Origin of the sequence: Kitasatospora sp. NPDC087861 (assembly GCF_044742585.1) — a bacterium.
Lineage (GTDB): Bacteria > Actinomycetota > Actinomycetes > Streptomycetales > Streptomycetaceae > Kitasatospora.
On the sequence record NZ_JBIUUS010000013.1, the window covers coordinates 173,280 to 228,129 of the forward strand.

51 protein-coding genes and 1 pseudogene (1 of these 52 running past the window's edge) are annotated in these 54,850 nt (G+C 73.4%); 28 read left to right on the forward strand and 24 right to left on the reverse strand.

Annotation, left to right across the window (positions count from 1 at the left end):
* Positions 1-251, forward strand: partial view of a TetR/AcrR family transcriptional regulator gene (locus ACIOJE_RS20140; RefSeq protein WP_280674269.1) — the end only. It extends 349 nt beyond the left edge of the window; 251 of the gene's 600 nt are visible here — the last part of the coding sequence; its start codon lies beyond the left edge, outside the window; it ends in the stop codon at positions 249-251.
* Positions 252-545: 294 nt separating this feature from the next.
* Here ACIOJE_RS20140 and ACIOJE_RS20145 read toward each other — a convergent pair whose 3' ends face one another.
* Together ACIOJE_RS20145 and ACIOJE_RS20150 are read right to left on the reverse strand one after the other, a co-directional pair.
* Complete coding sequence (locus ACIOJE_RS20145) at positions 546-1,193, reverse strand: response regulator (protein WP_400777658.1); 648 nt, start codon at positions 1,191-1,193, stop codon at positions 546-548.
* Positions 1,178-2,460, reverse strand: a pseudogene (locus tag ACIOJE_RS20150) (sensor histidine kinase). The gene ACIOJE_RS20145 and the pseudogene ACIOJE_RS20150 overlap by 16 nt, the downstream one beginning before the upstream one ends.
* A 146-nt stretch (positions 2,461-2,606) precedes the next feature.
* Between ACIOJE_RS20150 and ACIOJE_RS20155 the strand changes: the two are divergent.
* Positions 2,607-3,047, forward strand: a complete 441-nt coding sequence (locus ACIOJE_RS20155; RefSeq protein ID WP_400777660.1) for a hypothetical protein — start codon at positions 2,607-2,609, stop codon at positions 3,045-3,047.
* Between the two features lie 6 nt (positions 3,048-3,053).
* On the opposite strand, the gene ACIOJE_RS20160 is transcribed toward ACIOJE_RS20155, so the two are convergent.
* Positions 3,054-4,646, reverse strand: coding sequence for a hypothetical protein (locus ACIOJE_RS20160; protein ID WP_400777662.1), 1,593 nt, complete (start codon positions 4,644-4,646; stop codon positions 3,054-3,056).
* Positions 4,647-4,998: 352 nt separating this feature from the next.
* On the opposite strand from ACIOJE_RS20160, the gene ACIOJE_RS20165 reads away from it, so the two are divergent.
* The 4 genes from ACIOJE_RS20165 (at position 4,999) to pth (ending at position 7,748) form a co-directional block, all read left to right on the forward strand.
* Positions 4,999-5,499: a hypothetical protein gene (locus tag ACIOJE_RS20165; RefSeq protein ID WP_400777664.1), complete on the forward strand. Its 501-nt coding sequence runs from the start codon at positions 4,999-5,001 to the stop codon at positions 5,497-5,499.
* 103 nt (positions 5,500-5,602) lie between these two features.
* Positions 5,603-6,268, forward strand: a complete 666-nt coding sequence (locus ACIOJE_RS20170; RefSeq protein ID WP_280674275.1) for a DUF3105 domain-containing protein — start codon at positions 5,603-5,605, stop codon at positions 6,266-6,268.
* A 146-nt stretch (positions 6,269-6,414) separates the two neighbouring features.
* Positions 6,415-7,047, forward strand: coding sequence for a DUF305 domain-containing protein (locus tag ACIOJE_RS20175; protein WP_400777720.1), 633 nt, complete (start codon positions 6,415-6,417; stop codon positions 7,045-7,047).
* A gap of 113 nt (positions 7,048-7,160) precedes the next feature.
* Positions 7,161-7,748 (forward strand): aminoacyl-tRNA hydrolase, encoded by a 588-nt coding sequence (pth, locus tag ACIOJE_RS20180; protein WP_400777667.1) that lies wholly within the window; start codon positions 7,161-7,163, stop codon positions 7,746-7,748.
* 73 nt (positions 7,749-7,821) lie between these two features.
* Here pth and ACIOJE_RS20185 read toward each other — a convergent pair whose 3' ends face one another.
* On the reverse strand, positions 7,822-9,336 hold the full coding sequence (locus tag ACIOJE_RS20185) for an MFS transporter (protein WP_400777669.1): 1,515 nt from the start codon (positions 9,334-9,336) through the stop codon (positions 7,822-7,824).
* Between the two features lie 133 nt (positions 9,337-9,469).
* On the opposite strand from ACIOJE_RS20185, the gene ACIOJE_RS20190 reads away from it, so the two are divergent.
* Complete coding sequence (locus tag ACIOJE_RS20190) at positions 9,470-9,976, forward strand: MarR family winged helix-turn-helix transcriptional regulator (RefSeq protein ID WP_280674278.1); 507 nt, start codon at positions 9,470-9,472, stop codon at positions 9,974-9,976.
* Positions 9,977-10,113: 137 nt separating this feature from the next.
* The gene (locus ACIOJE_RS20195; RefSeq protein ID WP_280674279.1) at positions 10,114-10,638 is read left to right on the forward strand and encodes a GNAT family N-acetyltransferase; all 525 of its coding nucleotides are present in this window, start codon (positions 10,114-10,116) and stop codon (positions 10,636-10,638) included.
* A gap of 13 nt (positions 10,639-10,651) precedes the next feature.
* On the opposite strand, the gene ACIOJE_RS20200 is transcribed toward ACIOJE_RS20195, so the two are convergent.
* The 4 genes from ACIOJE_RS20200 to ACIOJE_RS20215 all read right to left on the reverse strand — a co-directional run bounded on the left by ACIOJE_RS20200 (position 10,652) and on the right by ACIOJE_RS20215 (position 15,436).
* Positions 10,652-11,161: a methylated-DNA--[protein]-cysteine S-methyltransferase gene (locus ACIOJE_RS20200; RefSeq protein ID WP_280674280.1), complete on the reverse strand. Its 510-nt coding sequence runs from the start codon at positions 11,159-11,161 to the stop codon at positions 10,652-10,654.
* Positions 11,158-12,726: a DNA-3-methyladenine glycosylase 2 family protein gene (locus tag ACIOJE_RS20205; RefSeq protein WP_400777672.1), complete on the reverse strand. Its 1,569-nt coding sequence runs from the start codon at positions 12,724-12,726 to the stop codon at positions 11,158-11,160. The genes ACIOJE_RS20200 and ACIOJE_RS20205 overlap by 4 nt, the downstream gene beginning before the upstream one ends.
* A gap of 261 nt (positions 12,727-12,987) precedes the next feature.
* Complete coding sequence (gene rsgA, locus ACIOJE_RS20210; protein ID WP_400777674.1) at positions 12,988-14,133, reverse strand: ribosome small subunit-dependent GTPase A; 1,146 nt, start codon at positions 14,131-14,133, stop codon at positions 12,988-12,990.
* A 307-nt stretch (positions 14,134-14,440) separates the two neighbouring features.
* Positions 14,441-15,436, reverse strand: a complete 996-nt coding sequence (locus ACIOJE_RS20215; RefSeq protein WP_400777676.1) for a cytochrome c oxidase assembly protein — start codon at positions 15,434-15,436, stop codon at positions 14,441-14,443.
* A 302-nt stretch (positions 15,437-15,738) separates the two neighbouring features.
* Here ACIOJE_RS20215 and ACIOJE_RS20220 point away from each other — a divergent pair, with 302 nt between their 5' ends.
* Complete coding sequence (locus ACIOJE_RS20220) at positions 15,739-17,385, forward strand: FtsW/RodA/SpoVE family cell cycle protein (protein WP_400777678.1); 1,647 nt, start codon at positions 15,739-15,741, stop codon at positions 17,383-17,385.
* Between the two features lie 206 nt (positions 17,386-17,591).
* Here the strand turns inward: ACIOJE_RS20220 and ACIOJE_RS20225 are convergent, their stop codons facing one another.
* Positions 17,592-18,887 carry a YihY/virulence factor BrkB family protein gene (locus tag ACIOJE_RS20225; RefSeq protein ID WP_280674285.1) on the reverse strand — a complete coding sequence of 432 codons (1,296 nt, stop codon included), beginning with the start codon at positions 18,885-18,887 and terminating at the stop codon, positions 17,592-17,594.
* Between the two features lie 178 nt (positions 18,888-19,065).
* Here ACIOJE_RS20225 and ACIOJE_RS20230 point away from each other — a divergent pair, with 178 nt between their 5' ends.
* From ACIOJE_RS20230 to ACIOJE_RS20280, 11 genes are all read left to right on the forward strand, one after another.
* A complete protein-coding gene (locus ACIOJE_RS20230) occupies positions 19,066-19,149 on the forward strand; it encodes a putative leader peptide (protein ID WP_329492070.1) in 84 nt (27 codons plus the stop codon).
* 197 nt (positions 19,150-19,346) lie between these two features.
* Positions 19,347-21,071 carry a nitrite/sulfite reductase gene (locus ACIOJE_RS20235; protein WP_400777680.1) on the forward strand — a complete coding sequence of 575 codons (1,725 nt, stop codon included), beginning with the start codon at positions 19,347-19,349 and terminating at the stop codon, positions 21,069-21,071.
* Entirely contained in the window at positions 21,068-21,247 is a 180-nt protein-coding gene (locus ACIOJE_RS20240) for a hypothetical protein (RefSeq protein ID WP_280674287.1), read from the forward strand. Before ACIOJE_RS20235 ends, ACIOJE_RS20240 begins: the two co-directional genes overlap by 4 nt.
* Positions 21,231-21,929 (forward strand): phosphoadenylyl-sulfate reductase, encoded by a 699-nt coding sequence (locus tag ACIOJE_RS20245; RefSeq protein WP_400777681.1) that lies wholly within the window; start codon positions 21,231-21,233, stop codon positions 21,927-21,929. The genes ACIOJE_RS20240 and ACIOJE_RS20245 overlap by 17 nt, the downstream gene beginning before the upstream one ends.
* A gap of 34 nt (positions 21,930-21,963) precedes the next feature.
* Entirely contained in the window at positions 21,964-22,566 is a 603-nt protein-coding gene (gene cysC, locus ACIOJE_RS20250) for an adenylyl-sulfate kinase (protein ID WP_400777683.1), read from the forward strand.
* On the forward strand, positions 22,563-23,501 hold the full coding sequence (cysD, locus tag ACIOJE_RS20255; RefSeq protein ID WP_280674289.1) for a sulfate adenylyltransferase subunit CysD: 939 nt from the start codon (positions 22,563-22,565) through the stop codon (positions 23,499-23,501). Before cysC ends, cysD begins: the two co-directional genes overlap by 4 nt.
* Positions 23,502-24,818 carry a sulfate adenylyltransferase subunit 1 gene (locus tag ACIOJE_RS20260; RefSeq protein ID WP_400777685.1) on the forward strand — a complete coding sequence of 439 codons (1,317 nt, stop codon included), beginning with the start codon at positions 23,502-23,504 and terminating at the stop codon, positions 24,816-24,818.
* A gap of 313 nt (positions 24,819-25,131) precedes the next feature.
* Positions 25,132-26,241, forward strand: coding sequence for an aliphatic sulfonate ABC transporter substrate-binding protein (locus ACIOJE_RS20265; RefSeq protein WP_400777722.1), 1,110 nt, complete (start codon positions 25,132-25,134; stop codon positions 26,239-26,241).
* A 152-nt stretch (positions 26,242-26,393) separates the two neighbouring features.
* A complete protein-coding gene (locus ACIOJE_RS20270; RefSeq protein ID WP_400777687.1) occupies positions 26,394-27,197 on the forward strand; it encodes an ABC transporter ATP-binding protein in 804 nt (267 codons plus the stop codon).
* Positions 27,184-28,089: an ABC transporter permease gene (locus ACIOJE_RS20275; RefSeq protein ID WP_280674292.1), complete on the forward strand. Its 906-nt coding sequence runs from the start codon at positions 27,184-27,186 to the stop codon at positions 28,087-28,089. Before ACIOJE_RS20270 ends, ACIOJE_RS20275 begins: the two co-directional genes overlap by 14 nt.
* Positions 28,090-28,110: 21 nt before the next feature.
* Positions 28,111-28,857: a sirohydrochlorin chelatase gene (locus ACIOJE_RS20280; RefSeq protein ID WP_400777690.1), complete on the forward strand. Its 747-nt coding sequence runs from the start codon at positions 28,111-28,113 to the stop codon at positions 28,855-28,857.
* A 13-nt stretch (positions 28,858-28,870) separates the two neighbouring features.
* Here ACIOJE_RS20280 and ACIOJE_RS20285 read toward each other — a convergent pair whose 3' ends face one another.
* The 6 genes from ACIOJE_RS20285 to ACIOJE_RS20310 all read right to left on the reverse strand — a co-directional run bounded on the left by ACIOJE_RS20285 (position 28,871) and on the right by ACIOJE_RS20310 (position 35,433).
* Entirely contained in the window at positions 28,871-29,281 is a 411-nt protein-coding gene (locus tag ACIOJE_RS20285) for a PIN domain-containing protein (RefSeq protein ID WP_280674294.1), read from the reverse strand.
* Positions 29,278-29,499: a type II toxin-antitoxin system VapB family antitoxin gene (locus tag ACIOJE_RS20290; protein WP_280674295.1), complete on the reverse strand. Its 222-nt coding sequence runs from the start codon at positions 29,497-29,499 to the stop codon at positions 29,278-29,280. The genes ACIOJE_RS20285 and ACIOJE_RS20290 overlap by 4 nt, the downstream gene beginning before the upstream one ends.
* A gap of 261 nt (positions 29,500-29,760) precedes the next feature.
* Positions 29,761-30,474, reverse strand: coding sequence for a ricin-type beta-trefoil lectin domain protein (locus tag ACIOJE_RS20295; RefSeq protein WP_280674296.1), 714 nt, complete (start codon positions 30,472-30,474; stop codon positions 29,761-29,763).
* A gap of 306 nt (positions 30,475-30,780) precedes the next feature.
* Positions 30,781-32,508: a DEAD/DEAH box helicase gene (locus ACIOJE_RS20300; RefSeq protein WP_400777693.1), complete on the reverse strand. Its 1,728-nt coding sequence runs from the start codon at positions 32,506-32,508 to the stop codon at positions 30,781-30,783.
* 157 nt (positions 32,509-32,665) lie between these two features.
* Complete coding sequence (locus tag ACIOJE_RS20305) at positions 32,666-32,872, reverse strand: cold-shock protein (protein WP_280674297.1); 207 nt, start codon at positions 32,870-32,872, stop codon at positions 32,666-32,668.
* Between the two features lie 347 nt (positions 32,873-33,219).
* Positions 33,220-35,433: an MMPL family transporter gene (locus ACIOJE_RS20310; RefSeq protein ID WP_400777695.1), complete on the reverse strand. Its 2,214-nt coding sequence runs from the start codon at positions 35,431-35,433 to the stop codon at positions 33,220-33,222.
* A 411-nt stretch (positions 35,434-35,844) separates the two neighbouring features.
* On the opposite strand from ACIOJE_RS20310, the gene ACIOJE_RS20315 reads away from it, so the two are divergent.
* Together ACIOJE_RS20315 and ACIOJE_RS20320 are read left to right on the forward strand one after the other, a co-directional pair.
* Entirely contained in the window at positions 35,845-36,738 is an 894-nt protein-coding gene (locus ACIOJE_RS20315) for a phosphotransferase enzyme family protein (protein ID WP_400777697.1), read from the forward strand.
* A gap of 257 nt (positions 36,739-36,995) precedes the next feature.
* Positions 36,996-38,039, forward strand: coding sequence for a polysaccharide deacetylase family protein (locus ACIOJE_RS20320; RefSeq protein ID WP_400777699.1), 1,044 nt, complete (start codon positions 36,996-36,998; stop codon positions 38,037-38,039).
* Positions 38,040-38,302: 263 nt separating this feature from the next.
* Here the strand turns inward: ACIOJE_RS20320 and ACIOJE_RS20325 are convergent, their stop codons facing one another.
* The 5 genes from ACIOJE_RS20325 to ACIOJE_RS20345 form a co-directional block, all read right to left on the reverse strand.
* Positions 38,303-38,476 (reverse strand): hypothetical protein, encoded by a 174-nt coding sequence (locus tag ACIOJE_RS20325; RefSeq protein ID WP_400777701.1) that lies wholly within the window; start codon positions 38,474-38,476, stop codon positions 38,303-38,305.
* Positions 38,477-38,497: 21 nt separating this feature from the next.
* The gene (locus tag ACIOJE_RS20330; protein WP_280674301.1) at positions 38,498-39,199 is read right to left on the reverse strand and encodes an exonuclease domain-containing protein; all 702 of its coding nucleotides are present in this window, start codon (positions 39,197-39,199) and stop codon (positions 38,498-38,500) included.
* 248 nt (positions 39,200-39,447) lie between these two features.
* Entirely contained in the window at positions 39,448-40,701 is a 1,254-nt protein-coding gene (locus ACIOJE_RS20335) for a Dyp-type peroxidase (protein ID WP_400777704.1), read from the reverse strand.
* 118 nt (positions 40,702-40,819) lie between these two features.
* Positions 40,820-41,275, reverse strand: a complete 456-nt coding sequence (locus tag ACIOJE_RS20340) for a GNAT family N-acetyltransferase (protein WP_400777706.1) — start codon at positions 41,273-41,275, stop codon at positions 40,820-40,822.
* A 174-nt stretch (positions 41,276-41,449) separates the two neighbouring features.
* A complete protein-coding gene (locus ACIOJE_RS20345; protein ID WP_400662863.1) occupies positions 41,450-42,724 on the reverse strand; it encodes an SAV2148 family HEPN domain-containing protein in 1,275 nt (424 codons plus the stop codon).
* Between the two features lie 436 nt (positions 42,725-43,160).
* Here ACIOJE_RS20345 and glgX point away from each other — a divergent pair, with 436 nt between their 5' ends.
* The 3 genes from glgX (at position 43,161) to treZ (ending at position 49,570) form a co-directional block, all read left to right on the forward strand.
* A complete protein-coding gene (gene glgX, locus ACIOJE_RS20350) occupies positions 43,161-45,308 on the forward strand; it encodes a glycogen debranching protein GlgX (RefSeq protein WP_280674304.1) in 2,148 nt (715 codons plus the stop codon).
* A gap of 72 nt (positions 45,309-45,380) precedes the next feature.
* Positions 45,381-47,846 (forward strand): malto-oligosyltrehalose synthase, encoded by a 2,466-nt coding sequence (gene treY / locus ACIOJE_RS20355; protein ID WP_400777708.1) that lies wholly within the window; start codon positions 45,381-45,383, stop codon positions 47,844-47,846.
* Positions 47,843-49,570, forward strand: coding sequence for a malto-oligosyltrehalose trehalohydrolase (treZ, locus tag ACIOJE_RS20360; RefSeq protein WP_400777710.1), 1,728 nt, complete (start codon positions 47,843-47,845; stop codon positions 49,568-49,570). The genes treY and treZ overlap by 4 nt, the downstream gene beginning before the upstream one ends.
* A 13-nt stretch (positions 49,571-49,583) precedes the next feature.
* Here treZ and ACIOJE_RS20365 read toward each other — a convergent pair whose 3' ends face one another.
* Both ACIOJE_RS20365 and ACIOJE_RS20370 read right to left on the reverse strand, forming a co-directional pair.
* Positions 49,584-50,477 carry a transketolase family protein gene (locus ACIOJE_RS20365; protein WP_400663439.1) on the reverse strand — a complete coding sequence of 298 codons (894 nt, stop codon included), beginning with the start codon at positions 50,475-50,477 and terminating at the stop codon, positions 49,584-49,586.
* Between the two features lie 65 nt (positions 50,478-50,542).
* Positions 50,543-51,247 (reverse strand): transketolase, encoded by a 705-nt coding sequence (locus ACIOJE_RS20370; protein ID WP_280674308.1) that lies wholly within the window; start codon positions 51,245-51,247, stop codon positions 50,543-50,545.
* Between the two features lie 56 nt (positions 51,248-51,303).
* Between ACIOJE_RS20370 and soxR the strand changes: the two genes are divergently transcribed.
* The 3 genes from soxR to ACIOJE_RS20385 all read left to right on the forward strand — a co-directional run bounded on the left by soxR (position 51,304) and on the right by ACIOJE_RS20385 (position 53,232).
* Positions 51,304-51,840 (forward strand): redox-sensitive transcriptional activator SoxR, encoded by a 537-nt coding sequence (gene soxR, locus ACIOJE_RS20375; protein WP_400777711.1) that lies wholly within the window; start codon positions 51,304-51,306, stop codon positions 51,838-51,840.
* Between the two features lie 56 nt (positions 51,841-51,896).
* Positions 51,897-52,820: a phosphotransferase family protein gene (locus tag ACIOJE_RS20380; RefSeq protein WP_400777713.1), complete on the forward strand. Its 924-nt coding sequence runs from the start codon at positions 51,897-51,899 to the stop codon at positions 52,818-52,820.
* Between the two features lie 109 nt (positions 52,821-52,929).
* Positions 52,930-53,232 (forward strand): hypothetical protein, encoded by a 303-nt coding sequence (locus ACIOJE_RS20385; protein ID WP_400777714.1) that lies wholly within the window; start codon positions 52,930-52,932, stop codon positions 53,230-53,232.
* A gap of 15 nt (positions 53,233-53,247) precedes the next feature.
* On the opposite strand, the gene ACIOJE_RS20390 is transcribed toward ACIOJE_RS20385, so the two are convergent.
* Both ACIOJE_RS20390 and ACIOJE_RS20395 read right to left on the reverse strand, forming a co-directional pair.
* Positions 53,248-54,179, reverse strand: a protein-coding gene (locus ACIOJE_RS20390; protein WP_400777724.1) for an IS5 family transposase whose coding sequence is annotated in 2 segments (ribosomal slippage) — positions 53,248-53,828 and positions 53,828-54,179 — 933 coding nt in all. Because the reading frame shifts where the segments join, the coding sequence is not laid out codon by codon here.
* Between the two features lie 53 nt (positions 54,180-54,232).
* A complete protein-coding gene (locus ACIOJE_RS20395) occupies positions 54,233-54,619 on the reverse strand; it encodes a hypothetical protein (protein ID WP_400777716.1) in 387 nt (128 codons plus the stop codon).
* Positions 54,620-54,850 lie beyond the last annotated feature (231 nt).

Genomic DNA, 54,850 nt, shown 5'->3' on the forward strand with positions numbered 1-54,850 from the left:
CCACCAGCGCCGAGATCCGCCGGGGACAGCAGGAGATCGAGGCACCCTGGCAGGCCGACCTGGTCACCCTCATCGAGGAGGGCACCGCCACCGGCCACTTCACCCCCGGGCCCGCCGCCGACCGCGCCGCCCAGATCCGCGCCCTCCTCGACGGCCTGGCCGTCCCCATCGCCATCGGCCTCCCGGAGTCCCACCGCCCCGCCGCCCTCACCCAGGCCACCGCCGTCACCACCATCCTCCTCCGCGCCTGACCCCGACCCGCCGGGGCGCGAATATACCGACCGGTCTACAGATTTCTCCTGGCGTTGCGCAGGCCGTCACCGCGCCCACTCCTGCGGCCATTCCTGCTGCCCCGGCCCCGGCCCCAGCCGGGAAAGATATGTCGGTCGGTCTACATAGTCGACACCCGCAGGGAGGACCCGCGCGCGAGAAGTCGGACCCGCCGACTTCTCGCGCAGCCGGCCGCGCGGCCCTGCGGCCACCTGCTGGGAAATATGTCGGTCGGTCTACATATTTTGCCCGCACCGGGAGGCGCCCGGATCGGGCTAAGTCTTGTTCAGGTAGGTGAGGACGGCGCGGACGCGGCGGTTGGTGTCGTCGTCGTCGGTGATGCCGAGCTTGCCGAACATGGAGGTGGTGTACTTGCCGATGGCACTGTCGCTGAGGAAGAGGCGGCGGCCGATGGCCTGGTTGGACAGCCCTTCGGCCATCAGGCCCAGCACGGTGTACTCGCGCTCGGTGAGCCGTTCGAGCCCCCGGTTCGGGGCGCTGTTGGACAGCAGTCTCGCGATGACGGCCGGGTCCATGGCGGTCCCGCCGTCCGCGACGCGCTCCAGGGCGCCGATGAACTGGTCGGCGTCGAACACGCTCTCCTTGAGGAGGTAGCCGACGCCGCCGGAGCCGTCGGCCAGGAGCTCCCGGGCGTACAGCTGCTCTACGTGCTGGGAGAGGATGAGGACCGGCAGTCCGGGCATCTCGCTGCGGGCAGCGAGGGCCACCCGCAGTCCCTCGTCCGGCTGGGTCGGCGGCATGCGGACGTCGATGACGGACACGTCCGGGCGCCACCTCCGCAGCGCGCCGAGCGTCTCGGGCCCGGTGGCGGCCGTCGCCACCACTTGGTGCCCGCACGCCTCGATCAGGCGGACCATCCCGTCACGCAGGAGGTACAGGTCTTCGGCTACAACGATTCGCATGGCACCGTCATCCTGACACGGGTCGGACCACCCGGCGGACTGGTGATCTCCAGGGTGCCGTCGAAGACCGCGAGGCGGCGGCGCAGGCCCGCGAGCCCGCCGCCGGCCCGGGCGTCGGCCCCGCCCCGCCCGTCGTCCTCGACCTCGACGACCACCGCGGCGGCGCCCGCGGCGACGAGGCCGGTGTCGTCCCGCGTGAGAGAGATGCGCGCCCGGGAGGCCCGGGCGTGCCTGACCGCGTTGGTCAGCAGTTCGGCGACGCCGAAGTAGACGGCGGATTCGATCGGCGGGTCCAGCCACAGCGGGGCCGCCGCGCTGACGGCCACGTTGAGGGGGACGTCCAGGGCGAGGGCACGGACGGCCTCGACGAGCCCCCGTTCGTTCAGCACCGGCGGGCTGATCCCCCGGATCAGGTCGCGGAGTTCGGCCAGTGAGGCGGTGGCTCCGGCCTGCGCGTCCCGCATCAGGGCCCTGGCCTGGTCGGGGTCGGTCTCCATCAACTTCCCGGCGGTCGCCAGGGAGAGCCCGAGCGCGACCAGGCGGGCCTGCGCCCCGTCGTGCAGGTCCCGCTCGATCCGGCGGATCTCGGCGGCCTGCGCGATCGTCGCATCCGCGCGCTGGGCGGTCAGCTCCTGGACCCGGTCCGCCAGCGCCATCGCCGGCGAGGGGCGCAGGAAGCGGACGGCCACCGGCACGACGGGCCGCCAGGCGTACGGGGCGGAGGCGACGGCCACGACCGCGCCGAGCACCCCGGCGAGGCGCGCGACGGGCTCCGGCCGGCCGAGCCCGAGGACCGCCGCAGCCACCCGGCCGGCGGGAGGCACGCGACCAGGCCCGCGGTGAGCGGCGCGATCCCCGCGAACCGCAGGTCACGCCAGTTGGCCGGGTCCCGCCACCGGACCCGCCACCGCTGGTCCATGAGCGCGTCCCGGCGGGTGCGCTCGTAGGAGAAGCCGTTCCACCAGAACCCGGTGGACATCCGCGTCACCGGCCCGGCCTGCCGGTATCCGGCGGGGATCACGGTGGCGGTCCACCGCGCGACGAGGAGGCGGACGATCCGGCAGACCGGGCGGGGCAGGGCTAGCGTGCCCACGCACACCAGCACGAACGGCGCCGTCCACGACCACGGGTTGCCCGCCCCCCACCAGATCCCCAGCGCCACGGCGGCGGCCCACACGGCCGGGAGCAGCATGCAGACGGCCGCCACGACGCACGCCCGCACGAACCCCACTCCGGCGCGCGCCACCCACGAACCCTGCTGTCTCATGACCCTCCCCTTCCGTACGGTGCTCCCACTCTGCACCGCGCGGAGCCCGCCGCCGCCCTGATCGGCCGGGGAGTGGGGCTAGCCCCACCCACCCGTGGGTCCAGACCGATACCGCCCCGGCGAGGCGCTTCGTAGCGTCGGTGGACATGGACACCAACACGTACAGCGCGCCAGAGGCGGCGCTCCTCCACGACTCCCGTACCCGGCAGGCCTTCGGCACGGTGAGGAACAGCATCACGGTCTACGGCGCGCTCGGCGGCGCCGCCCTCCTGGCGGTCGTCGCGGTGGCGGTCGACGGCCACCTGGTGAACACGTTCATGTGGGTCCGGGCGGTGCTGCTGCCGGTGGTCGCCGTGCTGGTCCACCGGCTGGCCGGCTCCGCCGCCCGGGGATCCCGCCGGGCCTTCGAGCGCCTGAGCGCCCTCACCCTGATCATGCCGATCGCCATCGTCGGCGTCGACCTGATCCCGGGCGTCTGCCCGCGCTGGTACGCCGCGATGCAGGTCGTCTGCATGCTGCCCGTCGTCCGGGCCGCGTTCGCCGTCCGCGGCTCCGCGCTGCGCGCCGCCTTCCCCAAGGCGCGCTGACCGGCGTCACTCGGTCCAGATGGCGGCGGCCGTGCGGTCGTCGGCGTAGCCCTTGGCGCGGACCTGGACCTGGCGGAGGAAGTCGACGGTGCCGGGTGGGTGCGGGTGGGCCCAGTGGGTGGAGAGGAAGTGGGCGACGGCCGGCTCGTCGGCGATCGGGCGGGCCAGGCCGGGGGTGCAGAGCAGCAGGACGTCGCCGGGGGTGGCGGGGACGAGCCGGAAGCGGAACGGCCTCGGTTCCTCCGACGGCTGCTGCGGGCCGTCCGGGTGGTGCAGCAGGCGAGCCGCGTACGCGTCGATCCAGTGGCCGGAGCGCAGCAGGTAGAGCCCGCCCGGTCCGACGCCGAAGGCCGCCCGGTGGCCGGCCGCCGGGTCGAGTGACAGCAACAGGCAGTGCAGCGAGGCCGGGGACGGCGCGTCGTCCCCCTCCCCCCTGGGTGCCAGCGCGCGCAGCGGCGCGACGGCACCGGTGGCGAGCCGCTGGAGGCCGTAGCGGAGCCGGTCCCGGGCGCCGTCGCGCAGGTCGGCGGCCAGGCCGTCCCGGCTGCGGCCGATCGCGGCGGCCAGTTGGCGGCAGGCCTCCCCGGTGCTGGTCGCGACGGCTGCCGGGGCGACCGCCTCGTCTGCGGCGGTGCCGGTCCGGTCGATGCCGGCGAGCACGGCGAGCAGCAGCCCGTCCGGACCGTCCCCGAACCTGGTGATCAGCAGTGTGTCCCGGCGCGACTCGCCCCGGTAGCGGGCGGAGTCGCCACGGACGGAGACGGCGCGCAGAACGGACGGCCCGTACTGCGCGCCCTCCAGGACGGTGTCCGGTACGAGCGCCTCGAGCGCGCCCGGGTCCGATTCCGGTACGGCGGTCGGCTCCGGCCCGTAGGTCGGCGGCCGTTCGCCGATGTGCGGCACGGCGGGCCCGCTGTCGGCGAGCGGCGAGCGGACGGCCGGGCGCGGGTCGGGGACGGTGGCGGTGGCGGTGACAGGAGTGTCCGGTGCCGGCTCGGGTGCGGGGGCCGGGGCGGGTTCCGGTTCGGCCTCGGCCTCGGCCTCGGGTTCCGGTACTGGTACCGGTACCGGTGCCGCTTCGGGCTCCTCGGCGGCGGCCGGTGCTACGGGGGCTGGTTCCGGCTCGGGCTCAGGAGCCGGTTCAGGAGCCGGTTCGGGGACGGGCTTGTCCAGGGAGACCGGGGCCGGGGCCGGGGCCGGGGCGGGTTCGGGCTTCGGGGCATCGGGGGCGAAGGACGGGGCGGGGAACTTGTGGGTCTCCGTGGTGTCTGTCCACTGGTCTCCGATGACGCCGATCGCAGTGTCGAACCAGTCGTCGATGCTGTCCCGTTCGAGTACCTCGTCCGCCGCAGGCTCCGGGACCGGCTCCGGCTCGGGCTCCGACACCAACTCAGGCTCGGGCTCCGGCTCCAGTACCGGCTCGGCCGTACGCTGCTGCCCGATGAGGCCGACCGCCGTGTCGAACCAGTCGTCCACGCTGCCGTCGCCGGGGTCGGCGTGCGGAGTGTCGGGGAGGGTGCCCGCCGGGCCGTCGTAGACCGTGTCCCACCAGCCATCGTCCGACCGGTGCGGCTGTGCGGGTGCACCCTGCTTGCTCATCTGGCGGCTCCTGGTCGGTCCGTGGTCGCGCCGCCCCCGGCGGGGCCGGACTCGACGTCATTGTCTCCAAGTGCAACGACGCTGTCCGGGTTTCGGCGACAACCGGTCAGCAGCGGGATGTTCCCGGCCACCGCATCCGCCTCCACACCCACCGCGCGCCCAGGACACGTTCACCACCGCGTTCACCGCCGCTTTCGGCACCACGTTCACCGCCACGTTCGGTCCCGTTCCGTCCATGCTTGCCGGATGTGCCCGGAGCAGGGCGTTTCCTGGGCGTTCGGCCCCGGGAGCGGCCGAAAATGGGGGTGGAGGAGGGGCATCGCTTCACTCGTTCGGCTGATTAAATGTGCGCATGACCGCGTCGGCCCCCAGCTCACCCCGACCGGGGAGGGCCGCGCCGGCGGGCCGCCCGGCGGCTGCGCTGTGGGTCCTGTTGCTGGTCGCGCTGCTCACGGCGCTGCCGTGCGCGGGCCAGGCGAAGGCGGTCGGCGCGCACGCCCAACCGGCACCGACCACCATCGCCGCCACCGTCACCGCCACGGCGGTCTCCGGCCACGCCCCGCACACCGGCCCCGCCACCACGGCGTCCGACCAGCGCCAGCGTGCCGAGGAGCAGCGGCACTGGACGTGGTGCACGGCCGACGGCGAGCCGCCGCGCCGTGACAACGGCTGTTCCAGCCACCCGTACTGCCCCCAGGACGCCCAGCTGCCGAACCCGCCGCCGCATCCCCAGTCAGCCGCGTCACCACTCACGCCGGCGGTCGAGACGCTGCCCAGGGTGGTGCCCGCCGGGCTGCTCGACGCTCCGCATCCGGCGCCCGATCTGCACGAGCTGCAAGTACACCGGTCCTGAGCGGAACCCACCGCCCGGCATCCGCCGGCGGATCCGCCCCTCCCCCCTCTTCAGCTGACCGCCGCGCCACCAGCAGTGCGCGGCGGGGACAAGGACAACCACCATGGGTTCCGCCTCGAAGCAGTCCAGCAAGCAGTCCGGCAAGCCCGGCCCGAACGACCGCCGCGCCCGGATAGCCGAGCTGCGCGCCGTCGAGCAGCGCCGTGACCGCCGCAACAAGATCATCGCCTCGGTGACGGCCGGTGTGCTGGTGATCGGCGCGATCGCCGCCGGCACCTGGATCGTCATGGACGCCAACCAGAGCAAGAAGGACAAGCAGGTCGCCGCCAACGCGGACATCCCGGGCGTGCAGACCTTCGGCGACCTGAGCCGCAACCACGTCAAGGACAAGGTCAGCTACCCGATGACCCCGCCGGTCGGCGGCGACCACAACGCCATCTGGCTGGACTGCATGGGCCACGTCTACGACCAGCCGGTCGAGAACGAGCGCGCCGTCCACTCGCTGGAGCACGGCGCGGTCTGGGTGACGTACAACGGCAAGGCGACGCCGGACGACATCAAGACCCTGTCCGACAAGGTCAAGACCACCCCGTACTCGCTGATGAGCCCGTACCCGGACGAGAAGGGCACCATCACCCTGAACGCCTGGAGCACCCAGCTGATCGTGGACAGCGCCAGCGACCCCCGGGTGAACCAGTTCTTCACCAAGTACGTCCAGGGCAAGCAGACCCAGGAGCCGGGCGCCTCCTGCACCATGGGGCAGATGTGACCGCCGGCTCGGGCCTCCCCGAGGGCGGCTCCGAGAGCACCTCCGCGGACGCCGCCGCGAACGCCGCCGAGGAGTTCGCCGCCGAGAGGTTCGCCTCCGAGGAGTCCGCCGGCGAGGCCGAGGTGTCCCGCCCGGCCCGCCGTCGGCTGTGGTGGCCGGCCGCGCTGGCCGCCGCGCTCGCGCTGGCGCTCGGGGTGCCCGCCCTGGTGGCGAGCGGGACGTCGGCGTCCGGGTCGGCCTCGGTGGCCGTCCCGGCGGACGACTCGCCCGAGGCCGGGTTCGCCCGGGACATGGCGACCCACCACCAGCAGGCGGTGGACCTGTCGTTCATCGTCCGGGACCGCACCAGCGACGACGCGACGCGCACCCTGGCCTTCGACATCATCAACACCCAGGCCAACCAGCGCGGGATGATGATGGGCTGGATCGACCAGTGGGGGCTGTCGCAGCACTCGGCCGCCAAGCCGATGGCGTGGATGAGGATGGGCCACGACTACCAGGCCCACGACGGTTCGCTGATGCCCGGCATGGCCACCAACACCCAGCTGGCGAAGCTGCGTTCACTCAGCGGCCGGGACGCCGAGGTGTACTACCTGCAGCTGATGATCGAGCACCACAAGGGCGGCGTCGAGATGGCCCAGGGCTATGTGGACCTGGCGAGGAACGACGCCGAGAAGCGGCTCGCCCAGTCGATGGTGGTCGCCCAGACCTCGGAGATGCAGCTGATGACCGACATGCTCCAGGAGCGCGGCGCCGCCCCCGGCGTGCCCGCCTCCTGATCCGCCCCCTCTCCCCGCTGTTCCCCGGACGGCCGGAGCGCGGTCGACGGTCCCGTACCGTCCGTACCGCGCCCCGGCCGTCCGACGTCCGCTGAGTACCCCTGGAGATCCGGATGACCCCCGACGCACCCTGGCTGATCGTCGGACTGGGCAACCCTGGCCCGTGGTTCCGGCTGACCCGGCACAATGCGGGCTTCCTGACCGTGGACCGACTCGCCGAACGGTACGGCGCGCGGTTCCGGCGGCGCGGGATCGGCGCCCTGGTGGCGGCGATCGAGGTGGACGGCCACCGGGTGGTGCTGGCCAAGCCGCAGTGGTTCATCAACCTGTCCGGCCGCCCGGTGGCCGGCCTGATGCGGCGCCACGGCGTCCCGGTCGAGCACCTGGTGGTCGTGCAGGACGACCTCGACTTCGCGTTCGGCACCGGAAAGCTCAAGCGCGGCGGCGGCCCCGGCGGCCACAACGGCGTGCGTTCGGTGGGCGAGGTGCTCGGCACCCGCGACTTCGTACGGCTGCGCTTCGGCATCGGGCGCCCGCCGAAGGGGCAGAGCATCGGCGACTTCGTGTTGAAGAAGTTCTCGGACGCCGAACAGGCCGGCCTGTCCGGAGTGTTGGACCGGTGCGCGGACGCGCTGGAGACCCTGGTACGGCGCGGCCTCAACCGGGCCCAGGACGCCCTGAACGTCCGTACGGAGGCATAGGGCCGGGCCTCACGGAAACCTCCGGCCTCACGGAGACTCAGGCAAGGCGGACGGCTCAGGCCTGGCGGACGGCTCAGGCCTGGCGGACCGGCCGGGTCAGGGCGACGGCCGCCACCGCGACCGCCGCGAGGGCGAGCAGCACCGTCCGGCCGCCGGAAGCCGCGCCCGCCAGGTGGACGCCGAGGACAGGCAACGCGGTGCCGAGCGCCGTCCCGAGGCTGCGGGCCATGTTCACCATGCCACCGCCGACCGCCGAACACTGGGCCGGGATCGCCCGCATCACCAGCGCGTTGTTGGCGGGCAGCAGCAGGCCCAGCCCGTAGCCGGCGAGCAGCAGCGGGGCCGCCACGGCCGGTCCGGAGACCGGCACCAGGGCGAACAGCAGCAGCCCGGCGCCCGCGAGCACCGCGCCGGCGCGGCAGCGGGCGACGTCCGACCAGCCGCGCGGCAGCAGCGCGCCGCCGACGGTCGCGGCGAGCGCGAACGCGGCGGGCAGCAGGGTGATCAGCAGGCCCGCCCGAGCCATCGGCACACCCGCATCGGTGAGCAGCACCGGGCCGAGCACGAGCGGGCAGAACAGCAGCAGGTAGCCGATCAGCGAGACCACCAGGCCGGATCGCACCCCGGGGGTGTTGACCAGGCCGGGCGCGAGGATCGGCCGGGCGGCCCGCCGCTCCTGCCGGACCAGCCCGAGCGCGAGGACGGCGGCGGCGAGCAGCAGGGCGGCGACGGCCCAGCCGGGCAACGGCAGTCCGGATGCGGTGGACAGGGCGAGCAGCAGCGCGGTGGTGGAGCCGGCGAGCAGCAGGAGGCCGGGCAGGTCGAAGCGGCCGTCCGCGCCGTCCGCCGGGGAGCTCGCGGCGGCTCGCGCGAGCGGGCTCCCGGCAGGCACGCTGTCGGCGGGCACGCTGTCGGCGGAAACTGCGAGGGCGCTCCCGACACGCGTCCCGAGCGGGCTCCCGACCCTGGTGCGGGGCAGCAGGAACCAGCCGGCCAGGATGCCGAGCACCCCGATCGGCACGTTGATCCAGAACACCCACCGCCAGGAGGCGTGCTCCACCAGCAGCCCGCCGAGGCTGGGGCCGAGCGCCAGGCCGAGCCCCTGCGCGGCCGCCTGGATGCCGAGCGCGCGCCGCATGGCGTGCTCCGGGACGCCGCGCGCCACCAGGGCGACGCTGTTGGCCTGCATCATCGCGCCCCCGACCGCCTGAACGGCGCGGAAGCCGACCAGGACGCCCAGGCTGCCGGCGCATCCGGCGCCGAGCGAGGCCAGGGCGAAGACGGCGAAGCCACCGAGGTACATGGTCTTGCGGCCGACCAGGTCGGAGAGCCAGCCGACCGGGGCGAGCAGGGCGACCAGCACCAGGAGGTAGGCGAGGGCGACCCATTCGACGGCCGCGAAGCCTGCGTCGAAGTGCCTGCCGAGGGCCGGGAAGACGAGGGCGGTGACGCTGGCGGTGAGCTGTCCGAGGAAGGCGCCGAGGCAGACGGTGCCGACGGCCAGCCAGTGGGCGTGGCGCCAGCCGGCTACGCCGCGCGGCCGGGGCCGCTCGGTGAGCAGCCTCGCGGCAAGGGCGGTGGCGTTCATACCGCAAATATATCTGATGCAGACATGTTCTTTCTACGAGCTGCTCGCCCTCCGACGGGAGTCCCGGACGAGGGCGACCAAGGGGCGGACAGCGCCGCCGGACCGGCCCGTACCAGGCGATACGCTGTCCGCCATGCCGTCGTCACCACACGTTCCCGACCCTGCCACCGAAACCCCCGGAGCAGCGGTCGAACACGCCCGGCGGCTCACCGACACCGTCACCCGGCTGCGCCGTGCCCTGCGCAGCAGCATCCGCACCGACTACCCGTGGGAGTCCCTGCCCATGGCGCAGGTCGAACTCCTCCAGACGCTCGCCGCCGCGCCCCTGCGGGTCGGCGAACTCGCCGCCCGGCAGCGGCTCGCCCCGAACACCGTCAGCGGGCTGGTCGGCAAACTCCTCGAAGCCGGGTTCGTCGACCGCCAGGCCGACCCCGGCGACCGCCGCACCGCCCGCATCGCCCTCACCCCGGCCGGCCGGCGCCAGCTCGACGACTGGCAGCGCGCCCACGAGCGCCGCATCGCCACCGCCCTCGGCACCCTCGCCCCCGCCGACCGCGACGCCGTCGTCCACGCCCTGCCCGCCCTCGAACAACTCGCCCGTGCCCTGGCCGAACCGGGCCAGGGCCCCGAACAGGGCTGAGAACCCCCGGGCGCCCGGCGGCACCGCCTCAAGCGCTGGTCGCCTCAAACGCTGGTCACCTCAAGCGCTGGTCGCCAAAACCGCTGGTCACCAAAACCGCTGGTCACCGGCCCGTACGGACCACTACCGTCCCCGGCATGACCACAGCACAGGTACTGATCGAGCCCTGGACGGACGCCGACCTCGCGCTGCTGCGCCGGGTCAACACCCCGGAGATGAAGAAGCACGTCGGCGGCCCGGAGAGCCCGGAGCAGCTGCTCGTCCGGCACCGGCGCTACCTGGACTTCGTCCCGTCCGGCCTGGGCTGCATGTACCGGATCGTGCTGCTCCCCGAGGGCGAGGCCGTCGGCACCGTCGGCTACGGCACCCGTACCTGGGAGGGCGAGACCGTCCACGAGATGGGGTGGAACGTCCTGCCCGGCCACCAGGGCCGCGGCATCGCCGGCGCCGCCACCCGCGCCGCCGTCGCGGCCGCCCGCCGCGAGGCCGCCCACCGGTACCTGCACGCCTTCCCCTCGGTGGACCACCCGGCCTCCAACGCGGTCTGCGCGAAGGCCGGGTTCAGCCTCGTCGGCGAGACGGACTTCGAGTTCCCGCCCGGGCGGTTCATGCGCAGCCGCAACTGGCGGGTAGACCTGCGGGCCCCGGCAAGCATGCGCTAGAACCAGGCATGCGCTAGAACAGCGTGCCGCTCTCCAGCTCCAGCAGCCGGCGCTTGCGGTCCACGCCCGCCGCGAAGCCCGTCAGCGAGCCGTTGGCGCCCATGACGCGGTGGCAGGGGCGGACGATGAGCAGCGGGTTGGCGCCCACCGCGCCGCCGACCGCTCGCACCGCGCGCGGCGACTCCCCGGCCAGATCGGCGAGTTGACCGTAGGTGACGGTCTCGCCGTACGGGATCTCGTCCAGGGCGGCCCAGATCCGGCGGCGGAACTCGGTGCCCACCGGGGCGAGCGGGAGGTCGAAGGTGGTGCGCTCGCCCGCGAAGTAGCCGGTCAGCTGGGCGACCGGCTCGGCGAGCGCCTCCGGGTCGAGGACCCAGTCGTCGGCGGGCTCGGCGAGCGCGTACTTCTGACCGGACGCGGTGACGGTGGCCAGCGCGGCCGCACCGCCGTCCTCGGGTCGGACGCCGCTCAGCAGCAGCCGACCGAACGGGCTCTCCATGGTGGTGTAGACGGTGGTGTTCATTGCTGTGCGTTCTCCGTTCCAGTGCTGGTGCTCGCGGGCCCGGCCCACAGTCGGTGGACGGCGTAGGAGCGCCAAGGGGCCCACGCCTCGGCCGCGCGGGCGGCGTTCTTCGGGTCGCCGGGGGCGCCGAGCCGGGTGAGGCCGTGCTTGACGCCCACGTCGCTCGGGAGGAAGACGTCGGGGTCGGCGAGGGCCCGCATCCTCAGGTAGCCGACGGTCCAGGGGCCGATGCCGGGCAGGGCCAGCAGTCCGGCCGCGGCCTCCTCCCGGTCCACGCCGCCGTCGAGCCGGACCACCCCTTCGGCCAGGGCGGCGCAGAGGCCGGTGAGCGCGAGCCGGCGGGCGGCGGGCATCGCGAAGTCCTCGGGGTCCGCGGTGGCCAGCACCGCCGCGGTCGGGAACAGCAACCGCAGGCCGCCGTTCCGCTCGGGCAGCGCGGTGCCGTACTTCTCGGCGAGCCGGCCGGCCAGGGTACGGGCGGCGCCGACCGTGATCTGCTGGCCGAGGACGGCGCGGACGGCCAGCTCGTGCGGGTCCACGTGGCCGGGCGAACGAAGACCGGGGCGCTCCCGGACCAACGGGCCGAGCACCGGGTCGGCGCCGAGCTGCTCGTCGACCGCGTCCGGGTCGGCGTCCAGGTCGAACAGGCCGCGCAGGCGCTGGACGGCGGTCGGCAGATCGCGCAGGTCGGCGAGCAGCAGGCGGCAGTCGAGCCAGCCGCGGGTGCGCGGTTCGCCCGGCGCCAGTCCGTCGACCTCGGCGATGCCGTGCCCGTACGGGAGCGCGAGGGTGCGCCGGTAGGTGCGGACGCCGGGACGGGCACCGGGGACGACCTCCTCCACGCCGGGGACGGCGCGCAGGGCGAGGAAGTCGATCAGGTGGTCACTGTCGAGCGCGCCGCGGTAGGCCAGTCGCAGGGTGAGGCCGCCGGCCGGGGTCGCGCTGCGGCGGCCGGCGGCGACCTCGGCGCGCAGCCCGGTGGGGGTGCGGTCGTAGACCTCGCGGACGGTGTCGTTGAACTGCCGCACCGAGGCGAAGCCGGCCGCGAACGCGATGTCGGTGACCGGTAGTTCGGTGGTCTGGAGCAGCAGGCGGGCGGTCTGGGCGCGGCGGGCTCGGGCCAGGGCGATCGGGCCGGCGCCCAGCTCGGCGATGAGCTGGCGCTGGAGCTGGCGGGCGCTGTAGCCGAGGCGGCCGGCCAGGCCCGCGACGCCCTCGCGGTCCACCACGCCGTCGCCGATCAGCCGCATCGCGCGGCCGACCAGGTCGGCACGGTGATTCCACTCCGGCGAGCCCGGCACGGAGTCGGGGCGGCAGCGGCGGCAGGCGCGGAAGCCCGCCCCCTGGGCGGCTGCGGCGCTGGGGTAGAAGACGCAGTTCACGCGCTTGGGGGTCACGGCGGGGCAGCTCGGTCGGCAGTAGATGCCGGTCGAGGTGACGGCCGTGAAGAAGACGCCGTCGAAGCGGGCGTCGCGGCTGTCCACGGCTCGGTACCGGATGTCGTCGTCGATCACGTTGTCCAGTCTGCGGCACTGGGTGAGGGGTGACTGGCGGGAATCAGACATCACCGTTGGGGCCCTCCCCCCTCCCCCCTCCCCCCTCCCCGCCCACCCACCTCCACGCCCAGGCCGCCCACCCACCACCCACCACACGCATGGCACCCACTGCGCGCCCGGCACCCATGTACCCGGACCGTCCGACCTGGCCGGACCGTCCCGCCCGTGCCCGCCCGTGCCGCCCGGGCCGGCCCCGGCCCGCACCGACCGGCCGGGCCGGCGGCCGCACGGCGGCCGATCGGTGCGAGGGGTCAAGCCGAGCGGGCCTGGTCAGCGCTTCACCGGACCTCCCGCCGCTCGCATCGACTTGGTGATCGCCTTCCACTTGTTCAACCGGGCCTTGGCCACCCGGGCGTCCGAGCGGGAGGCGATCCACTCGTTCTCGCGCTGGAGCTTGAGGTAGCTGTCCATCCGGCGCTGCGGCAGGGTGCCGTCGGCCAGCGCGGCCTGCACCGCGCAGCCGGGCTCGGTGTGGTGGCCGCAGTCGTGGAACCGGCAGTCCTCGGCCAGCTCGGCGATGTCGGCGAAGGCCAGGTCCACGCCCTCGCCACCGTAGAGGCCGACCTCGCGCAGCCCGGGGGTGTCGATGAGCACGCCCCCGCCGGGCAGCAGGACCAGCTCGCGGGTGGTCGTGGTGTGGCGGCCCTTCTGGTCCACCGAGCGGGCCTCCTGGACGGCCATCGCCTCGACGCCGGCGAGCGCGTTGGTGAGGGTGGACTTGCCGACGCCGGACTGGCCGATCACGGCCGTGGTGCCGGGCGTGCAGGCGCGCAGCACGTCCATGCCCTCGTCGGTCTCGGCACTGACCACGAGCACGGTGACGCCGGGCGCGATCGCCTCGACGTCGGCGCGGATGAACTCGGCGTCGTCCACCAGGTCGGCCTTGGTGAGGACGACCAGGGGTTCGGCGCCGGACTCCCAGGCCAGGGCGAGGAAGCGCTCGATCCGGCCGAGGTCGGGATCGGCCGCGAGGGACGCGGCGATCAGGACGGTGTCGACGTTGGCGGCCAGCACCTGGCCGTCGGAGCGCTTGCCGGCCACCTTGCGGATGATCGCGGTCGAGCGGGGCAGCAGCGCCACCACGGCCGCCATCGGCTGGGCGTACAGGTCGACGGCGGCCCAGTCGCCGGTGCACGGGCAGTTGATCATGTCGGCGTCGCCGACCGGACGGGTGTCGAGCCGGACGGTGCGCGGCTCGCCCGTCTCCGGATCCGCGAGCACGGCGTCGCACTGGCCGCGGTCGACCCGGACGATCCGGGCCGGGACCAGCCCGGCCTCGGCGAGCGGCGCGAACTGCTCGGCGAGCTCTGCCGTCCAGCCGTAGCCGGACAGCGGCAGCGGCAGCGGCGAGTCACCGAAGGAGAACGAGGAAAGAGAAGAAAAAGAGGACGACGAAACGGAGGCAGCGTTGAACAACGCAGTGGGCCCTTCGGGAGGAGATCATCCCGGCGGGCAGCGGCTGGCGCGGAAAGGTCAGCCGGCGGCCGGGAAAAGGAGGTGAACGCGAGTGCTGCCCTGGGCAGCTATCGGGGCGACAACGACCACGGGGTCCACCTCCTGCTCTCTACTCCTCGGGGCGGCCACAACGGCCCCCGAACCGGACGCGACAAACGCTAGCCGACCGACCCGCCCGGACCAACCGGTTTTTGACCTGCGAAAACGCGAGGCAACCGGAGCGCACGGGCCAACATTGGCCCTGCAAAAGCGCCGGGGCTGGGGCCGCCTACCCGCCGTACCGGTGCTTGAGGTTCGGGTCGTCCAGCCACCAGGGCCGCATCCCCGATTCCTCCTCGACCGGCAGCCCCGCCGCCTGCGCCTGGGCCGCCGCCTCCTCGAAGCGGGCGTCCAGCTCGGCGTCCACGGCCTTGATCTCCTCCCGCCCCTGCACCACCATCCGCCGCACCAGCGCGGCCAGGAACGGCAGTCCGACCAGGTCGCCCAGCACCCAGAACGCGTTGCCGCCCCAGGTCTGGTCCTGCGCCAGACTCGGCCCCCACGGCCGCCCGAGCGCCACGTAGTAGTGCTCGGCGACCAGGTGGCCGCCGTAGATCAGCACCAGCCCGAGCCCCGCGTCGAAGATCACCTCGGCGAAGGTGATGAACAACCCGACCAGGTGCGGGTACTCGTGCCCGACCGGGTCGATCTGCAGCCGCGGCCAGAAGTAGGCCAGGCCGAGCAGCACCAGCGCCAGGTGCAGCAGCACGTTCCCGAACGCGCTGGACACCGACTCCTCGTACCAGGGCGTGAAGTAGAGCAGCCACGGCGGGGCCATCAGCAGCGCGGTGGAGACGGCCGGGAACATCAGCACCTTGGACGGCCCGCTGCGCAGCACCCGCAGGATCCGCTCCCGCCGGGCCGGCGGCGCGGCTGCGACCAGCAGCGAGACCGGTGCGCCGAGGGCGAGCAGCAGCGGGACGACCATGAGCAGCAGCACGACCTGGACGGCCCGGTCGGTGAACAGGATCCGCTCGTACACGCCGAGGCCGGAGCAGGTGCACCAGATCCACAGCAGCAGCCCGCCGAGGAAGGCGGCGGTGCGGGACGGCTGCCAGCGCTCGCCGCCGGCCCGGTGGACGGCGCGCACCGCGGACAGGTACCAGCCGGCGAGCAGTACCGAGAGGGCGAGCACGAGCGGTTCGGCCGTCCACGAGGTGGCCAGGTCGGACCACTGCCAGGGCGGCGGTCCGCTGTAGGCGAGCACTCGCACCGCGCCGTCCATCCGTCCGCTCACCTCGTATCGCGCCCTGCCGCCGCCGGCGCCGTCCGGTCGGCCGTCGGGCGCCGCGGGTCGGACCACGGCGCCCGGCCATGATGGCCTCCCGGACGGGGCCCGCCGCGCCCGGGGCCCACCTCTATACCCACAGCTGAACAAAGCTTTACCAAGCCTGAACAAAGCTTTGCCCAGGCAAAGTTCCGGCCTCGATACCCCTCGGATCGCAACCGGCGGAGAACCCCGTTCGTCTGGCAGGATGCACCGTCGGCGATACCGGCCGCGCGGGTGATGACAAGGGGACGACAAGGGTGCACAGCACTGCACGCGGCGAGGGCCGCCGGCTGGCGACGCGCCACCGCAACATCGAGTTGGGCCTGCTGGCGCTCGCGGTGGCCGTCTGTCTGGCGGGACACATCGACGCCGATCTGGCACTGACCGGCAAGATGCCGCACGGACTGCTGGTGCACGGCCTGGCCCTGGGCGGACTGGCCGGGGCGGCGCATCTGGCGGTGCGGCGGTTCGCCCCGTACGCGGACCCGCTGATCCTGCCTCTGGGCGTCTTCCTGACCGGCTTCGGGCTGATGCTGCTGGACCGGCTGGACATCTCCTACGCGGCGGCGCACGCCAGGAAGGGCGACTACCAGAAGCTCCCGGCCGCGCCCTCGCAGCTGATGTGGGTGTTCATCTCGGTCGCGGTGGCGATCGCGCTGATCGTGCTGATCAAGCACCACCGGTTCTTCCAGCGGTACGTGTACCTGCTGATGACGGGGGCACTGATCCTGCTGGCGGCGCCCGCGTTCTTCCCCGGCCGGGCGGAGGACTTCGGCGCCAAGCGCTGGATCCGCCTGTTCGGGCTCTCCTTCGAGCCGGACGAGTTCGTGAAGGTCGCGATCACGATCTTCTTCGCCGGCTACCTGATGGCGTCCCGGGACGCGCTCGCGCTGGCCGGCCGGAAGATCTGGGGGATGACCCTGCCGCGCGGGCGGCACGTCGGCCCGGTGCTGGCGATCTGGGTGGTCAGCCTGCTGGTGCTGGTCTTCGAGCGCGACCTCGGCACCTCGCTGATCTTCTTCGGCGTCTTCGTCGTGATGCTGTACGTGGCGACCGAGCGGACCAGTTGGGTGGTGCTCGGCGTGCTGATGGCGGTCGGCGGAGCGGCGGTGGTCGGCACCGTGGAACCGCACGTGCACGGGCGCGTCGAGGCCTGGCTGCACCCGCTCGACATCTACAAGGAGCACCACGACCCGGCGATCATCTCCGACCAGCCCGCCGAGGCGCTGTTCAGCCTGGGCACCGGGCACCTGACCGGGACGGGCCTGGGCTCGGGGCGACCGTGGCTGATCGGCTTCGCCGGGCGCAGCGACTTCGTCTTCACCACGATCGGCGAGGAGTTGGGCCTGGCCGGGGTGACGGCGGTGCTGCTGGTGTACCTGCTGCTGGTCCAGCGCGGGCTGCGGACGGCGGTCGGGTTGACCGACCCGTTCGGCAAGCTGCTGGCGGCGGGGCTGTCGACGGCGCTGGCGCTGCAGGTGTTCGTGGTGGTCGGCGGGGTGAGCGGGCTGGTGCCGCTGACCGGTAAGGCGCTGCCGTTCCTGGCGGCGGGCGGCTCGTCGCTGCTGGCGAACTGGCTGATCGTGGCGCTGCTGATCAAGCTGAGCGACTCGGCCGGACGGACGGCCCTGGAGCCGGCGCCGCCGAGCCCCGATCCGCTCCCGGCGCAGGCCGGACCGGCCGACCGGTCGGCGGCCCCGGGCGGCTCGACCCCGGCGGCCCCGGGCCCGACCCCGCCCCGCGGCTCGACCCTGACGGCCCCGATCTCCGTGAACCCGGCCGGCCCGGACCCGACGGGGGCGGACCCGGCCGGCCCGCACGCCCCGGCCGAGCCGTCCGCGTACGGGTACGGCAACCCCCCGGCCCCGCAGTCCCCCTTCCCGCCGAGCCCGGCCACCGCCTGACCCTCGTCCGACCACCCGGGCCCCGCCCGGACCCACGGACCGACGGGCCCACGGACCGACAGACCCACGGGCCGACACCCGCGCACCCGGCACCCGCCGAACACCCGGTGACGGCCGCACAGGAAACGCGCAGGAAACGCACAGGGCCTCCCCCGCATCCCGCGGAGGAGGCCCTGCCCGTCGTGGCGTCGTGGCTCCCGGAGCCCCTACCGCTGCTGCTCCCACGGCGGCCGGGGCGGGTAGTCCGGCGCCTGCCGCTCCGGCGGCGGCCCGGTCGGCCGGTCGCTGTCCGGCGGGGGCGGCGCGGGCCGGTGGTGGGGCCCGCCGCGGGCGGTGAGGCGGCCGCGGACGTTCTCGGCGGCCAGCACGTCGGCCCAGCGCTCGGGGTACTCGGAGGGGACCTCGACGTCGTCGGCCTCCTCCTCGCCCCACTCCTCCTCGACGCCCTCGGCGAGGCCGAGTTCGCGGGCGCGCCGGGCCCGTTCGGCGGCCCGCCGGGCGGCGACCTCGCGGACCACGGCGGCGGCGGCCTCCTCGTGGGCGCGCTCGTTCTCGGCGCGCGCGTCGGCGGTCTCCAGGGTGGGCCAGCGGCGGTCTATGGCGGCGTTCATGGCGGCGCCGATGAGGACGGCCAGGGCGACCACGAAGATCCACAGCAGCACGGCCACCGGCGCGGCCAGCGAGCCGTACACCGAGGGGCCCTCGACCGAGCTGACCAGGTAGATCCGCAGGGCCACGCTGCAGAAGACCAGCACCACCAGAGCGACCAGGGCGCCGGGGATGTCCTCGCGCCAGGGCGTGGAGACGGGGACGGCCAGGTGGTACAGGGTGGTCAGGGAGACGATCAGCAGCACGATGGCGACCGGCCAGTACGCGGCGCCGACCAGCCCGGCGATCCCGGGCACGGCGTTCTCGACCAGTCCGGGTCCGGCCATCAGGAGCGGCAGCACCAGGGAGCCGATGACGAGGGCGCCGAGGTAGAGGCCGAGCGACATCAGCCGGGTCTTGACCATGCCTCGCTTGCCGTCGAGCCCGTACATGACGGTGATGGTGTCGATGAAGATGTAGAGCGCCCTGGAGCCGGACCACAGCGACAGCAGGAAGCCGATCGAGACGAGGTCGGGCCGGCTGCGGTCGAACACCTGGTTCAGCAGGGGCACCACGATCTCGCGGACGGACGAGTCCGACAGGACCGTCCCGGAGGCCGAGACGATGTCGTGCTTGAGCCGGTCGATGGTGCCGGCGCCGAGGAACTCGTCGAGGTAGCCGAGGGTGCCGGCCAGTCCGAGGAGCAGCGGCGGGATCGACAGCAGGGTGAAGAAGGCGGCCTCCGCGGCGAGGCCGGTGACCCGGTACTCGACGCAGGTGTTGGTGGTGTCCTTGACCAGTTCCCACGCCGTGCGGTGCCAGGTGGCCTGCTTGGCCGCACGCCTGGCGCCCTTGCCCCGACGCCGGGAGGGCCGTTCGGGGTTCGGTCTGCTCGTATCGCCTGCTGCTTCCACAGGACTAACGGTATCGGGCCGGGGCGGCCCGGTTGATCTCCCCCGGGGTGCGGGCGCGTGGCCGGGCGCCGACGCGGGGAGCGGCGGGAATGGCCGGGAGTCTCACATGGCGAAACTTCAGCGTCCATCATGCGGATGTTAGTGGACCGCGGGTCCCGCGCCGTGCGAATCTCTTGCCATGCCGAGCGCCGGAACCACCCTAGTAGGTCGACTCCACGTCGATCTCCTTCGCGTGTCCAGCGCCATCTGTCCGGTGATCTGAGCCCACCCCGCCGCACCACCGCCCCCGGCGCCATCCTCCTCGCCGTCCCCGCTGAATCGGACGTGCAGGCGCCCGCCCGGTCACGGTCACTGCTCTCCCGGCCCTGGGAAAACCCGCAGGTCACAGCAGCAGCGCACCGCCGAGCACGCCCAGCGACCCACCCGGCGTCAGAGCCACCTGCCTCGAAGGACTTCACCATGGCCACCACTCCCGAGACCGCCGAGCCCACGGCCGACCGCGCCGCCGCGCGCCGCCCCGCGGCGACGCGCAAGGCGACCCGCCACCGCGGCGAGGGCCAGTGGGGCATGGGCCACTTCACTCCTCTGAACGCCAACGAGCAGTTCAAGAAGGACGACGACGGTCTCAATGTGCGGACACGTATTGAGACGATCTACGCGCACCGTGGCTTCGACTCGATCGACCCCGCCGACCTGCGCGGCCGGATGCGCTGGTGGGGTCTGTACACCCAGCGCAAGGAGGGCATCGACGGCGGCAAGACCGCGATCCTGGACCCGCACGAGCTCGACGCCGAGTACTTCATGCTGCGCGTGCGCATCGACGGCGGCCGGCTGACGGTCGCCCAGCTGAAGGCGATCGCCGAGGTCTCCGAGCAGTACGCCCGCAACACCGCCGACCTGACCGACCGCCAGAACGTCCAGTACCACTGGATCCGGATCGAGGACGTCCCGGCGATCTGGCGGAAGCTGGAGGCCGTCGGTCTGTCCACCACCGAGGCCTGCGGCGACACCCCGCGCGTCATCCTCGGCTCCCCGGTGGCCGGCATCGCCGAGGACGAGATCATCGACGGCACCCCCGCCATCGAGGAGATCCAGCGGCGCTTCATCGGCAACCCGGACTTCTCCAACCTGCCGCGCAAGTTCAAGTCCGCCGTCTCCGGCTCCCCGCTGCTGGACGTCGCGCACGAGATCAACGACGTCGCCTTCGTCGGCGTGGTCCACCCCGAGCACGGCCCCGGCTTCGACCTGTGGGTCGGCGGCGGCCTCTCCACCAACCCCAAGCTGGGCGTGCGCCTGGGCGCCTGGGTCCCGCTGGACGAGGTGGCCGACGTCTACGGCGGCGTCATCGGCATCTTCCGCGACTACGGCTACCGCCGGCTGCGCAACCGCGCCCGGCTGAAGTTCCTGGTCGCCGACTGGGGCGTGGAGAAGTTCCGTCAGGTGCTGGAGGACGAGTACCTCAAGTACCGGCTGGTCGACGGCCCCGCGCCGCAGGAGCCCAGCGGCCGCTGGCGCGACCATGTCGGCGTCCACCGGCAGCGGGACGGCAAGTACTACATCGGCTTCGCGCCGCGCGTCGGCCGCGTCGACGGCCGGCTGCTGGGTCGGATCGCCGACCTCGCCGCCGCGCACGGCAGCGGCCGGCTGCGCACCACCGCCGAGCAGAAGATGCTGATCCTCGACGTCGCCGAGGACCAGGTCGACGCGGTGGTGGCCGGCCTGGAGGCGCTGGACCTGCGGGTCACCCCGTCGCCGTTCCGCCGCGGCACCATGGCCTGCACCGGCATCGAGTACTGCAAGCTCGCCATCGTCGAGACCAAGGAGCGCGGCCGCACGCTCATCGACGAACTGGAGAAGCGCCTGCCGGACTTCGCCGAGCCGCTGACCATCAACATCAACGGCTGCCCGAACGCCTGCGCCCGCATCCAGGTCGCCGACATCGGCCTCAAGGGCCAGCTGGTCTCGGACGAGAACGGCGAGCAGGTCGAGGGCTACCAGGTGCACCTGGGCGGCGCGCTCGGCCTGGAGGCCGGCTTCGGCCGCAAGGTCCGCGGCCTCAAGGTCACCAAGGCGGGCCTGCCCGACTACGTCGAGCGCCTCCTGACCCGCTACCAGGCCGACCGCGCCGAGGGCGAGCGCTTCGCCCAGTGGGCGGCCCGCGCCGGCGAGGAGCAGCTGTCGTGAGCGAACGCGCCGCCCCGTTCTTCTGCCCCTACTGCGGGGACGAGGATCTGCGCCCCTCCGAGGCCGGGCACGGGGCCTGGGAATGCCACGGCTGCCGCCGCGCCTTCCAGTTGAAGTTCCTCGGCCTGCTGTCTCCGACGAACCACGGGGGTGCGTCACATGAGCAACGTGATTGATGGCGAGGAGACAGCCGCCCGGGCCGGCCGCGAGCTGGAGGAGGCGACGCCCCAGGAGATCCTGACCTGGGCCGCCGTCACCTTCGGCAAGCGCTTCTGCGTCACCTCCTCGATGGAGGACGCGGTCGTCGCCCACCTCGCCTCCTCGGTCTTCCCCGGCGTGGACGTCGTGTTCCTGGACACCGGCTACCACTTCCCGGAGACCATCGGCACCCGCGACGCGGTGGCCGCGACCATGCCGGTCAACGTCATCACCCTCACGCCGCTGCGCACCGTCGCCGAGCAGAACGCCGAGCACGGGCCGAACCTGCACGACCGCGACCCGGACCTGTGCTGCTCGCTGCGCAAGGTCGAGCCGCTCAACCGCGGCCTCGGCGGCTACGACGCCTGGGCCACCGGGCTGCGCCGCGACGAGTCCCCGAGCCGGGCGAACACCCCGGTGGTCTCCTGGGACGCCAGGCGCCGCAAGGTCAAGATCGCCCCGATCGCCCGGTGGACGCAGGAGGACGTGGACGCCTACGTCGCCGCCCACGGGGTGCTGCTCAACCCGCTGCTGTGGGAGGGCTACACCTCGATCGGCTGCTCGCCGCTGTCCTGCACCCGCAAGCCCGCCGAGGGCGAGGACGCCCGGGCCGGCCGCTGGTCCGGATCCGGCAAGACCGAGTGCGGCATCCACCTCTGACCACCTGCCACCTACTCCCTAAGGACTTCGAAAAGTGACCACAGCCGACACCCCGGCCGCCGCCGACGGAGCCGCGGAGGCGGCCCCCGCGGCCGCCCCCCGCGAGCGCGGCGCCACCGTGTGGCTGACCGGGCTGCCGAGCGCGGGCAAGACCACGCTCGCCTTCGCCCTGGCCGAGCGGCTGCGCGCCGAGGGCCACAAGGTCGAGGTCCTGGACGGCGACGAGATCCGCGAGTTCCTCTCCAAGGGCCTCGGCTTCACCCGCGAGGACCGGCACACCAACGTCACCCGGATCGGCTTCGTCGCCGAGAAGCTCGCCGCCAACGGCGTCAAGGTGCTCGCCCCGGTGATCGCCCCGTTCGCCGACTCCCGCGCCGCCGTGCGCGGGCGGCACGCCACGGCCGGCACCGAGTTCCTGGAGATCCACGTCGCCACCCCGGTCGAGCTGTGCGCCGAACGCGACGTCAAGGGCCTGTACGCCAAGCAGGCCGCCGGCGAGATCACCGGGCTCACCGGCGTGGACGACCCGTACGAGGCTCCGGAGAAGCCGGAGCTGCGGATCCGGACGCAGGGCCGCGCGGTCGCCGAGTCCGCCGCCGAGCTGCACGCCTTCCTGACCGAGAGGGGTCTGGCATGACCACCGCGACCGACAGCCCGGTCCGCACCGACGACACCCCGTACGCGCTGTCCCACCTGGACGCGCTGGAGGCCGAGTCGGTGCACGTCTTCCGCGAGGTCGCGGGGGAGTTCGAGCGCCCGGTGATCCTGTTCTCCGGCGGCAAGGACTCCATCGTCATGCTGCACCTGGCACTCAAGGCCTTCCACCCGGCCGCCGTGCCCTTCTCCCTTCTGCACGTCGACACCGGGCACAACTTCCCCGAGGTCATCGCCTACCGCGACCGCGTCGTCGCCGAGCACCACCTGCGCCTGCACGTCGCCCACGTCCAGGACTTCATCGACGACGGCCGGCTGCGCGAGCGCCCGGACGGCACCCGCAACCCGCTGCAGACCGTCCCGCTGCTCGACGCCATCGAGAAGGGCCGCTTCGACGCGGTGTTCGGCGGCGGACGCCGCGACGAGGAGAAGGCCCGCGCCAAGGAGCGCGTCTTCTCCCTGCGCGACGAGTTCGGCGCCTGGGACCCGCGCCGCCAGCGCCCCGAGCTGTGGTCCCTCTACAACGGCCGCCACGCGGTCGGCGAACACGTCCGCGTCTTCCCGCTGTCCAACTGGACCGAGCTGGACGTCTGGCAGTACATCGAGCGCGAGGGCATCGACCTCCCGGAGATCTACTACGCCCACGAGCGCGACGTCTTCTCCCGCGGCGGCATGTGGCTGACCGCCGGCCAGTGGGGCGGCCCCAAGGATGACGAGCCCGTCGAGCGGCGGCTGATCCGCTACCGCACCGTCGGCGACATGTCCTGCACCGGCGCCGTCGACTCCGACGCCACCGACATCCAGGCAGTGATCGCCGAGATCGCCGCCAGCCGCCTCACCGAACGCGGCGCCACGCGGGCCGACGACAAGCTGTCCGAGGCCGCGATGGAAGACCGCAAGCGCGAGGGATACTTCTAAATGAGCACCGTCCAGGAAACCACCGCCACCTCCCTGCTGCGCTTCGCCACCGCCGGATCCGTCGACGACGGCAAGTCCACCCTGGTCGGCCGCCTCCTGCACGACTCCAAGTCGGTGCTCGCCGACCAGCTGGAGGCCGTCGAGCGCGTCTCCCTGGGCCGCGGCCAGGACGCGCCCGACCTCGCGCTGCTCACCGACGGCCTGCGCGCCGAGCGCGAGCAGGGCATCACCATCGACGTCGCCTACCGCTACTTTGCCACCCCCCGGCGGCGGTTCATCCTCGCCGACACCCCCGGGCACGTGCAGTACACCCGCAACATGGTGACCGGCGCCTCCACCGCCGAACTCGCCGTCGTCCTGGTCGACGCGCGCAACGGCGTCGTCGAGCAGACCCGCCGGCACGCCGCCGTCGCCGCGCTGCTGCGGGTGCCGCATGTGGTGCTGGCCGTCAACAAGATGGACCTGGTCGAGTACGCGGAGCCCGTCTTCGCCGCCATCGCCGAGGAGTTCACCGCCTACGCCGCCTCGCTCGGCGTGGGCGACGTGGTGGCCGTACCGATCTCCGCCCTCGCCGGGGACAACGTCGTCGAACCGTCCGCGCACATGGACTGGTACGGCGGCCCGACCCTGCTGGAGCACCTGGAGACCGTCCCGGTCGGCAGCGACCCGAGCGCCGAACCGGCCCGCTTCCCGGTCCAGTACGTGATCCGCCCGCAGAGCGAGGAGCACCCCGACTACCGCGGCTACGCCGGCCAGTTGGCCTCCGGCGTGCTGCGGGTCGGCGACGCCGTGACGGTCCTGCCCTCGGGCCACACCACCACCGTCGCCGGGATCGACGCGCTCGACAAGGAGACGCAGCTCGCCTGGGCGCCCCAGTCCGTCACCGTCCGCCTCACCGACGACCTCGACGTCTCCCGCGGCGACCTGCTCGCGGCCGGCCCGGCCCCCGTCCCCACCAAGGACATCGAGGCCACCGTCAGCCACCTCAACGAGCGCCCGCTGCGCGCCGGGGACAAGGTACTGCTCAAGCACACCACCCGCACCGTGCGCGCGCTGGTCAAGGACATCACGTACCGGATCGACATCGACACCCTCGAACAGCGCTCCGGCGCCGAGGGGTTGACCGTCAACGACATCGGCCACGTGGTGCTGCGCACCGCCGAGCCGCTGGCCCTCGACACCTACCGCGACAACCGCCGCACCGGCTCGTTCCTGCTGATCGACCCGGCCGACGGCACCACCCTCACCGCCGGCATGGCGGGCGAGGCCTTCGCGACCGTACGCGCCACCGAACCCGCCGAGGAGGACTGGGTCTGATGCCCAGCGAGGCGTTCTCGGGCATGGACAAGGAAGGCGGCCGCATCGGCAGCGGCGTCCTCGGCAGCGGCCAGGGCGGCCTGACCCGATGTGTGGGCCGACGGGGCTGAGAACGCCCCGTCACCGGGCCGGCTCCCCCGCAGCCGGCCCGGCTTGCCCGGCATCGACGATGCCGCCAGCGCCACACCAGAACTTCCGTCCCAGGACCGCTTCCTGACGGTCCGTCCATGAACAGGACCCACCCTTGGCACCGAACCAGGCACCCGCCCGCAGCGCCCTCTCGCCTAGGCCGGTCCGCCCGAACGCCGGCCGGATCAGACGCTCCGCCGTGGCCGCGGTGGCCGGCCTGACCGCCGTGACCCTGCTGTCGGCCTGCAGCTACGGCTCCAAGGCGGACGACAAGAAGTCCAACGCCGCCGACTCCACCTCCGGCTCGGCCGCCGCCTCCGGCGCGAAGCTCTCCGCGGACACCGTGAAGATCGGCTACTTCGCCAACCTGACCCACGGCACCGCGCTGGTCGGCCTCCAGGAGGGGCTGTTCCAGAAGGAGTTGGGCGCCACCCAGATCAAGACCCAGGTCTTCAACGCGGGCCCGTCCGAGATCGAGGCGCTCAACGCCGGGTCGATCGACATCGGCTGGATCGGCCCCTCCCCCGCGATCAACGGCTACACCAAGTCCGACGGCAAGTCCCTGAAGATCATCGGCGGTTCGGCCTCCGGCGGGGTCAAGCTGGTGGTCAACCCGGACAAGATCTCCTCGCTGGAAGACCTCAAGGGCAAGAAGATAGCCACCCCGCAACTGGGCAACACCCAGGACGTGGCGCTGCTCAACTACCTGGCGGGCAAGGGCTACAAGATCGACGCGGCGACCGGCGCGGGCGACGTCTCGGTGGTGCGCACCGACAACAAGGTCACCCCCGACGCCTACCGGCAGGGCTCCATCGACGGCGCCTGGGTGCCCGAGCCCACCGCCTCCAAGCTGGTCACCCTCGGCGCGAAGGTCCTGCTCAACGAGAAGGACGTCTGGCCGGACAAGAAGTTCGTGATCACCAACATCATCGTCTCGCAGAAGTTCCTCACGGAGCACCCGGACGTGGTGGAGGCCGTGCTGCGCGGTTCGGTGAACACCAACGCCTTCATCAAGGCCAACCCGGACAAGGCCAAGGCCGACGCCAACGAGGCGATCAAGAAGGAGGCCGGCAACGCGCTGGAGCCGGCCGTCCTCGACCCGGCCTGGGCCGACGTCGACTTCCTCGACGACCCGCTGGCCGGCACCCTGCAGGCCGAGGCCGACCACGCCGTGACCGCCGGGCTGCTCAAGAAGCCCAACCTGAACGGCATCTACGACCTCACCCTGCTCAACAAGGTGCTCGCGGCCAAGGGCCAGGGCCCCGTGGCGGACGCCGGACTCGGCGGCAAGTAGCGCCGCGGTCCGCCCCGACTCCGCGGTCCGCCCCCGACTCCGCGGTCCGGCCCCCCGCCCGGTCGATCCCCGATCGATGCCCACCGGGGCGGGCGGGGCCGGACCCCGGCCCACCTCGCCAGCCTCCGACCACTCACGCAGGAGGTGTCCGGATGACCCCGGCACTGACCACCTCGGCGGACACCCCCGGTGCCGACGCCGGCGGCGCCACACCCGCCGTCCGGATCTCGCACGTGCACAAGTCCTTCGGCCGCCCGGGCGCGCAGACCCACGTCCTGGACGACATCACCCTCGACGTCGCGCCCGGTGAGTTCGTCACGCTGCTCGGCGCCTCGGGCTGCGGCAAGTCCACCCTGCTCAACCTGGTCGCCGGCCTCGACAAGCCCACCGCGGGCGCCATCGAGGTGCCCGGCGGTCGCCCCGCGCTGATGTTCCAGGAGCACGCGCTGTTCCCCTGGCTCACCGCCGGCCGCAACATCGAACTCGCCCTCAAGCTCGCCGGCGTCCCCCGCCCGGAGCGCCGCGCCGAGGCCGAGCGCCTGCTCGAACTCGTCCGCCTGGGCGGCTCGTACGGCAAGCGCGTGCACGAGCTGTCCGGCGGCATGCGCCAGCGCGTCGCGATGGCCCGCGCGCTCGCCCAGGGCAGCAAGGTGCTGCTGATGGACGAGCCGTTCGCCGCGCTCGACGCCATCACCCGCGACGTGCTGCACGACGAGATCACCCGGATCTGGGCCGAACGGCAGCTGTCCGTCCTGTTCGTCACCCACAACGTGCGCGAGGCCGTGCGGCTCGCCCAGCGCGTCGTCCTGCTCTCCTCGCGCCCCGGCCGGGTCGCCCGCGAGTGGCGGATCGACCTGCCGCAGCCGCGCCGCATCGAGTCCTCCGGCGTCGCCGACCTGTCCATCGAGATCACCGAAGAACTGCGTGGGGAGATCCGTCGCCATGGCCAGCACTGACACCACCCCGGTCCTGGAGTTGCGCAAGGCCGCCACCGACACCGCGGGCGTCGGCGCCGGCCTGGACGCCCTCGACACCGTCTCGGCCCAGCGCGGCTCGCTCGGCGAGGCGCTGCGGAGCAAGGCGCTGCCGCCACTGATCGGCGTCCTCGTGGTGCTCGCCCTGTGGCAGGGCGCGTACAGCCTGCACCTCACCTCCTCCTACAAGCTGCCCAGCCCGACGGACGTGTGGCACTCCGCCCAGGACCTCTGGTACCAGGGCACCCTGTTCTCGATCATCTGGACCAGCGTCTGGCGCGGCCTGTCCGGCTTCCTGCTCGCCGTCGTCATCGGTACCCCGATCGGGCTGGTCGTCGCCCGCGTCCGCCCGGTGCGCACCGCCATCGGACCGGTCCTGCAGGGCCTGCAGTCGCTGCCGTCGGTCGCCTGGGTGCCGGCCGCGGTCATCTGGCTCGGCATCAACGACCAGATGATGTACGCGGTCATCCTGCTCGGCGCCGTCCCCTCCATCGCCAACGGCCTGGTCGCCGGCATCGACCAGGTGCCGCCGCTGTTCCTGCGCGCCGGACGCACCATCGGCGCCACCGGTCTCACCGGCGCCCGGCACGTACTGATCCCCGCCGCGCTGCCCGGCTACCTGGCCGGGCTCAAGCAGGGCTGGGCGTTCTCCTGGCGCTCCCTGATGGCCGCCGAACTGGTCGCCTCCTCCCCCGACCTCGGCCGCGGCCTGGGCCGGTTCCTGGAGGACCAGCGCGAGTTCTCCGACATGTCCGGGGTGCTGCTCGGCATCATCCTCATCCTGTTCGTCGGCATCGCCATCGAGCTGCTGGTCTTCACCCCGGTCGAGCGCCGGGTGCTGCGCAACCGCGGCCTGCTGGCCACCTCCAAGTAGGACCGAGCAAGGACTCCCGCCATGCCCGCACTCCTCCTCATCGCGCACGGCAGCCGCGATCCGCGGCACGCCGCCACGGTCGCCGCGCTCGTCGACGGGGTGCGGGCGCAACGCCCCGGGCTGGAGGTCGCCACCGCGTACCTGGACCACTGCGCGCCGCGCATCCCGCAGGTGGTGGGGCGGCTCGACGACGCGGTGGCCGTCCCGCTGCTGCTCAACCGGGCGTACCACGCCAAGCACGACGTCCCCGCCGCGCTGCGGGCCGCCGGCTCCCGGCTGCCGGTGGCGGACGTGCTCGGCCCCTCCCCGCTGCTGCTCGCCGCGCTGGACCGGCGGCTGGCCGAGGCCGGGCCCGACCTCGCCTCGCCCGCCGTCCGGGCCCGGACCGGCGTCGTGCTCGCGGCGGCCGGCTCCTCCGACCCGGCCGCCGACGCCGCCACCCGCGCGGTGGCCGCCGAGTGGCGCCGCAGCCGGGGCTGGGCGGCCGTCGAGGTGGCCTACGCCTCCGCGGGCGGCCCGCGCGTCCCGGACGCCCTGACCGCCCTGCGCGCCGCCGGCGTCGCCCGTACCGCCGTCTCCCCCTACCTGCTGGCCCCGGGCCTGCTGCCCGACCGCATCGCCGAGGCCTCGACCGGGACGTCCGGGGCCACCGGGGCGGACGTCGTGGCCGGCGTGCTCGGCCCCGCCCCCGAACTCGCCACCCTGCTGCTGGAGCGCTACGACGCCGCGCGCCGGGCCGCACCGACGGCCCCGGCCCTCACCGCCTGAGCCCGGTGCCGGCTCAGGCGTGGTCCAGGACGCTGTGCTCGCCGAGGTCGGCGGCGTGCCGCGCCACGGTCCGGTAGTCCGCGTCGTCGTGGAGAACCGTGAGTCCGTGGTGCGCGGCCGTCGCCGCGATCACGAGGTCCACGGCGGAGGCGCTCCGGTGCTGCCCGGCGAGCGCCATCCGCCGTTGCACCGTGTCGATCCAGCGGCCCGCGCTCTTGGGCACCGAGACATCCGGGTAGAGCTCGGCGAACATCTCGGAGATCTCGTCGTACTCCCGGCCGTCGCGCGCGCTGTAGAGGAACTCGGCCCGCTGCGGATAGCACGACGCGATCGACCCGGCGTCGATCGCGTCGTACCAAGCGGTCTGGAGCTTCGGCTCACGCAGCAGCCGGAACAGTGCGGAGGTGTCGAGGAGGTAGATCACCGAGCGTCCTTCTCGGCCTGGTGCAGCCGCTCGGCGTGCTCGACGGCTCCCCAGTGCCGTGCCCGCTCGAAATGGCGGCCGATGCGGGCCGCGCGCTCCTGCTGATCGGCGTAGAAGCGCAGCGCGAGGTTGACGGCGTCCTTCTTGGTGCGCACTCCGGCCAGGGCCATCGCCCGTTCCAGCGCCTCTTCGTCGATGTCGATCTGTGTCACGGACATTCGGCACCTCCGTCGATCGATGTTGGTGATGTACATACCACTGTACTTCACCAACATCGGGGAGGGTCATGGAGGCGGTGAGATCCGGCGGAGGGTGAAGGTGTCCGCCGGGTGGCCGGTGTCGGAGGCGGCGAGGCCGCCGGATAGCTGGTAGAGGGTGCCGGCCGGGCCCGCCATGACGGCGGTGGGGGTGGGGTCGGCGGTCCGAGCCGCCGGTCCGCCGCCCCGGCGGGGTTCCGGGGCGGCGGACCGGACGGGTCGTCAGACCGGCAGGTTCCACTTCTGGTTGTCGGCGCCGTTGCAGTCCCAGATGCCCAGCTGGTTGCCGTTGGCGGTGGAGAAGCCGAGGTCGTCCAGGCAGCGACCGGACTGCGGGTTGAGCAGCGAGCCGTCGGGACGGGCCTGCCACTGCTGGGAGCCGGTGCCGTTGCAGTCGTAGATCTGGACCTTGGTGGCGTTCCCGGTGCCGCCGCCCGAGACGTCCAGGCACTTGCCGAGGGCGCGGATCGTGCCGTCGACGCCGATCCGCCACTTCTGCGCCCACGAGTTGTTGCAGTCGTAGATCTGGACGGGGGTGCCGTTGCCGACGTTGGCACCCTTCACGTCGACGCACTTGCTCGCGTAGCCCGTGATCTGGCCGGTCGGGCCCGCGGGCGGCACGGCGCCCAGGAGGACGCGCGGGAACATGACGGTGTCGCCGATGCCGCAGGCGGCGGATGCGGTGCCGTCGCCGATCGCCACGCCGCCGAACGCGGGGCGGAAGAACTGCACGGTGTGGTCGGCGTTCCAGTAGGAGCAGTTGGCGGTGACGGACCAGGTCTGCATCGGGTCGAGGCCGGTACAGGTGCCCACGGCGTTCCAGCCCGCGACGTAGGCGGAACAGGCGGGCGCGGCCTGGGCGGAGGTGGCCGGGGCGACCAGGGCGGCGGCCCCGGCGAGCAGGGCGGTGGTCAGCAGTGCGGAGGTGCGGCGCATCGGTACGGTCGTCCTTCCGGTCGGCGAGTGGTGTCGACTCACCCTCCGCGGCTCCGTGGTGACGGTGCGACGGATGTGTGGGCCACGGGAAAGACTCGGGGGCCCGTGGGCGACCGTCAACGGCAGTTCGACGGCAGCTGCCGGGGTGACCGGCGCTGGACTGCGACGTCGTCCGGGGCGGCAGTTTCACCGCGCGGACAGCGGCGTCGCGCCCGCCGGCCCCGCCCCGGAACGCGGAACGGGCCCCGCGGCCTCCCCCTGGTGCGGGGAGGCCGCGGGGCCCGTTCGGCGGGACTCGGACGACCGTCAGTCGAAGGTGCGGCGCTGGCGGCCGGTGCCGTAGTTGGAGCCGGACTTGGCGCCGCTGCCGGGCTTGGCCCGGCCGGAGGAGCGACCGATGAAGCCGGCCGCCTGGGGGCGGTCGCCCTGGGCGGCGGCGCCGAGGCGCTGCTTGGGGCGGGCGCGGCGCGGGTTGCCGTTCATGTCGACGTCGGCGGGCAGCCCGGAGCGCTTGCCGGGGCGGCGGCGCGGGTTGCCGGCCTTGGCCTCGGACTTGGCGGCGGGCGCCTCGGCGGGCACCGGGACGGCGACCGCGACCGCGACGCCGCTGGGGGTGCGGGCGCCGGTGATCTTGGCGAGGTCGGCGTCGCCGGGACGGACCTTGGTGACGGTGGGGCGGATGCCGGCGACCGTCATCAGCCGGTTGACCTCGCGGCGCTGCTCGGGCAGCACGAGGGTGACGACCGTCCCGGACTCGCCGGCCCGGGCGGTGCGGCCGCCGCGGTGCAGGTAGTCCTTGTGGTCGACCGGCGGGTCCACGTTGACGACCAGGTCGAGGCCGTCGATGTGGATGCCGCGGGCGGCGACGTTGGTGGCGATCAGCGCGGTGACGTTTCCGTCCCGGAACTGGTCCAGCACCCGGTTGCGCTGCGGCTGGGACTTGCCGCCGTGCAGGGCCGCGGCCCTGACGCCGTTGGCGAGCAGCTGCTTGGCCAGCCGGTCGGCGCCGTGCTTGGTGTGCACGAACATGATCACCCGCCCGTCGCGGGAGGCGATGTGCGCGGTGGTCGACGCCTTGTCGGCCGGGTCGAGCTGGAGGACGTGGTGGTCCATGGTGGTGACCGCGCCGGCCGACGGGTCGACCGAGTGGGTCACCGGGTCGGTCAGGAAGCGCTTGACCAGGCGGTCGACGTTGCGGTCCAGGGTGGCGGAGAAGAGCATCCGCTGCCCGCCCTCGGCGACCTGCTCCAGCAGCTTGCTGACCTGCGGCAGGAAGCCCATGTCGGCCATCTGGTCGGCCTCGTCGAGGACCGTGACGGTGACGTCGGAGAGGTTGACGTCGCCGCGCCCGATCAGGTCGTCGAGCCGGCCGGGGGTGGCGACCAGGACCTCGGTGCCGCGGCGGACGGCGTTGGACTGCCGGTTGATCGACATGCCGCCGACGACGGTGGTGATCCGCAGGTTGACGGCGGTCGCGTAGGGGGTGAGCGCCTCGGTGACCTGCTGGGCCAGCTCGCGGGTCGGGACCAGGACGAGCGCCAGCGGGTACCGGGCGACGGCGCGGCGGCCGGCGGTACGGGCGAGCAGCGGCAGGCCGAAGGCGAGGGTCTTGCCGGAGCCGGTGCGGCCGCGGCCCAGCACGTCGCGGCCGGCGATCGAGTCCGGCAGGGTGGCGCCCTGGATCGGGAACGGCGCGGTGACGCCTTCGCGGGTGAGCGCGCTGAGGATCGCCTTGGGCAGGTCGAGCTCGGCGAAGGTCTCCGCCGGGGGCCGGGCCGGGGTGCCCTCGACGACGGTGAAGTCGGCGGGCTCGGACACGGCCGCGGCACGGGTGTTCTTGGGGGCGCCGGTGCGGTTGCGCGGCTTGCGCGAACGCTCGGCGTTGCCGGTGGCACGCGGGTTCTCGCCGCGGCGGGCGCGCTCCGGGTTCTCGGCGCGGCCGGCGTTGCCGGTGCGGCGCGGGTTCTCGCCGCGGCGGGTCTGGTCGGTGCTGCGGGCGGCGCGGTCGCGCGGCGGGCGGGCAGGGGTGGTCACGAAATCTCCGTACGTCGGTCGGCAGCCCCGGTCAGGGACTGGTCGGCCGTCGGTGGGAAGATCGCCGCCCCGGCCGTACGGCGGCATGGGCGAGGGCCCGCACCGTGTGGTACGGGCCCCCGCTTCGCGAGATCGCGAGTCAGCGCGGAGGCTGACGTCAGCCGATGACGCGGATGTTCTCGGCCTGCGGGCCCTTCTGGCCCTGGGTGACGTCGAACTCGACCTGCTGGCCCTCGACGAGCTCACGGAAGCCGTTCGCCTGGATGTTCGAGTAGTGGGCGAACACGTCCGGGCCACCCTCGGCCTGCTCGATGAAGCCGAAGCCCTTTTCGCTGTTGAACCACTTCACGGTGCCGGTAGCCATAACCGTCTCCTCTAACTGGGGCATCAGGGATTCACACCGCGTGAACCCCGGAGTAGCCGCGATCCCCATCCGGAGACTGAAACACCGGACAAAACAAATGCGCCTGTTGGTTGGAACCAGCAGGCGCACACATACGTTCATGGGAACCAAAACTGCAACTGAGTCGATCGTAGCATGGCGACACCCCGATTGACCGGGGACTTTTGTGCTCGGCAGATCACGTTTGGCGGCCACGGAAAGGGGGCAAACGGCGCCCCGCCGAAGCGGGGCGCCGCCTGTTGACGCGCCTTTGGTGGCACCGACCGTGTCCGAACGAACCGGTCGGCACCGGCATCCGGACGAACCGGTCAGTACCGGCCGGCCGGCTCCGGCACGCCGTGCGCACCCGCCACCGGCGCCGGGCCGGTGCCGTGACCCTGCCCGTGGCCGTGGCCGTGGCCCGGGGTGCCGCCGTGACCGGGCCACCAGGCGCGGTTGCCGATCAGCGCGGTGAGCGCCGGGGTGAAGAACATCGCCATCACGAAGGCCGCCAGCACGATACCGAAGGCCATCGCGAAGCCGAACTCCATCATGAAGGTGTTGCCCGCGAGCATGAACGTCCCGAACGAGGCCGCCAGGATGAAGCCGGCCGCGGCGACGGTCGGGCCGCCGTGGCGCAGCGCCTCACGGGCTGCCTCGCGCGGGCTGCGGCCCGCGCGGGCCTCCTCGCGCAGGCGGGCGATGATCAGGATGTTGTAGTCGGTCCCGATCGCCACCACGAAGAGGTAGATGAGGATCGGCATCATGAACATCAGGCCGGTCTCGTTGCCGATCTTCTGGAAGAGCAGCGTGGTGGCGCCCAGCGTGGCGCTGAAGCCGAGGCCGACCGAGGCCATCAGGTACCAGGGGGCGACCACGCTGCGCAGCTGGAGCGCGAGGATCAGCAGGATCAGCAGCCCGGCGATCGGGAAGACCAGCTTGTAGTCGTGGGCCATCGCCAGGTTGATGTCCTTGAACACCGAGGTGAGACCGGCGACCTTGGCCTCCGTGCCGGCCGGGGCCTGCCCGTGGGCGACCGTGCGCAGCTCGGTGATCGTGCTGATCGCCTCGTTGCTGGCCGGGGCGTCCTTGAGCATGACGGTGAACTGGGCGGTCTCGCCGTCGGCGCTGATGCTCTTGGCGTCGGCGCTCGGCAGGAAGACCTTGGACACCCCGCCGACCTGCTGGAGCTTGTCGGCGTAGGCCGGGAAGGAGGCCGGGTCGAGCTTCTTGCCGTCGGTGGAGCTCAGGTAGACCTGGCTCGGGTCGGCGGCGCCGGCGGAGAAGCCGGTGGCCATCTTGTCCTGGACGACCATCGACTCCTTGTCCTTGGGCATCGAGCTGCCGGCCATGTCGAAGAGGCCGTTGTAGCTCAGCGCGCCCACGGACAGGGCGACCAGCACACCGCCGGAGACGGCGGCGGCCAGCGCCGGGCGCTTCTGGACGACCCGGCCGAGCGCGGCGAACCGGGCATCGCTCGGCTCGTTCATCCACTTCTTGCCGGGCCAGAAGACGGCGCGGGCCGGGATGACGGCGAGCAGCGCCGGGGCCAGGGTGAGCGAGGCCAGGGCGGTGACGACCACCGCGATGGCCAGGGCCGGGCCGAGGGCCTGGAACATGCCGAGGCTGGAGAGGATCAGCGCGGCGAAGGCGATGGTGACGGCGCCGGCCGCGGAGGCGATCGCCTCGCCGACCCGGCCGACCGCGTTGGCCACGGCGTCCTTGCGGTCGTCGCCGGCCCGCAGCCGCTCGCGGTAGCGGAAGGCGAGGAAGAGGAAGTAGTCGGTGCCGACGCCGAGCACGACGACGATCAGGATCGCCATCAGGATCGGCGTGCTCTTGAGGTCGAACGCCTTGGTGGCGTAGTTGATCAGGCCCATGGAGGCGGGCAGCGCGATCATCAGCGAGACCAGGATCGGCAGCAGGCCGGCCAGGATGCTGCGGAAGATGATGCCGACGATCACGATGACCAACAGGAGCGTGGCCATGGTGATGATGCCCTCGGCCGAGCCGGAGGCGTCCTTCTGGTCGAGCGCCTGCGCGGCGGGGCCGCCGAGCTGGAACTTCAGGTCGGTGCCGGCGGCCAGCGCCTTGCCGTCGTCGCGAATGGCCTTGGCCACGTCCGCCGTCTGGTTCTGGTCCTGCTGCTTCGACTTGTCGATGGCTATCAGGGCCATCGCGTACTTGTGGTCGGGCGAGGTGGACTGCTTGTCCGGCGGGAGGATCGTCTCGACGCCGTCGATCTTCTTCGCCGTCAGGTCGTGGACCAGCTTGACCATCGCGGTCTGGTCGGCGTCGGTCAGCGCGGCGCCGTCGTTGCGCTCGAAGAGCGCGAGCGCGGACGGGGTGAAGGCGGCGGGGAAGGCCCGCTCCTGCACCTGCGCGGCCTGGATGGACTCGTAGTGCTTGGGCAGGAACGAGGCCTCGTCAGCCTGCGAGCTGACCTTCGGCGCGGTCATGATGATGGCGATCATCCCGATCACCCACGCGATGATCACCCACCACGCGCGGCGAACGACGAATTGTCCTAGTCGGTGGAACATGCTCGATGCCTCCTGGGCATGGTTCACCGCAGCCCTTGGGGGACGGGACGCCGGGCGACGGCAGGACCGACCGGGAGACGCACGGCGGCGCTCCCTAGCCGGTCGGCAGGTAAGTAGGTCTGGGCGTCATCCTACGAGTACTTGCTTGCCGCCCGGCAAGGAGCCCCCGTGTTCCAACCCCCGTCGGGCCGCCCCGAAGCGGCCCCGTCCCAGTCTCACCCGGGCGCACCCTCCGTGACCTCGTGCTCCGGGTGGAGACAGCTCCCCCTCAGGGTGGATCCCACCCCCTACCCCCTGGGAGGAGATGTCAGGGTGGGAGGGTAGGGAAAACCCCACCCCCGCACCCCCGTGCGTCATGATGATCACCGTCCGGAGGCCTCCGGATGAACGCCGGCACAACGGAGCACCGTCATGATCCCCTTCGACGAAGGCCGCGCCCGGCTGCTGCTCGCCCACGCCTGCGAGTCCGCCGGCCTGCCCGGCCCCGGCGACGCCCGGCTGCTCGCACTCGGCGAGAACGCCGTCTTCGACCTCGGCGACCCGGCCGTGGTCGCCAAGGTCGGCCGCGGCCCCGAGCTGTACGAGCGGGCTCAGCGCGAACTCGCCGTCGCCCACTGGCTCGCCACCCAGGGCGTCCCGGTGGTCCGGCCGTACGACGCGGTGGCGCCCGAGCCCCAGCTCGCGCACGGGCACCCGGTCACCTTCTGGCACCGGCTCGCCCCCGCCGTCCGCCCCGCCCGCCCCGCCGACCTCGCCCCGCTGCTGCGCGCCCTGCACCGGCTGCCGCTGCCGCCGTTCCCGCTCGCCCACCGCGACCTGCTGGCCCCGGTCGAACGCTGGCTGGCCTCCGCCGAGGGGCACGTCGACCCGGCGGACGTCGCCTTCCTGCGCCACCGCCGGGACGGCTTCGCCGCCGCGCTGCCCGACCTCGCCCCGCACCTGCACCCCGGGGTGATCCACGGCGACGCGCTGCCCCGCAACGTCCACGTCGGCCCGGACGGGCCCGTCCTGCTCGACCTGGAGAACGTCTCGCACGACCTGCGCGAGCACGACCTGGTGGTCCTCGCGCTCAGCCACGACCGGTACGGCGTGCCCGGCGAGGAGTACCGGGCGTTCGTCGAGGCGTACGGCTGGGACGTGCGGGACTGGTCCGGCTTCGCGGTGCTGCGCGGGGCCCGGGAGACCGCCAGCGCCTCCTGGGTGGCCCAGCAGGCACCGGGTAACCCGGCCGCGCTGGCGGAGTTCCGGCGCCGGGTCGCCTCGCTGCGGGAGGGCGCCACCGAGGTGCGCTGGTACCCCTTCTGAGGCGTCCGGTCACCCGTCGGGCGCAGGCCTCGGGAGACCCGGCGGGCGGAGGTGTCCGGATACCCGGCGGGCGGAGGTGTCCGGATACCCGGCGGGCCGTGGGGACGCCAACTCGGGCGCCTGTGAGAAGACTCCTACGGCGATCCGGTCCGGTCCGCAACCGGGGTACGTACGATCGGCGTCCTATCGGACGGTCATCCTGACCGAGGGATTGGCACCCGTCCGCTGCACCCCCCTGCACCACAGGAGCCGCCGCCATGCCCCAGCCCGCCACCCGCCGGCCCTCCCTCCCGACCCCCACTCCCCGCGCCGCCCGTCGCCGGCTGATCGTGGGCTGTGTCGCGGTGGCCGCCGCCCTGGGCCTGGCCGCGTGCGGCACCGCCAGCGGAGCCCTCCAGTCGCAGAACAGCCCGAGTGGCCAGCCCCCGATCACCATCACGCCGGCCACCGACCAGCCGACCGGCAGCGCGGTCGCCACCGTTGTGCCCACCCCCGACTCCGACGGCGCCTCCGCCTCCGCCTCCGCCGCCCCGCCGGCCGTCCCGAAGCCGCGCACGCCCAAGGCGCCGACCGGGACGGCCACCGCGACCACGGGCGTCCCCGCGACGCCGGCCGGCAGCACGACCCACCCGGCCGCCCCGGCCACCCCCACCGCGCAGCCCGCGCCACCTGCACCGCCCGCGCCGCCCACCCCCGTCAAGCCGGGCACCGTGATCGGCTCCACCGCCTCCGGCGGCCGCACCGTGGCGCTCACCTTCGACGACGGCCCCGGCCCCGCCACCGGCCAGATCCTCGACCTGCTGGCGCAGTACAAGGTCAAGGCCACCTTCTGCGAGATCGGCCAGAACGCCGCCGCCAACCCGGCCCTGGTCAAGCGCGTCCTCGCGGCCGGCCACCGGCTCTGCGACCACAGCGTCCACCACCCGCAGCCGTTCGCGAAGCTCCCGCACGACCAGGCGGCCTACGAGATCTCCGCCGCCAAGGACATGATCGTCCAGGCCGGCGGCCCCGGCACCCGGGTCACCTGGTTCCGCGCGCCCGGCGGCGGCTTCAACGCCGACAACGAGCAGATCACCGCGAGCCTCGGCATGTCCTCGCTCGCCTGGTCCGTCGACCCGCGCGACTGGTCCCGCCCCGGCGTGCCCGCCATCGTCTCCACCGTCCAGAAGCAGCTCAAGCCCGGCGGCGTGATCCTGATGCACGACGGCGGCGGCGACCGCAGCCAGACCGTGGCCGCGCTCAAGGAGCTGCTGCCCTGGCTGGTCGCGCAGGGCTACACCTTCGACTTCCCCGCCGCGTAGACCGGCCGGCGGTCCGCCGCGCGCGGGCCGGCCCCTGGGGTGCGGCCGACCATTCGCGTCGGATCGGCGCGCGGTGCCCGGGTGCGTGCATCGCGAGGCGGGGAATGGGGGCACCTCCCGGCCGAAGGCTGGGGGAGAGTCCATGCGGTGGGGGCACCTCCCGGCCGAAGGCCGGGGGCCATCGGCGGCCGACGACAGCGCGGCAAGGTGCGGGCCCGGGCACCGCACGCCCGGCGGGAGCAGCCAGCACCCCCGGCACGCCGTCAGCCGAGGTGGCGCCGGTGGACCTGCCGGGAGCCGCCCTCCGGGCCTGCGGGGGCGGCTTCGGCCGGGACGAAGCCGGGCTCGGCCACCATCGGGCCGAACCGGTGCTCGACCTCGGCGGCGAGCGCGAGGAAGCCGGGCAGGTCGGCGGGCCGGGCGAGTCGTACCGTCACCCCGGCAGTCTGCCGGCGCGGCTACCTCATCGGCCAGCGCGGGTCGACCACGGCCTGCGGGTCCTTGCCGCGGCGCAGCCACTCCTGCAGGCCTTCGGCCCACTCCCGGTACCAGCCGATCTGACGCTGGTGCAGCTCGGTCGGCGCGACGTCGCCGACCTCGGCCCGGTAGCGCTCGGCGAGGGCGACGGCGACGCGGACGGCGGCCAGCGCGTCGCTGCCGGCCTCGTGCGCGTCCGTCAGCTCGACGCCGTACACCTCGCAGACCCGCTGCAGGGTGCGCGAGCCCTTGCGGTACCGGTCGACCGCCCGGTCGACGACCAGCGCGTCCAGCACCGGCCCGACCGGCCCGCCGAGGCGCTCGGCCAGCGGCGCCAGCCCGTACCGGCGCAGCTCGGCGTCGAGCAGCGACAGGTCGAAGGGCGCGTTGAAGGCGACCACCGGGCGCCCGGCGGCGAGCCGCTCGCAGAGCGCGACGGCTATCTCCTCCACCGCCTCCTTGGCCGGCCGGCCCTTGCCGCGGGCCACGCCGTCGCCGATGCCGTGGATCGCCTCCGCCTCGGCCGGGATCGGCACTCCGGGGTCGAGCAGCCAGTGGACGGCGCCCACCCGGCCGGCCCCGACGGTGTCCACGAGCGCGGCCGTGACGATGCGGTCCACGGCCGGGTCGGTGCCCGTGGTCTCCAGGTCGAAGCCGACCAGTGGCTGCTGCCACCAGCTCATAAGGGTGTGTCCTTCCGTCCTGCTGCTCGAAACAGCCCCTATCATCACCCGCCCCACCGACAACCCGGCCGCTGGGTCGGTCGGCGGCGGGGTCGGCGGGGACCGGGCCCACCCCCGCAGGCGCGGGCCCGGCGGGGGCGGGTGGCCCGAACGCCGGGTGGCGGCAGGCCGGTTGGGCGGTGGACGGGAGGGCGACTGGGCGGTGGACGGGAGGGCGACGGGTCGCGCCGGTGGCGCGCAGCGGGGCGTCAGGCGGCCGTGAGGAGGGTGCGGCCGAGCCAGTCGGTGGCGTCGCGGACGCCGGGCAGGACGTAGAAGTAGCCGCCGCCGGTGGGGCGGAGGTGGCGGGCGAGGGGTTCGGTGTCGAGGCGGATCTGGACAGCCTCGAACTGGCGGGCCACGTCCTGCTGGTAGCAGCAGAAGGCGAGGCCGAGCTCGGGTTCGCCGTCGGGGTCGAGGCCGCGGTCGTAGTTGAAGGCGCGGCGCAGGATGCGGCTGTCGCGGGCGCCGTCGGTGCGGGGGTTGGCGAGGCGGATGTGGGAGTCGAGGGGGATGACGGCCCCGGCGGGGTCGTTGCGGTAGTCGGGGGTGTCGGTCTCGTCGGCGGCGCCGAGCGGGGCGCCGTCGCTCTTGCGTCGGCCGATCATGCGTTCCTGCTGCTGGAGCGGCACCTCGTCCCAGCCGGCGACGAGGATGCGGATGGCGCGGATGACCTGGTAGCTGCCGCCCGCGGCCCAGCGCGGCTCGTCGCCGCCGTCGCCGACCCAGACGAGGGTGTCCGTGTCCCGGGCGTTCCCGGTGTCGGGGTTCTCGATGCCGTCCTTGAAGCCGAGCAGGTTGCGGGCGGCGCCGGTGGGGCGGGAGCGGTTCTGGAAGCCGTCGAGCTGCCAGCGGGGCCGGACCAGGCCGTGGGTGCTGCGCAGCAGGTCCCGGATGGTGTGCTGGACGGTGTCGCGGCTCTCGGCGCAGATCTGGAGCGAGAGGTCGCCGTGGCATTCGGCGGGGCGCAGCGCGTCGACGGGGAAGGGGCGCATGGCGGTGAGCCGGCGGGGGCGCAGGGCGCCGAGGCCGTAGCGGGTGTCGAAGAGGGAGGCGCCGACGGCGACGGTGACGGTGAGCTCGTCGGCGGGCAGGACGGGGCCGAGGGTGCCGCTGTCGGCGGGGGCGGCGTCGGGGCCGGGGTCGGGCGGGGTGCCGCCGGCGGTGAGGAAGCGGATGCGGTCGGTGAGGGTGCGCAGGAGGGTTTCGAGGTCCTTGTGGTCGCGGGCCTTGACGTCGAGGGCGAGGAAGGTGCCGTAGCCGGGGGGCGGGTTGGTGATGCCGGCCTGGTGGACGCCGTGGAAGGCGGTCCGCCCGGCGGCGGCGCGGGGCGCGGCGTGGGCGGGGCGGGCGCCGGTGAGGGCGAGGGCCCCGGCGGTGGAGGCGCCGAGGGCGGTGCGCAGGAGGCCGCGCCGGGTGGCGTGGGGGTGCTCGGAGCCGGTGGGGTACGGGCTGTCGATCATGGACCGGACGCTAACAAGCGGGCCGGGCCCCGGCGCGCGCTCGCACCGGGTCTGACGTCCTATCGGCTGACTACCGGTCGGTTACCAGCCGTCCGGCCTATCGTCACACCGGTCCGGTTCAGGCGGCGGGTTCGCGGACCAGGTAGACGTCGATCGGGTCCTCGTGGTCGAGGACGAAGCCGTGGCGTTCGTACAGGCGGCGGGCGGGGCTGCCCTGGAGGACGTCGAGCCGGACGGGTTCGCCGGCGGCGTCGGCCTGGGCGAGGAGGTGGCGCAGGACGGAGGTGCCGAGGCCGCGGCCCTGGTGGGCGGGGGCGAGGTAGAAGTGCTCGATCCAGCGGCCGCCCTGGTCGGCGGGGCGGACGGTGACGGAGCCGGCGAAGGCGCCGTCGACGAGGATGACCGAGCTGTGCCGGCTGGAGAAGCCGTCCCGCAGGCGCCGGCGGACCCGGTCGTCGTCGTAGCGGCCGAGGCGTTCGAGGTCGGCGCGCAGGACGACGGCCTTGAGTTCGGCGACGGGTTCGACGTCGGCGGGGGTGGCGGGGCGCAGGGTCCACTGGGGAAGGCTGTTCACGGCCCGCAGTGTGGCAGCGGGCGCACCCGTGCGACCAGCGGTTTTCCCGGCATGCGGACGCTCGGGAGACCTGCGCTCGCTCGGGAGACCTGTGCTCGCGCGGGAGACCGGCGCCGGGGAGACCGGCGCCCGGGGAGCCGGCAGCGCGGACACCGGCGCTCAGGGCGGCGGCGCTCAGGACACCGGCCGGGAGTCGCCCCAGGCGCCCTCGAACTCCTCCCGGTAGACCTCCAGCAGCCCGGCCTCGGTGCCGCCGGGCTGCTGGCCGGCGCCGCCGCGCAGGACCAGCGCGGGGGACTCCATGCCGCGGGCCCGGCGCAGGTAGGGCTGGATGACGCCGAGGTCGCGGGTCTGCCGGCGGCCGCCGACCTGGCCGGTCGGGCGCGGGCCCTCGACCAGGTAGGCGGTGAAGCGCGGGGTCTCGTCGAAGACGCGGATCTCGAAGCCGCCCTGATCGCGCAGCCGGGCCCGCACCCGGCGCACGTGCATGATGTTCATCTCGATGGAGCGGGACAACTCGCCCCGCCCGAGGCCCAGTTCGCGTTCGCGGCGGCGGACGGCACTGCTCGCCGGGTTGAGGAAGAGCAGCCGGACCCGGCAGCCGTCGCCGGCGAGGCGGACGAGCCGCTTGCCGGTGTAGTTCTGGCAGAGCATGCCGAGGCCGATGCCGAGCGCGTCCAGCCGGCGGGCGCCCTCCAGGAGGTCCTCGACGGGCAGGTCGCGCTGGAGGCGGACGCGGTCGGCGTGCACGGCGACGACGTCCGCGTACCGGCCGGCCACCAGGGACTCGACGACGTCGGCGGGCACTCCCCCGGCGCCGCCGTCGAGGACGGCGAGCAGGCGGGCGGCGGCCCGCTCGGTCTGGGCGAGGACGGTCTGGGTGAGCACCCGGTTGCGGGAGACCACGTGCCGGGCCACCTCCAGCTCGTCCAGGGCGAGTTCGATCTCGCGCCGGTCGGCCAGGTAGGGCTCGAAGCAGGGCCAGTGCTGGACCATCAGCTCGCGCAGCTGGGGCAGGGTGAGGAAGACCAGCGGGTCGTCGTCGGCCGGGTCGAGCAGGTAGCCCTTGCGGCGGCTGACCTCGCGGACGGCGCCGGCCCGGTGGGCCCACTCCTCGCCGGCGGGGCCGGCGGCTGCGGTGACCCAGTCCTCGCCGTGGGCGGGCGCGTAGATGGGGTGCAGCACCTCGTCGACGAGGGAGCGCAGCCGCTGCTCGACGAGGTTGAGCCAGACGTAGGCGCGGCCGGACAGCCGCACCCGCTGGTAGGCGTCCTCCCACTCGGCGGCGGACCAGGCCAGGGCGGGGATCTCGACCGGGCCGCCCTGCGCGGGCACCAGGGCGCGGCCGGTCATGGTGGGGCGCATGACGACCGTGGGCGCCTCGCTGCGGGCGCCGCCCCGGTCGGGGCCGTCGGACCCCGAGCCGCGGCCGCCGGCGGGGAACACCATGCGCCACCTCACCTGGTTGCTGCTGACTTGCGCCCCCGCCCGGCTGATGGAGCGCCACCAGCCCGGGGCGGCCGGACGATCAAGGGTACTGCCCGCCGCGAGCCGTGCGCAGCCGGATGGCCCACGGGGCCCGGGCCCACCACTGGCCCCACCCTTCACAGGCTCCGCCCGGCACCGGTCCCGCCGGTCACGGGCTCCCGCCCGTCACCGGCCCCGCTTATCAGAGGAATGCCCACTGGACACCCGTTCGGGCGAACCGGGATCACATGTCCCGGCCGCCGGGGGAAGGCTCGGGGAGTATGCGGACTGTGCCGTGCGTCACGGCGCGCGAGCGCCGCACATGCCCGGCCGCCCGGCCGGGAAGAGAGCGTCCGGGTCCGGGCAGGTTGTCGGACTACATGTCAGTTTCCGTTGAGTGCAAGGAAGTTGAGGACTCATGCAGGTCTGGCCCGGTAAGCCCTATCCCCTCGGCGCCACCTACGACGGGGTCGGCACCAACTTCGCGGTGTTCTCCGAGAGCGCCGACCGGATCGAGCTGTGCCTGATCGACGAGGACGGCTCGGAGACGGCCGTCGAACTGCGCGAGACGGACGCCTTCGTCCGGCACGCCTACCTCCCGGGCGTCCAGCCCGGCCAGCGCTACGGCTTCCGCGTCCACGGCCCGTACAATCCCGGCCTCGGCCAGCGCCACAACAGCGCCAAGCTGCTGCTGGACCCGTACGCCAAGGCGATGAGCGGGCACATCGACTGGGACGAGGCGGTCTACGGCTACCACTTCGGCGCCCCCGAGCGCCGCAACGACCTCGACTCCGCCCCGCACACCATGCACTCGGTGGTGATCAACCCGTACTTCGACTGGGGCACCGACCACCCGCCGCGCACCGACTACCACCGCACCGTCATCTACGAGGCCCACGTCAAGGGCCTCACCCGGCTGCACCCGGGCATCCCCGAGGAGATCCGCGGAACGTACGCGGGCCTGGCCCACCCGGCGGTGATCGAGCACCTGGCCAAGCTCGGTGTCACCGCGATCGAGCTGATGCCGGTGCACCAGTTCGTCCGTGACCACCGGCTGCGCGACCTGGGCCTGGCCAACTACTGGGGCTACAACACCATCGGCTTCTTCGCCCCGCACTCCTCCTTCTCCTCCACCGGCGACCGGGGCCAGCAGGTGCAGGAGTTCAAGTCGATGGTCAAGGCGCTGCACGCGGCCGGGATCGAGGTGATCCTGGACGTCGTCTACAACCACACCGCCGAGGGCAACCACCTCGGGCCGACGCTGTCGCTGCGCGGCCTGGACAACGTCTCCTACTACCGCCTCGCCCAGGACCAGCGCTTCTACGAGGACACCACCGGCACCGGCAACAGCCTGCTGATGCGCAGCCCGCACGTGCTCCAGCTGATCATGGACTCGCTGCGCTACTGGGTCACCGAGATGCACGTCGACGGCTTCCGCTTCGACCTCGCCGCCACCCTGGCCCGCCAGTTCCACGAGGTCGACCGGCTCTCCTCCTTCTTCGACCTCGTCCAGCAGGACCCGGTGGTCTCCCAGGCGAAGCTGATCGCCGAACCCTGGGACCTCGGCGAGGGCGGCTACCAGGTCGGCAACTTCCCGCCGCTGTGGACGGAGTGGAACGGCATGTACCGGGACACCGTGCGCGACCTGTGGCGCGGCGAGGCCGCCGCCCTCGCCGAGTTCGGCTCCCGGCTCACCGGCTCCTCCGACCTCTACCAGGACGACGGCCGCCGCCCCATCGCCTCCATCAACTTCGTCACCTGCCACGACGGTTTCACCCTGCGCGACCTGGTCTCCTACAACGAGAAGCACAACCAGGCCAACGGCGAGGACAACCGCGACGGCGAGTCCTTCAACCGCTCCTGGAACTGCGGCACCGAGGGCCCGAGCACCGATCCGGCCGTCGAGGAGCTCAGAGCCCGCCAGCAGCGCAACTTCATCGCCACCCTGATGCTCTCCCAGGGCGTGCCGATGATCTCCCACGGCGACGAACTCGGCCGCACCCAGCACGGCAACAACAACACCTACTGCCAGGACAACGAGCTCACCTGGGTGCACTGGCCCGAGGGCGACGGACCGCAGGCGCGGCTGCTGGAGTTCACCCAGGGGATGATCTGGCTGCGCCGCGACCACCCGGTGTTCCGGCGGCGGCGCTTCTTCCACGGGCGGCCGGTCTCCGGGCGGCACGGGGCGGGGGCACCGGCCGCCGGCGGCTACGACGACCTCACCGACATCGCCTGGTTCACGCCCGGCGGGGAGGAGATGACCAAGCGCAACTGGGGCGCCAGCTACGCCAAGTCGCTGACCGTCTTCCTCAACGGCTACGCCATCTCCGAGCCGGACCGGCGCGGCGGGCGGATCGTCGACGACTCCTTCCTGCTGATGTTCAACGCGCACTTCGAGCCGCTGGAGTTCACCGTGCCCGCCGACCACGGGCAGGAGTGGCAGGTCGTGGTCGACACCGCGCAGCCCCGGCTGCCCGCCCCGGGCGCGGGCACCCGGGTCAAGGCCGGGGACGCGCTGTGGCTCACCGACCGCTCGCTGATGGTGCTCCAGCGGCCTGCCTGAACGGACGTGCGGTCACCTGTTCGGGCCAGCAGCGGGTCTTGGCGGCGGGCTCCCCCGGGTACTCATGGACCTATGACCTCCGCCGCCGAGCCCGCGCAGCCCCGCCCGGCCGCTACCTCCCCCGCACCCGGTCCCCCCGCCGCCCCCACCGCCAGCTACCGCCTCCAGCTGCAGCCCGGCTTCACCCTCCACGACGCCACCGCCGCCGTCCCCTACCTCGCCGCCCTCGGTGTCTCCCACCTGCACCTGTCCCCGCTGCTGGAGGCCACCCCCGGCTCCACCCACGGCTACGACACCGTCGACCACGGCCGGATCAGCGAGCAGCTCGGCGGCGAGGGCGCGCTGCGCTCCCTGGCCGCCGCCGCCCACCGGCACGGCCTGCGGCTGATCGTCGACGTGGTGCCCAACCACATGGCCGTGCCCGTCCCCGAACGGCTCAACCAGCCGCTGTGGCAGGTGCTGCGGGACGGGCCCGACTCGCCGTACGCGCACTGGTTCGACATCGACTGGGCCGCCCAGCCCGGGCCCACCGACGCCCCCGGTCGCGGCCGGGTGCTGCTGCCGCTGCTCGGCGACCGGCTCGGCGCCGTCCTGGACCAGCTGGTGGTGGACGGCGACGTGCTGCGCTACCACCAGCACGAGCTGCCGCTGCGGCCCGGCACCGCCGACCTGCCACTGACCGGGCTGCTCGCCCGCCAGTGGTACCGGCTCGCCTGGTGGCGGCTGGCCCGCACCGAACTCAACTACCGGCGCTTCTTCACCGTCAACGAGCTGATCGCCGTCCGGGTCGAGGAGCCCGAGGTGTTCGCCGCCACCCACGCCGTCCTGCTGCGGCTGCACGCCGAGGGCGTCGTCGACGGCTTCCGGATCGACCACCCCGACGGGCTCGCCGACCCGCGCGGCTACCTGCGGCGCCTCGCCCGGGCCAGCGGCGGGGCGTACACCGTCGTCGAGAAGATCCTCACCGGCGACGAGCGGCTGCCCGCCGACTGGCCGGTCGCCGGCACCACCGGCTACGACGCGTTGCGGCGCATCGACGGCGTGCTCACCGACCGCGCGGGCGCCGACCGGCTGGCCGGGGCGTACGAGGACTTCCTCGGCGGTCACCCCGCCCGGGTGCCCGGCGCCGGCCCCCACCCGGCGGTCGCCGCCGCCCGGCACGGGCGGGCCGACATGACCGGGCCGCGCGGCGAGCTGGCCGCCGAGGTCGAACGGCTGGTGCGCTGCGCCCTGCGGATCGGCGCCGCCGAGCCGGCGTACGCCGACCACGCGCCCTGGCAGCTGCGCGCGGCGCTGCGGCGGCTGCTCACCGGCTACCCGGCGTACCGGCCGTACGCCCGCCCCGGGGAGCCGGCGCCGCCGGGCTCCGCCGCGCAGCTGCGGGCGGCGCTGGACGGCTCGGCCGACCCGACGGACCGGCTGGTCGCCGCCCTGGCCCTCGGGGAGCTGGGGCGCGGGACGGACCGGGACGAGTTCTGCGTCCGCTTCGCGCAGACCGCCGCGGCCGTCGCCGCCAAGGGCGTCGAGGACACCGCCTTCTACCGGTGGAACGCGCTGCCCGGCCTCAACGAGGTCGGCGGCGAGCCCGGCCGGCCGGGGCTGCGCCCCGCCGAGTTCCACGACTGGTGCCGCTACCTGGAACACCGCTGGCCGCACAGCATGACCGCGCTGTCCACCCACGACACCAAGCGCAGCGCCGACGCCCGCGCCCGGCTCGCCGTCCTCGCCGAGCAGCCCGAGGCCTGGGCCGCCGAGGCCGCCGCCTGGTCCACCGCCGCCGGGCCCGGCCCCGACCGCGACGGCGACTGGCTGCTCTGGCACACCCTCGTCGCCGCCTGGCCGATCGACCCCGACCGGCTCGCCGCCGCCCTGCTCAAGTCCGCCCGCGAGGCCAAGCTGCGCACCTCGTGGACCGCCCCCGACACCGGCTACGAGCAGGCGCTCGCCGACCGCGCCCGCGCCGTCCTGGCCGAACCCGGGCTGCGGCCCCGGATCGAGGGCCTGGTGCACGCCCTCGCCCCGTACGCCCGCTCCAACACCCTCGCCGCCGCGCTGCTGCACCTCACCATCCCGGGCGTGCCCGACCTCTACCAGGGCAGCGAGGAGCCGCTGTACACCCTCGTCGACCCGGACAACCGGGGCGTGGTGGACCTCGGCGCGCTCGCCGTCCGGCTCACCGACTCGGCCACCGCGCGCCCCGGCGACCTCGCCCGCGAGAAGCTGCACCTCACCACGACGGCGCTGCACCTGCGGCGCTCCCGTCCGCTCGGGCCCTACCGGCCGCTGACCGCCGTCGGCGGCGGCGCCGACCACCTGCTGGCCTTCGCCCGCGGAGCGGACGTGGTCACCGCCGTCACCCGGCTGCCGTACGGGCTGGAGCGGGCCGGCGGCTGGCGGGACACCGTCCTGGAGCTGCCCGGGGGCGGGTCCTGGACGGACCGGCTGACCCTGCGGACCCACCCGGCGGGTGCGGTGCCGGTCACCGAACTGCTGGCGGACCACCCGGTGGCGCTGCTGACCAGGAGGGGCGAGAAGTGAGGACCTACCAGGTGTGGGCGCCGTCCGCGGCCGCCGTCTCGGTCGACGTCGACGGCGCCGCCCACGCGTTGGCGCGCTGCCCGGACCGGGCCGACTGGTGGTCGGGCGACGCGCCGGAGGGCGACTACGCGTTCCGCCTCGACGGCGGGCCGCCCCTGCCCGACCCGCGCTCGCCCTGGCAGCCGCACGGCCCGGACGGTCCCAGTCGGCCGGTCGACCACGCCGCGTTCCGCTGGTCGCAGACCGGCTGGCGCGGCCGCGCACTGCCCGGCGCGGTGCTGTACGAGCTGCACATCGGCACCTTCACCGCCCGCGGCACCTTCGAATCCGCAGCCGAACACCTGGACCACCTGGTCGAGTTGGGTGTCGACTTCGTCGAACTGATGCCGGTCTGCCCGTTCCCCGGCCGGCACGGCTGGGGCTACGACGGGGTCTCGCTCTGGGCCGTGCACGAGCCGTACGGCGGGCCCGAAGGGCTGAAGCGGTTCGTCGACGCCGCCCACCGCAAGGGCCTCGGGGTGGTCCTGGACGTGGTCCACAACCACCTCGGCCCCTCCGGCAACTACCTTCCCGCGTACGGCCCGTACTTCACCGACCGGCACCACACGCCGTGGGGCTCGGCCGTCAACCTGGACGCCCCCGGCTCCGACGAGGTGCGCCGCTACCTGATCGGCAGCGCGCTCGCCTGGCTGCGCGACTACCGGATCGACGGCCTGCGGCTGGACGCCGTACACGCCCTCGCGGACGACCGGGCGGTGCACTTCCTGGAGGAACTGTCCCACGAGGTCGAGAGGTTGGCCGTCTCGACCAACCGCCCGCTGTTCCTGATCGCCGAATCCGACCTCAACACCCCGCGCACCACCGCCCCGCGCGAAGCCGGCGGCCAGGGCCTCACCGCGCAGTGGAGCGACGACTTCCACCACGCCCTGCACTGCGCGCTCACCGGCGAATCCCAGGGCTACTACGGCGACTTCGCCCACCGGCCGCTCGCCGCCGTGGCCAAGACGCTCACCCGCGGGTTCTTCCACGACGGCACCTGGTCCGCCTTCCGCGGCCGCGGCCACGGCCGGCCGTTCCCCCCGGACGGCGGGCACCGGCTGCTCGGCTACCTGCAGACCCACGACCAGATCGGCAACCGGGCGCTCGGCGACCGCGTCTCCACCAGCCTGACCCCCGGCCGGCTCGCCTGCGGCGCCGCGCTGGTGCTCACCTCGCCGTTCACCCCGATGCTGTTCATGGGCGAGGAGTGGGGCGCCGCCACCCCCTGGCAGTACTTCACCGACCACACCGACCCGCAGCTCGCGGAGGCCGTCCGGCAGGGCCGGCGGCGGGAGTTCGCCGAACACGACTGGGCCGCGGAGGCCGTCCCCGACCCGCAGGAGCCCGCCACCCTCCTGCGGTCCGTCCTCGACTGGACCGAGCCCCGGCGCTCGCCGCACCGCGAACTCCTCGCCTGGTACCGGACGTTGATCCGGTTGCGGCGCGAACGGCCGGAGCTGTCCGACCCCGGCCTCGGCGCGGTGCGGGTGGCGTACGACGAGGCGGCGCGCTGGCTGGTGGTGCACCGGGGGCCGTACCGGGTCGCCGTCAACCTCGGCCCGGCCGAGGCCGTGCCGCCGCTGGACGGGACCGGGCGCGAGCTGGTCGCGGCCTTCGGGGCGGCGGCGCTGAACGGGACGGCGGTACGGCTGGGGGCGGACGCGGTGGCGATCGTCGCGGTGTGACGCACCACGCGCGTCACCAGAGGAAGGTGCCGATCCGCTCACGCAGCGAGGCGGCGTCCAGCCCGTACGCGGCCAGGTGCTCGTCGATCGAGCCGTAGTGCCGGTGCTCCTCGCGCGGCACGCCCAGGCCCAGCACCCGGTGCGGGCGGTCGGCCAGCGCCGCGTGCGCCTCGTTCGCGGAGGTGCCCGCCAGGTACGGCTCGACCAGCACCACGTCCGCCCGCTCCCCCGTCGCCGCCCGCAGCGAGGCCGCGTCGAAGGGGCGCACCGTCGCCGCGTACAGCACGGTGACGTCCAGGCCCTCGGTGGCCGCCAGCACCGCGTCCAGCATCGGCCCGACCGCGACGACCACGCCGCGCGAGCCCTGCCGCACGGTGCTGAACCGGCCCGCCTCGACCGGCACCGGCGCCGCGTTCTGGTGCGCCGAGAGCCGGACGTACACGTTGCGGTCGCCGTCCGCGACGGCGTGGCGCAGCAGCTGCTCGGCCTCGTCCGGGTGGCCCGGCACGTGGACCGTCCAGTCCGGCAGGGTGTCCAGCAGCGCGACGTCGCCCGGGGACATGTGGGTGCGGCCGCCGGCCGGCCAGTCGTAGGAGCCGGCCGCGCTCACCAGGACGGCGCCGACGCCCTGGTGGGTCAGGTCCAACTTGACCTGCTCGAAGGGCCGCTCGATGAGGAAGCTGGCGAAGGTGTGGGCGATCGGGCGCATCCCGGTCAGGGCCAGGCCGCCGGCCGCGCCGATCAGCAGCTGCTCGCGGATGCCGACGTTGACCACCCGGTCCGGGTGGCGCTCCTGCGCCGGGCCGAAGGCGGCCGCGCTGATGTCGGCGAGCACCACGGCCAGCCGCGGGTCCTCGTCCAGCAGTCGGGAGGTGACGTCGATGAAGCGGTCGCGCATGGTGTCCATCAGTGAAGTGCCTTTCACGGTGGGTCTGCTGGTGGTCTCGGGAGGTGCGGGGCTACGGGCTCTTGCTACGCGTCCTTGGGCTCGACCCGGGCGACCACCACGTGCGGGCGGCCCGGGTGCTCGGCCGTGAAGGCCCGGTACAGCGCCTCGTGGTCGCGGCCGTCCACCGTCTGCGTCGACCAGCCCTCGGCCGCGAACCGGGCCGCGATCCCGCCCTGCCAGCCGTGCGTGGCCGAGGAGTTGTCGATCACCACCACGTGCAGCCGGTCCAGCCCGTACGCGCCGGCGAAGGCCACCGCCTCGTGGTTGGAGCCCTCGTCGAACTCGGCGTCGCCGACCAGCACCCACACCGCCGGGTCGGCCAGGCCCTGCGCCCGCAGGCCCAGCGCGGTGCCGACGCCCAGCGGCAGCCCGTGCCCGAGCGAACCGGAGGCGATCTCCACCCCGGGGATCAGCGTCCGGTCCGGGTGGTGGCCGAGCGGCGAGTCGTAGCCGCCGAAGCTCGGCAGCACTCCGGGATCGACGAAGCCCTTGGCCGCCAGCACCGCGTAGTACGCCATCGGGCCGTGGCCCTTGGAGAGCAGGAAGCGGTCCCGGTCCTGGGCCGTGGCGCTCTCCGGAGTCACTCGCAGCACCCGGTCGTACAGCACCCAGAGCACGTCCAGGGTGGAGGTGGCGGCGGGGCCGTGCTTCTCGGCGCCGGTCATCAGGCCCATCAGGGCGGGCAGGTCCTCAAAACGGACGGTGTCCACGTTCGCGTTCGTCGTCATGCGAGAATCGTGCAACTTAAAGCTGACTTGAGGTCAAGCGGCTACAGTGGGTTCCCATGACCGCGACACCCGACCACGGCCGCGCGCCCGGCCCGCACCGCGACGACCTGGTCACCATCGGCCAGCTCGCCCGCCGCAGCGGCCTCGCCCCGTCCGCGCTGCGCTACTACGAGAGCCTCGGCCTCATCCACGCCACCCGCACCACCGGCGGCCAGCGCCGCTACACCCGCGGCACGCTGCGCCGGATCGCCTTCGTCCGCGCCGCCCAGCGCGTCGGCCTCTCCCTCGACGAGGCCCGGGTCGCGCTCGACCGGCTCCCCGAACGCCCCGCCCCCAGCGGCAGCGAATGGGACCGCGTCGCCGAGTCCTGGCAGAGCCGCATCGACGAGCAGATCGCCGAACTCCAGCGCCTCAAGGCCAAGCTGACCGGCTGCATCGGCTGCGGCTGCCTCTCCCTCTCCCGCTGCGCCCTCTACAACGCCGCCGACCGCGCCGGCGAGGCCGGCCCCGGCGCCCGTTACCTCCTCACCCGCGACCCGGACGGCGGACCGGAACCCGTCTCCCCGAACGCCGACGACTGCGGCACCTGCTGAGCCTCCTGACCCAAAACCCTTTGCCGCAGCCGCGCCCGCCCGCCTACCGTGCGCCCATGCTGCCTGTGGTGGAGACGGAAGAGCAGTGGGACGCGATCCTCCCCGACGAGGCGGTGATGCGCCCGGGCGCCACGGCGCTCTGCGCCGAACTCGGCCTCGCCGGGCTGCCGTTGGAGCGCTTCGCGGAAGGGTCCGTCCCGGTCTACGCGGTCGGCCGGGAGCACGTCCTCAAGCTGTTTCCGGCAGCCGACGCCGAGGACGGCGTCACCGAGGAGCGCGTCCTCACCCACCTCCAGGGCGCCCTGCCGATCCCCACCCCGGACGTCCGGGCCGCCGGCGCGTACGCCAACGGCTGGCGCTACGTGCTGATGTCACGCCTGCCCGGCGAGGGCCTGGCCCCCGCCTGGCCGCGGATCCCGCAGACCGACCGGGAGCGGATCGCCCACGACTGCGGCGAGGCCCTGGCCGTCCTGCACGCCCTCGACCCCGAACCGCTCGCCGACGTCCTCGGCCCCGGCGACTGGGGCGCCTTCCTCGCCCGGCAGCGGGCCGGCGCGGTGGCCCGGCAGCGCGAACGCGGGCTGGCCGAGGCCTGGTTGGAGCAGATCCCCGACTTCCTGGCCGCCGCGCCGCTGTCCCGGGCCCCGCAACGCGCCCTGCTGCACACCGAGTTCATGCGCGAACACCTGCTCGTCGACCCGGCCGACGGCTGGCGCCTCACCGGCCTGATCGACTTCGAACCCGCCATGATCGGGGACCCGGCCTACGACCTCGTCGCCGTCGGCCTCTTCGCCACCCGCGCCGACCCCCGCCTGCTCGGCTGCCTCCTGGCCGGATACGGGCGCGGCTTCGACCCGCGCCTGCTGATGGCGTATACGTTGCTCCATGTATACAGCCACCTGCCGTGGTACCTGAGGGAGTTGAAGCCGGTTTCCCGGACCTTGGACGACCTGGCCGAGGAGTGGTTCGGGGTCGCCTAGGCGCTGTCCGGCCGATCATTGATGGCCTGGCCTGACTGCTGCTTGAGGCGCCTGTGGCGGCTGCCTGAAGTCGATTGCCAGAGATCTGCCGCTGCGCGACCATCGTCGGATGGATACGGATGAGGGTCGGAAGCTGATTCGGGTCGTGCAGACGTGTGCTGCCTGCCCGTCACAGTGGGACGCCTGGACAGCAGACGGCCAGTACCTGCATCTCCGATACCGGCATGGTGAGGGCTGCGTCGAGTGGCACTCTGGGCCCGACGATGATGCCGACACGCCGGACTCTTGGAACGAGGGACTCGCGGGACTCCTTGTCGAGTGGGACGACGGCACCGACGGCGGTGTCATCAGCCTTGAGGACTTCCTCGCGGCAGCGGGCTTGGGGCTGGCGCCGGGTGCCTCGGTGAGCTGAGGTCGTGGCACGAGGTCAGGTGCGGAGCCAGATGACGAGGGCGGCCGCGGTGACGGTGCCGAGGAAGACGTAGCCGCGCTTGTCGTAGCGGGTCGCGACGGCGCGGGAGTTCTTCAGTCTGTTGATTGCCCGCTCGACGGTGTTGCGTTTCTTGTACCGCTCCTCGTCGAAGCCCGGTGGCCGTCCGCCTCGTGATCCTTTGCGCAGGCGGGCGGCCTGACTGTCGGCCTTCTCCGGAATCGTGTGCCGGATGGCGCGCCGCCGCAGGTACTGACGGCAAGGACCGTTGCTGTAAGCCTTATCGGCCGCGACGCTGTCGGGCTTCTTGCGGGGCCTACCCAACGCGAGCCGCGGGACCCGGATCTTCTCCAACACCGGGACAAACTGGGTGCAGTCGGCCCGCTGTCCCGGCGTGACGACCAGGGACAGCGGGCGGCAGCGGCCGTCTGCACTCAGGTGGATCTTGGTGGTGAACCCGCCGCGCGAGCGGCCAAGGCCCTCGCCTCCAGCACCACCTCCACCAGGCGGGCGACGAGGCTCTGCCACGGCGTCTCGTCCTGGTGTTCCCCTGGCCCAGCCCCCTTTGAGGCCAGGGCCGGCGGCGGGTCGGTGCGGGCACCGGCCGCGTGCTGGTGGGCCCGCACGATGGTGGAGTCCACAGAGACGTCCCAGTCGATCTCGCCGGCCGCGTCCGCTTCGGCCTGCACCTGCTGGAGCAGCCGTTCCCAGGTTCCGTCGGCCGACCACAGCCGGTGACGCTCGTAGACGGTCTTCCACGGCCCGAACCGCTCGGGAAGATCACGCCAGTGAACGCCCGTCCGCACCCGATGCAGAATCCCGTCGATCACCTGCCGATGGTCACGCCACCGGCCACAACGCCTGTTGCTCACCGGCAGGAACGGCCTCAACCGCTCCCACTCTGCATCCGTCAGATCACCACGCCCCATGCCCGAACCAACGACCAAGGCGGGCGATAGTCACATGATCGGGCGGACAAGTCCTAGTTGGGAGGACTGGTGGGCCGCTCACCCGTGATCGAGTCGATGATCTCGCCGTACATGGAGTTCCCAGGGCCGTCGTACTCCCACGGCGACTGTGCAGCGGGGTTCGGCTGGTTGGCCGAGTCGTAGATGACACTGCCGTTGTTGATAAGGCGGAAATCGCAGACGCCGTTGTAAACAATCCGGGTCGGATCGATAGCCTGCGCGTCGTGGAGGCCATTCGGGAAGGAATGCGTTTCGATCTTCACTATCGCCTGGCAGTAGGACGTAGTGAGGGTCACCTGCGAGGCTGCGTGAGCCGAGCCGTTGGCCAGCATCACACTACCCGCGACCATCGAGCCGACCACGGCAGCGCGCGCCCCGCGCTGCCCCAGCTTCCACTTCATGTGCTCCCCCTTGAAGTTCCGATCAGTTCGACAGCATGAGGCGTCGCCGCCCAGAAGTACGAGTCTCGCAGCGGTCCCGTGTCGCAAACAACCTCTAGTTCACGCCAATTCGCAACTTACCGGCAACGCCAGGCCCTAGTGTCCTGCGCCGGAGATCCGTCGTTAGATCGTGTGTGCTCTTCTCCTGATGTTCCAATGCGTCGTCGTGGACCCGCATGGGAACCGCTGTTG

Excerpts from the sequence above, each read along its gene's own strand:
- ACIOJE_RS20145 (WP_400777658.1), bottom strand. The coding sequence starts at position 1,193 with ATGCGAATCGTTGTAGCCGAAGACCTGTACCTCCTGCGTGACGGGATG.
- ACIOJE_RS20155 (WP_400777660.1), top strand. The coding sequence starts at position 2,607 with ATGGACACCAACACGTACAGCGCGCCAGAGGCGGCGCTCCTCCACGAC.
- ACIOJE_RS20160 (WP_400777662.1), bottom strand. The coding sequence starts at position 4,646 with ATGAGCAAGCAGGGTGCACCCGCACAGCCGCACCGGTCGGACGATGGC.
- ACIOJE_RS20165 (WP_400777664.1), top strand. The coding sequence starts at position 4,999 with ATGACCGCGTCGGCCCCCAGCTCACCCCGACCGGGGAGGGCCGCGCCG.
- ACIOJE_RS20170 (WP_280674275.1), top strand. The coding sequence starts at position 5,603 with ATGGGTTCCGCCTCGAAGCAGTCCAGCAAGCAGTCCGGCAAGCCCGGC.
- pth (WP_400777667.1), top strand. The coding sequence starts at position 7,161 with ATGACCCCCGACGCACCCTGGCTGATCGTCGGACTGGGCAACCCTGGC.
- ACIOJE_RS20185 (WP_400777669.1), bottom strand. The coding sequence starts at position 9,336 with ATGAACGCCACCGCCCTTGCCGCGAGGCTGCTCACCGAGCGGCCCCGG.
- ACIOJE_RS20190 (WP_280674278.1), top strand. The coding sequence starts at position 9,470 with ATGCCGTCGTCACCACACGTTCCCGACCCTGCCACCGAAACCCCCGGA.
- ACIOJE_RS20195 (WP_280674279.1), top strand. The coding sequence starts at position 10,114 with ATGACCACAGCACAGGTACTGATCGAGCCCTGGACGGACGCCGACCTC.
- ACIOJE_RS20200 (WP_280674280.1), bottom strand. The coding sequence starts at position 11,161 with ATGAACACCACCGTCTACACCACCATGGAGAGCCCGTTCGGTCGGCTG.
- ACIOJE_RS20205 (WP_400777672.1), bottom strand. The coding sequence starts at position 12,726 with ATGTCTGATTCCCGCCAGTCACCCCTCACCCAGTGCCGCAGACTGGAC.
- ACIOJE_RS20215 (WP_400777676.1), bottom strand. The coding sequence starts at position 15,436 with ATGGACGGCGCGGTGCGAGTGCTCGCCTACAGCGGACCGCCGCCCTGG.
- ACIOJE_RS20230 (WP_329492070.1), top strand. The coding sequence starts at position 19,066 with ATGCCGAGCGCCGGAACCACCCTAGTAGGTCGACTCCACGTCGATCTC.
- ACIOJE_RS20235 (WP_400777680.1), top strand. The coding sequence starts at position 19,347 with ATGGCCACCACTCCCGAGACCGCCGAGCCCACGGCCGACCGCGCCGCC.
- ACIOJE_RS20245 (WP_400777681.1), top strand. The coding sequence starts at position 21,231 with ATGAGCAACGTGATTGATGGCGAGGAGACAGCCGCCCGGGCCGGCCGC.
- cysD (WP_280674289.1), top strand. The coding sequence starts at position 22,563 with ATGACCACCGCGACCGACAGCCCGGTCCGCACCGACGACACCCCGTAC.
- ACIOJE_RS20260 (WP_400777685.1), top strand. The coding sequence starts at position 23,502 with ATGAGCACCGTCCAGGAAACCACCGCCACCTCCCTGCTGCGCTTCGCC.
- ACIOJE_RS20270 (WP_400777687.1), top strand. The coding sequence starts at position 26,394 with ATGACCCCGGCACTGACCACCTCGGCGGACACCCCCGGTGCCGACGCC.
- ACIOJE_RS20275 (WP_280674292.1), top strand. The coding sequence starts at position 27,184 with ATGGCCAGCACTGACACCACCCCGGTCCTGGAGTTGCGCAAGGCCGCC.
- ACIOJE_RS20280 (WP_400777690.1), top strand. The coding sequence starts at position 28,111 with ATGCCCGCACTCCTCCTCATCGCGCACGGCAGCCGCGATCCGCGGCAC.
- ACIOJE_RS20290 (WP_280674295.1), bottom strand. The coding sequence starts at position 29,499 with ATGTCCGTGACACAGATCGACATCGACGAAGAGGCGCTGGAACGGGCG.
- ACIOJE_RS20295 (WP_280674296.1), bottom strand. The coding sequence starts at position 30,474 with ATGCGCCGCACCTCCGCACTGCTGACCACCGCCCTGCTCGCCGGGGCC.
- ACIOJE_RS20305 (WP_280674297.1), bottom strand. The coding sequence starts at position 32,872 with ATGGCTACCGGCACCGTGAAGTGGTTCAACAGCGAAAAGGGCTTCGGC.
- ACIOJE_RS20310 (WP_400777695.1), bottom strand. The coding sequence starts at position 35,433 with ATGTTCCACCGACTAGGACAATTCGTCGTTCGCCGCGCGTGGTGGGTG.
- ACIOJE_RS20315 (WP_400777697.1), top strand. The coding sequence starts at position 35,845 with ATGATCCCCTTCGACGAAGGCCGCGCCCGGCTGCTGCTCGCCCACGCC.
- ACIOJE_RS20320 (WP_400777699.1), top strand. The coding sequence starts at position 36,996 with ATGCCCCAGCCCGCCACCCGCCGGCCCTCCCTCCCGACCCCCACTCCC.
- ACIOJE_RS20330 (WP_280674301.1), bottom strand. The coding sequence starts at position 39,199 with ATGAGCTGGTGGCAGCAGCCACTGGTCGGCTTCGACCTGGAGACCACG.
- ACIOJE_RS20335 (WP_400777704.1), bottom strand. The coding sequence starts at position 40,701 with ATGATCGACAGCCCGTACCCCACCGGCTCCGAGCACCCCCACGCCACC.
- ACIOJE_RS20345 (WP_400662863.1), bottom strand. The coding sequence starts at position 42,724 with ATGGTGTTCCCCGCCGGCGGCCGCGGCTCGGGGTCCGACGGCCCCGAC.
- glgX (WP_280674304.1), top strand. The coding sequence starts at position 43,161 with ATGCAGGTCTGGCCCGGTAAGCCCTATCCCCTCGGCGCCACCTACGAC.
- treY (WP_400777708.1), top strand. The coding sequence starts at position 45,381 with ATGACCTCCGCCGCCGAGCCCGCGCAGCCCCGCCCGGCCGCTACCTCC.
- ACIOJE_RS20365 (WP_400663439.1), bottom strand. The coding sequence starts at position 50,477 with ATGGACACCATGCGCGACCGCTTCATCGACGTCACCTCCCGACTGCTG.
- ACIOJE_RS20370 (WP_280674308.1), bottom strand. The coding sequence starts at position 51,247 with ATGACGACGAACGCGAACGTGGACACCGTCCGTTTTGAGGACCTGCCC.
- soxR (WP_400777711.1), top strand. The coding sequence starts at position 51,304 with ATGACCGCGACACCCGACCACGGCCGCGCGCCCGGCCCGCACCGCGAC.
- ACIOJE_RS20380 (WP_400777713.1), top strand. The coding sequence starts at position 51,897 with ATGCTGCCTGTGGTGGAGACGGAAGAGCAGTGGGACGCGATCCTCCCC.
- ACIOJE_RS20385 (WP_400777714.1), top strand. The coding sequence starts at position 52,930 with ATGGATACGGATGAGGGTCGGAAGCTGATTCGGGTCGTGCAGACGTGT.
- ACIOJE_RS20395 (WP_400777716.1), bottom strand. The coding sequence starts at position 54,619 with ATGAAGTGGAAGCTGGGGCAGCGCGGGGCGCGCGCTGCCGTGGTCGGC.